Source organism: Kibdelosporangium aridum, from assembly GCF_900176515.1.
Taxonomy (GTDB): domain Bacteria; phylum Actinomycetota; class Actinomycetes; order Mycobacteriales; family Pseudonocardiaceae; genus Kibdelosporangium; species Kibdelosporangium aridum.
This window is the reverse complement of the sequence record NZ_FWXV01000006.1, coordinates 572,777-630,447: the sequence shown is the minus strand read 5'-3', so window position 1 is coordinate 630,447 and position 57,671 is coordinate 572,777. Positions and strand designations below refer to the sequence as shown.

At 66.4% G+C, this 57,671-nt stretch carries 53 protein-coding genes and 1 pseudogene (2 of these 54 running past the window's edge); 19 read left to right on the top strand and 35 right to left on the bottom strand.

What is annotated here, in order from left to right:
* Window positions 1-591 carry the 5' portion of a translation elongation factor Ts gene (gene tsf / locus B9C43_RS33375; RefSeq protein ID WP_033391527.1) on the bottom strand. The gene continues 225 nt to the left of window position 1, outside the view, so 591 of the gene's 816 nt are visible here — the first part of the coding sequence; its start codon is at window positions 589-591; its stop codon lies beyond the left edge, outside the window.
* Between the two features lie 77 nt (window positions 592-668).
* Window positions 669-1,496, bottom strand: a complete 828-nt coding sequence (gene rpsB / locus B9C43_RS33370; protein WP_033391526.1) for a 30S ribosomal protein S2 — start codon at window positions 1,494-1,496, stop codon at window positions 669-671.
* A gap of 379 nt (window positions 1,497-1,875) precedes the next feature.
* On the opposite strand from rpsB, the pseudogene B9C43_RS59695 reads away from it, so the two are divergent.
* Window positions 1,876-2,283, top strand: a pseudogene (locus B9C43_RS59695) (M23 family metallopeptidase); the annotation flags it as partial.
* Window positions 2,284-2,337: 54 nt separating this feature from the next.
* Here the strand turns inward: B9C43_RS59695 and B9C43_RS33360 are convergent.
* Both B9C43_RS33360 and B9C43_RS33355 read right to left on the bottom strand, forming a co-directional pair.
* On the bottom strand, window positions 2,338-3,300 hold the full coding sequence (locus B9C43_RS33360; RefSeq protein ID WP_084430743.1) for a FliA/WhiG family RNA polymerase sigma factor: 963 nt from the start codon (window positions 3,298-3,300) through the stop codon (window positions 2,338-2,340).
* A gap of 100 nt (window positions 3,301-3,400) precedes the next feature.
* Window positions 3,401-4,309, bottom strand: coding sequence for a tyrosine recombinase XerC (locus B9C43_RS33355; protein WP_143446764.1), 909 nt, complete (start codon window positions 4,307-4,309; stop codon window positions 3,401-3,403).
* Window positions 4,310-5,378: 1,069 nt separating this feature from the next.
* Between B9C43_RS33355 and B9C43_RS33345 the strand changes: the two genes are divergently transcribed.
* Window positions 5,379-6,563, top strand: a complete 1,185-nt coding sequence (locus tag B9C43_RS33345; protein WP_084430741.1) for a S8 family serine peptidase — start codon at window positions 5,379-5,381, stop codon at window positions 6,561-6,563.
* 35 nt (window positions 6,564-6,598) lie between these two features.
* Entirely contained in the window at window positions 6,599-6,826 is a 228-nt protein-coding gene (locus B9C43_RS33340; RefSeq protein ID WP_033391523.1) for a hypothetical protein, read from the top strand.
* Here the strand turns inward: B9C43_RS33340 and B9C43_RS33335 are convergent.
* Complete coding sequence (locus B9C43_RS33335; protein WP_235038993.1) at window positions 6,823-7,545, bottom strand: TetR/AcrR family transcriptional regulator; 723 nt, start codon at window positions 7,543-7,545, stop codon at window positions 6,823-6,825. The genes B9C43_RS33340 and B9C43_RS33335 overlap by 4 nt on opposite strands.
* 95 nt (window positions 7,546-7,640) lie before the next feature.
* Between B9C43_RS33335 and B9C43_RS33330 the strand changes: the two genes are divergently transcribed.
* Together B9C43_RS33330 and B9C43_RS55900 are read left to right on the top strand one after the other, a co-directional pair.
* A complete protein-coding gene (locus B9C43_RS33330; protein WP_084430740.1) occupies window positions 7,641-8,324 on the top strand; it encodes an NAD(P)-dependent oxidoreductase in 684 nt (227 codons plus the stop codon).
* A gap of 20 nt (window positions 8,325-8,344) precedes the next feature.
* Window positions 8,345-8,935, top strand: a complete 591-nt coding sequence (locus B9C43_RS55900; protein ID WP_235038992.1) for a DUF6886 family protein — start codon at window positions 8,345-8,347, stop codon at window positions 8,933-8,935.
* Here B9C43_RS55900 and dprA read toward each other — a convergent pair.
* Genes dprA through B9C43_RS33315 form a run of 3 tightly spaced genes read right to left on the bottom strand, consistent with a single transcriptional unit; the run spans window position 8,877 to window position 11,912 of the window.
* Window positions 8,877-10,016, bottom strand: a complete 1,140-nt coding sequence (gene dprA, locus B9C43_RS33325; RefSeq protein ID WP_143446763.1) for a DNA-processing protein DprA — start codon at window positions 10,014-10,016, stop codon at window positions 8,877-8,879. The genes B9C43_RS55900 and dprA overlap by 59 nt on opposite strands.
* A 1-nt stretch (window position 10,017) precedes the next feature.
* A complete protein-coding gene (locus B9C43_RS33320) occupies window positions 10,018-11,532 on the bottom strand; it encodes a YifB family Mg chelatase-like AAA ATPase (RefSeq protein WP_084430739.1) in 1,515 nt (504 codons plus the stop codon).
* Window positions 11,532-11,912, bottom strand: a complete 381-nt coding sequence (locus B9C43_RS33315) for a YraN family protein (protein ID WP_235038991.1) — start codon at window positions 11,910-11,912, stop codon at window positions 11,532-11,534. The genes B9C43_RS33320 and B9C43_RS33315 overlap by 1 nt, the downstream gene beginning before the upstream one ends.
* Before the next feature lie 245 nt (window positions 11,913-12,157).
* Here B9C43_RS33315 and pcaD point away from each other — a divergent pair, with 245 nt between their 5' ends.
* Complete coding sequence (pcaD, locus tag B9C43_RS33310) at window positions 12,158-12,919, top strand: 3-oxoadipate enol-lactonase (RefSeq protein WP_143446762.1); 762 nt, start codon at window positions 12,158-12,160, stop codon at window positions 12,917-12,919.
* Here pcaD and B9C43_RS33305 read toward each other — a convergent pair.
* The 13 genes from B9C43_RS33305 to ffh form a co-directional block, all read right to left on the bottom strand.
* Window positions 12,916-13,236 carry a DUF2469 domain-containing protein gene (locus B9C43_RS33305; protein ID WP_033391514.1) on the bottom strand — a complete coding sequence of 107 codons (321 nt, stop codon included), beginning with the start codon at window positions 13,234-13,236 and terminating at the stop codon, window positions 12,916-12,918. The two genes, pcaD and B9C43_RS33305, sit on opposite strands and share 4 nt — an antisense overlap.
* The gene (locus B9C43_RS33300) at window positions 13,233-14,003 is read right to left on the bottom strand and encodes a ribonuclease HII (RefSeq protein WP_051897337.1); all 771 of its coding nucleotides are present in this window, start codon (window positions 14,001-14,003) and stop codon (window positions 13,233-13,235) included. The genes B9C43_RS33305 and B9C43_RS33300 overlap by 4 nt, the downstream gene beginning before the upstream one ends.
* Before the next feature lie 16 nt (window positions 14,004-14,019).
* Entirely contained in the window at window positions 14,020-15,000 is a 981-nt protein-coding gene (gene lepB, locus B9C43_RS33295; RefSeq protein ID WP_033391513.1) for a signal peptidase I, read from the bottom strand.
* A 33-nt stretch (window positions 15,001-15,033) separates the two neighbouring features.
* Window positions 15,034-15,393, bottom strand: coding sequence for a 50S ribosomal protein L19 (rplS, locus tag B9C43_RS33290; protein ID WP_033391517.1), 360 nt, complete (start codon window positions 15,391-15,393; stop codon window positions 15,034-15,036).
* Window positions 15,394-15,538: 145 nt separating this feature from the next.
* Window positions 15,539-16,300: a tRNA (guanosine(37)-N1)-methyltransferase TrmD gene (gene trmD / locus B9C43_RS33285; protein WP_084430737.1), complete on the bottom strand. Its 762-nt coding sequence runs from the start codon at window positions 16,298-16,300 to the stop codon at window positions 15,539-15,541.
* A 3-nt stretch (window positions 16,301-16,303) separates the two neighbouring features.
* The gene (gene rimM / locus B9C43_RS33280) at window positions 16,304-16,813 is read right to left on the bottom strand and encodes a ribosome maturation factor RimM (protein WP_084430736.1); all 510 of its coding nucleotides are present in this window, start codon (window positions 16,811-16,813) and stop codon (window positions 16,304-16,306) included.
* A 5-nt stretch (window positions 16,814-16,818) separates the two neighbouring features.
* Window positions 16,819-17,058 carry an RNA-binding protein gene (locus B9C43_RS33275; protein ID WP_033391510.1) on the bottom strand — a complete coding sequence of 80 codons (240 nt, stop codon included), beginning with the start codon at window positions 17,056-17,058 and terminating at the stop codon, window positions 16,819-16,821.
* Window positions 17,055-17,504 (bottom strand): 30S ribosomal protein S16, encoded by a 450-nt coding sequence (gene rpsP / locus B9C43_RS33270; RefSeq protein ID WP_033391509.1) that lies wholly within the window; start codon window positions 17,502-17,504, stop codon window positions 17,055-17,057. Before rpsP ends, B9C43_RS33275 begins: the two co-directional genes overlap by 4 nt.
* A gap of 182 nt (window positions 17,505-17,686) precedes the next feature.
* A complete protein-coding gene (locus B9C43_RS33265; protein WP_084430815.1) occupies window positions 17,687-18,421 on the bottom strand; it encodes a hypothetical protein in 735 nt (244 codons plus the stop codon).
* Window positions 18,422-18,533: 112 nt separating this feature from the next.
* The gene (locus B9C43_RS33260) at window positions 18,534-19,280 is read right to left on the bottom strand and encodes a LamB/YcsF family protein (RefSeq protein WP_084430735.1); all 747 of its coding nucleotides are present in this window, start codon (window positions 19,278-19,280) and stop codon (window positions 18,534-18,536) included.
* The gene (locus B9C43_RS33255; RefSeq protein WP_033391507.1) at window positions 19,280-20,017 is read right to left on the bottom strand and encodes a CPBP family intramembrane glutamic endopeptidase; all 738 of its coding nucleotides are present in this window, start codon (window positions 20,015-20,017) and stop codon (window positions 19,280-19,282) included. Before B9C43_RS33255 ends, B9C43_RS33260 begins: the two co-directional genes overlap by 1 nt.
* 137 nt (window positions 20,018-20,154) lie before the next feature.
* On the bottom strand, window positions 20,155-21,228 hold the full coding sequence (locus B9C43_RS33250; RefSeq protein WP_033391506.1) for an amidohydrolase family protein: 1,074 nt from the start codon (window positions 21,226-21,228) through the stop codon (window positions 20,155-20,157).
* The gene (ffh, locus tag B9C43_RS33245) at window positions 21,225-22,769 is read right to left on the bottom strand and encodes a signal recognition particle protein (RefSeq protein ID WP_033391505.1); all 1,545 of its coding nucleotides are present in this window, start codon (window positions 22,767-22,769) and stop codon (window positions 21,225-21,227) included. The genes B9C43_RS33250 and ffh overlap by 4 nt, the downstream gene beginning before the upstream one ends.
* Before the next feature lie 64 nt (window positions 22,770-22,833).
* Between ffh and B9C43_RS33240 the strand changes: the two genes are divergently transcribed.
* Window positions 22,834-23,409, top strand: coding sequence for a 3'-5' exonuclease (locus B9C43_RS33240; RefSeq protein WP_200825800.1), 576 nt, complete (start codon window positions 22,834-22,836; stop codon window positions 23,407-23,409).
* 325 nt (window positions 23,410-23,734) lie between these two features.
* Here the strand turns inward: B9C43_RS33240 and B9C43_RS33235 are convergent, their stop codons facing one another.
* From B9C43_RS33235 to B9C43_RS33225, 3 genes are read right to left on the bottom strand one after another with little or no spacing between them, the layout of a single operon-like run.
* The gene (locus tag B9C43_RS33235; protein WP_084430732.1) at window positions 23,735-26,098 is read right to left on the bottom strand and encodes a [protein-PII] uridylyltransferase; all 2,364 of its coding nucleotides are present in this window, start codon (window positions 26,096-26,098) and stop codon (window positions 23,735-23,737) included.
* Between the two features lie 11 nt (window positions 26,099-26,109).
* Window positions 26,110-26,448 carry a P-II family nitrogen regulator gene (locus B9C43_RS33230; protein WP_033392613.1) on the bottom strand — a complete coding sequence of 113 codons (339 nt, stop codon included), beginning with the start codon at window positions 26,446-26,448 and terminating at the stop codon, window positions 26,110-26,112.
* Complete coding sequence (locus tag B9C43_RS33225) at window positions 26,445-27,758, bottom strand: ammonium transporter (RefSeq protein ID WP_407657143.1); 1,314 nt, start codon at window positions 27,756-27,758, stop codon at window positions 26,445-26,447. Before B9C43_RS33225 ends, B9C43_RS33230 begins: the two co-directional genes overlap by 4 nt.
* Before the next feature lie 258 nt (window positions 27,759-28,016).
* Between B9C43_RS33225 and B9C43_RS33220 the strand changes: the two genes are divergently transcribed.
* The 4 genes from B9C43_RS33220 (at window position 28,017) to B9C43_RS33205 (ending at window position 31,320) form a co-directional block, all read left to right on the top strand.
* On the top strand, window positions 28,017-28,877 hold the full coding sequence (locus tag B9C43_RS33220) for a putative RNA methyltransferase (protein WP_084430730.1): 861 nt from the start codon (window positions 28,017-28,019) through the stop codon (window positions 28,875-28,877).
* Window positions 28,874-29,452 carry a (2Fe-2S)-binding protein gene (locus B9C43_RS33215; RefSeq protein ID WP_033392610.1) on the top strand — a complete coding sequence of 193 codons (579 nt, stop codon included), beginning with the start codon at window positions 28,874-28,876 and terminating at the stop codon, window positions 29,450-29,452. Before B9C43_RS33220 ends, B9C43_RS33215 begins: the two co-directional genes overlap by 4 nt.
* Window positions 29,453-29,480: 28 nt before the next feature.
* A complete protein-coding gene (locus B9C43_RS33210) occupies window positions 29,481-30,767 on the top strand; it encodes an O-acetylhomoserine aminocarboxypropyltransferase/cysteine synthase family protein (RefSeq protein ID WP_084430729.1) in 1,287 nt (428 codons plus the stop codon).
* Window positions 30,768-30,840: 73 nt separating this feature from the next.
* Complete coding sequence (locus tag B9C43_RS33205; RefSeq protein WP_033392608.1) at window positions 30,841-31,320, top strand: CoA-binding protein; 480 nt, start codon at window positions 30,841-30,843, stop codon at window positions 31,318-31,320.
* A 1-nt stretch (window position 31,321) separates the two neighbouring features.
* Here the strand turns inward: B9C43_RS33205 and B9C43_RS33200 are convergent, their stop codons facing one another.
* Genes B9C43_RS33200 through allB form a run of 3 tightly spaced genes read right to left on the bottom strand, consistent with a single transcriptional unit; the run spans window position 31,322 to window position 34,460 of the window.
* Entirely contained in the window at window positions 31,322-32,107 is a 786-nt protein-coding gene (locus tag B9C43_RS33200; protein WP_033392607.1) for a DUF1206 domain-containing protein, read from the bottom strand.
* A 50-nt stretch (window positions 32,108-32,157) separates the two neighbouring features.
* Window positions 32,158-33,144, bottom strand: coding sequence for an allantoicase (gene alc, locus B9C43_RS33195; RefSeq protein WP_084430728.1), 987 nt, complete (start codon window positions 33,142-33,144; stop codon window positions 32,158-32,160).
* Entirely contained in the window at window positions 33,141-34,460 is a 1,320-nt protein-coding gene (gene allB / locus B9C43_RS33190) for an allantoinase AllB (protein ID WP_084430813.1), read from the bottom strand. Before allB ends, alc begins: the two co-directional genes overlap by 4 nt.
* A 70-nt stretch (window positions 34,461-34,530) precedes the next feature.
* Between allB and uraD the strand changes: the two genes are divergently transcribed.
* Genes uraD through pucL form a run of 3 tightly spaced genes read left to right on the top strand, consistent with a single transcriptional unit; the run spans window position 34,531 to window position 36,191 of the window.
* Window positions 34,531-35,013, top strand: coding sequence for a 2-oxo-4-hydroxy-4-carboxy-5-ureidoimidazoline decarboxylase (gene uraD, locus B9C43_RS33185; protein WP_033392601.1), 483 nt, complete (start codon window positions 34,531-34,533; stop codon window positions 35,011-35,013).
* Between the two features lie 4 nt (window positions 35,014-35,017).
* Complete coding sequence (uraH, locus tag B9C43_RS33180; protein ID WP_033392600.1) at window positions 35,018-35,317, top strand: hydroxyisourate hydrolase; 300 nt, start codon at window positions 35,018-35,020, stop codon at window positions 35,315-35,317.
* Window position 35,318: 1 nt separating this feature from the next.
* Window positions 35,319-36,191, top strand: a complete 873-nt coding sequence (pucL, locus tag B9C43_RS33175) for a factor-independent urate hydroxylase (RefSeq protein ID WP_084430727.1) — start codon at window positions 35,319-35,321, stop codon at window positions 36,189-36,191.
* On the opposite strand, the gene B9C43_RS33170 is transcribed toward pucL, so the two are convergent.
* Window positions 36,188-39,322 (bottom strand): NACHT domain-containing protein, encoded by a 3,135-nt coding sequence (locus B9C43_RS33170; RefSeq protein WP_084430726.1) that lies wholly within the window; start codon window positions 39,320-39,322, stop codon window positions 36,188-36,190. The genes pucL and B9C43_RS33170 overlap by 4 nt on opposite strands.
* A gap of 102 nt (window positions 39,323-39,424) precedes the next feature.
* Here B9C43_RS33170 and B9C43_RS33165 point away from each other — a divergent pair, with 102 nt between their 5' ends.
* Window positions 39,425-40,525 carry an alpha/beta hydrolase family protein gene (locus B9C43_RS33165; RefSeq protein WP_084430725.1) on the top strand — a complete coding sequence of 367 codons (1,101 nt, stop codon included), beginning with the start codon at window positions 39,425-39,427 and terminating at the stop codon, window positions 40,523-40,525.
* On the opposite strand, the gene B9C43_RS33160 is transcribed toward B9C43_RS33165, so the two are convergent.
* The 6 genes from B9C43_RS33160 to aceB are packed head-to-tail and all read right to left on the bottom strand — an operon-like array spanning window position 40,522 to window position 47,303.
* Window positions 40,522-40,992, bottom strand: coding sequence for a nucleoside deaminase (locus B9C43_RS33160; protein WP_033392598.1), 471 nt, complete (start codon window positions 40,990-40,992; stop codon window positions 40,522-40,524). The genes B9C43_RS33165 and B9C43_RS33160 overlap by 4 nt on opposite strands.
* Window positions 40,992-43,211, bottom strand: a complete 2,220-nt coding sequence (locus B9C43_RS33155) for a xanthine dehydrogenase family protein molybdopterin-binding subunit (RefSeq protein ID WP_084430724.1) — start codon at window positions 43,209-43,211, stop codon at window positions 40,992-40,994. The genes B9C43_RS33160 and B9C43_RS33155 overlap by 1 nt, the downstream gene beginning before the upstream one ends.
* On the bottom strand, window positions 43,208-43,666 hold the full coding sequence (locus B9C43_RS33150; protein ID WP_033392596.1) for a (2Fe-2S)-binding protein: 459 nt from the start codon (window positions 43,664-43,666) through the stop codon (window positions 43,208-43,210). Before B9C43_RS33150 ends, B9C43_RS33155 begins: the two co-directional genes overlap by 4 nt.
* Window positions 43,657-44,523, bottom strand: coding sequence for an FAD binding domain-containing protein (locus tag B9C43_RS33145; protein ID WP_084430723.1), 867 nt, complete (start codon window positions 44,521-44,523; stop codon window positions 43,657-43,659). The genes B9C43_RS33150 and B9C43_RS33145 overlap by 10 nt, the downstream gene beginning before the upstream one ends.
* A gap of 27 nt (window positions 44,524-44,550) precedes the next feature.
* On the bottom strand, window positions 44,551-45,765 hold the full coding sequence (locus B9C43_RS33140; RefSeq protein ID WP_084430722.1) for a DUF6986 family protein: 1,215 nt from the start codon (window positions 45,763-45,765) through the stop codon (window positions 44,551-44,553).
* The gene (gene aceB / locus B9C43_RS33135; protein ID WP_084430721.1) at window positions 45,765-47,303 is read right to left on the bottom strand and encodes a malate synthase A; all 1,539 of its coding nucleotides are present in this window, start codon (window positions 47,301-47,303) and stop codon (window positions 45,765-45,767) included. The genes B9C43_RS33140 and aceB overlap by 1 nt, the downstream gene beginning before the upstream one ends.
* A gap of 75 nt (window positions 47,304-47,378) precedes the next feature.
* Here aceB and B9C43_RS33130 point away from each other — a divergent pair, with 75 nt between their 5' ends.
* The 4 genes from B9C43_RS33130 to B9C43_RS33115 all read left to right on the top strand — a co-directional run bounded on the left by B9C43_RS33130 (window position 47,379) and on the right by B9C43_RS33115 (window position 55,853).
* Window positions 47,379-48,143, top strand: coding sequence for an IclR family transcriptional regulator (locus tag B9C43_RS33130; protein ID WP_033392592.1), 765 nt, complete (start codon window positions 47,379-47,381; stop codon window positions 48,141-48,143).
* 41 nt (window positions 48,144-48,184) lie between these two features.
* On the top strand, window positions 48,185-48,883 hold the full coding sequence (locus B9C43_RS33125; RefSeq protein ID WP_084430720.1) for a hypothetical protein: 699 nt from the start codon (window positions 48,185-48,187) through the stop codon (window positions 48,881-48,883).
* A gap of 307 nt (window positions 48,884-49,190) precedes the next feature.
* Window positions 49,191-55,373 (top strand): RHS repeat-associated core domain-containing protein, encoded by a 6,183-nt coding sequence (locus B9C43_RS33120; protein ID WP_160096848.1) that lies wholly within the window; start codon window positions 49,191-49,193, stop codon window positions 55,371-55,373.
* A 3-nt stretch (window positions 55,374-55,376) separates the two neighbouring features.
* Window positions 55,377-55,853 (top strand): hypothetical protein, encoded by a 477-nt coding sequence (locus B9C43_RS33115; protein ID WP_084430718.1) that lies wholly within the window; start codon window positions 55,377-55,379, stop codon window positions 55,851-55,853.
* A gap of 86 nt (window positions 55,854-55,939) precedes the next feature.
* On the opposite strand, the gene B9C43_RS33110 is transcribed toward B9C43_RS33115, so the two are convergent.
* Window positions 55,940-57,671 carry the 3' portion of an FG-GAP-like repeat-containing protein gene (locus B9C43_RS33110; RefSeq protein WP_143446761.1) on the bottom strand. It continues 1,778 nt past the right edge of the window, so the window shows 1,732 of its 3,510 coding nt (coding positions 1,779-3,510); the start codon falls outside the window, past its right edge — the gene reads right to left on this strand; it ends in the stop codon at window positions 55,940-55,942.

The following is a 57,671-nucleotide window of genomic DNA, read 5'->3' as shown; positions in this document are numbered from 1 at the left end:
CAGGTCCTCGGGCACCTCGTCGCGGGTGACCCACTTGGCCTTCAGCGCGGCGACCTGCATCGCGGCGCCACGGGCGGCCTCAGCGTCGTCGCCCTGGTACTCGACGAGCACGCCGACCGACGGCGGCAGGTCAGCCGAGCGCTTGTGCAGGTAGAGCGCGACCGGGCCGTCGAGCACGACGACCTTGGCCAGCTCCAGCTTCTCGCCGATCTTGGCCGACAGCGCCTGCACGGCGTCGGCGACCGACTGGCCGTCCAGGTCGGCGGCCTTCAGCACCTCGACGTCCGCAGGCTTGGTGGCCTTGGCGACCTCGAGGATCCGGCTGGCCAGCTCCTGGAACTCGGTGTTCTTGGCGACGAAGTCGGTCTCGCAGCGCAGCTCGACCATCACGCCGCCGTCCGCGACGACCAGGCCGTTCGCGGTGGCGCGCTCGGCGCGCTTGCCTACGTCCTTGGCACCCTTGATCCGCAGGAACTCGACGGCCTTGTCGAAGTCGCCGCCGGTCTCCTCAAGGGCCTTCTTACAGTCCATCATTCCGGCGCCGGTGAGCTTGCGCAGGCGCGCGACGTCCGCGGCGGTGTAGTTCGCCATCGTGCGTGTTTCCGTCCTTGTTCTTGGGTGATGCCCGCTCCCCTGGCGCGGAGAGCGGGCACCTCATGAGAGCTTCGTCAGGATTCGGTCTGGGCCGGGGCTTCACCGGCGTCGGCGGTCGCGCTGACCAGCAGGTCACGCTCCCACTCGGGCAGCGGCTCGGCGGCGGCACCCGGCTCGGGCTTGTCCTCGCCCTCGGCAGCGGCACCGTTGCGGCCCGAGCGGGCGATCAGGCCTGCGGCAGCGGCCTCGGCCACCACGCGGGTCAGCAGCGCGGCCGACCGGATCGCGTCGTCGTTGCCCGGGATCGGGTAGTCGACCTCGTCCGGGTCGCAGTTGGTGTCCAGGATGGCCACGACCGGGATGTTGAGCTTGCGGGCCTCGCCGACGGCGATGTGCTCCTTCTTGGTGTCCACGATCCAGACGGCGCTCGGCACCTTGGACATGTCGCGGATACCGCCGAGGGTCCGCTCCAGCTTGTCCTTCTCGCGGGTCAGCATCAGGATCTCTTTCTTGGTCAGACCCTGGAAGCCACCGGTCTGCTCCATCGACTCCAGCTCCTTGAGCCGCTGGAGGCGCTTGTGCACGGTGGAGAAGTTGGTCAGCATGCCGCCGAGCCAGCGCTGGTTGACGAAGGGCATGCCGACGCGCTGCGCCTGCTCGGCGATGGCCTCCTGCGCCTGCTTCTTGGTGCCGACGAAGAGGATCGACCCACCGTGCGCGACCGTCTCCTTGACGAACTCGTACGCGCGGTCGATGTAGGTCAGCGTCTGCTGCAGGTCAATGATGTAGATGCCGTTGCGCTCAGTGAAGATGAATCGCTTCATCTTCGGGTTCCAGCGGCGGGTCTGGTGCCCGAAGTGCACGCCGGAATCGAGCAACTGCCTCATGGTGACGACGGCCATGGCCGGATTCGCACCTCTTCTGCTCGGGCATACCGGTCTCATCGTGAAGGCCGGCACGCTAGTCGGTTCTCGCGGCATACCGGGTGGTCTGCCGCCCTGGTGGCAGTACCGGCGCCCGCACCCACGCTGAAGTGGGACCGACGGGCGTCGTCACCGATCAGATCGACCGGCTGTACTGGCACGCGAAGTCGCCCCGTGAACACACGGGCCGCGTGAGCAGTGTACGCCGCCGAACCGACAAACCATTAACCGCTCTACCCCTTCCAGGGCGACTTGTCCACAGCCATCCAGTTATCCACAACTTGATCTTGACGCACTGGCCGCAAGTCGCCGATCACGGCAACCTCGAACTGTGCGCCAATTCCCCCAGCTCACCGCCATGATCGTGGCCCTGCTGATCGCCGCACCGGCGACAGCGGCAGCGCCACTTTCTTCCCGAACGCGCACGCAGTTTTCCTGGCCGCTTCCGCTGCCGCATCCAGTCGTTCGCCCGTTCATCCCACCCGTCAGCCCTTATGGCCCGGGCCATCGCGGCGTCGACATCGGGGGCGTTGGCGGGCAGGAGGTGATGGCGGCGGGCGACGGCCTAGTGGTTCACGCGGGCGTGGTCGTCGACCGTCCCCTCGTCTCGATCGAGCACTCGGGTGGCCTCCGGACAACCTATGAGCCCGTCACTCCCTTGGTGACGCGTGGCCAACGGGTGCGCCGAGGAGACGTGATCGGGCATTTGCTGGGCGGTCACTGCCCGGTCGCGTGTCTGCATTGGGGCGCTCGCCGGGGCGAGGACTACCTGGATCCGCTCAGACTGCTATCCCGTGGCCGGGTTCGTCTGCTGCCGTCCTCAGACGTCGGACTGCTCGACCAATTTGGCACGCAGCCGCAGCACCGCCCGGGTGTGCAGCTGGCACACGCGCGACTCGGTGACGCCGAGGACTCTGCCGATCTCGGCAAGCGTCAGGTTCTCGAAGTAATACAGCGTTACGACGATCCGGTCGCGCTCGGCCAGCTGGGCGATCGCTCCGGCGAGCTGCCTGCGGTTGTCCAGGTCGACCAGCGTCGCGACCGGGTCTTCGGCGCCCTCGTCGGGCAGCGTCTCGGCGAGCGAGGCGGTGCCACGGCCCGCGGCGACCAGTTCGTCGAGCGCGACAACGCTCGTGAGCTGCAGCTGGGCGTAGAGCTCGTGCAGGTCCTTGACGCTGATGTCGAGCTCCGCGGCGAGTTCGGCGTCGCTCGGTTGCCGCTGGAGTTTGGCGCCGAGGCGCTCAAGCGCCCGCTCCACCTCACGCGCCCGGCCGCGTACCGAACGCGGGACCCAGTCCTGTTGGCGCAGGTCATCCAGGATGGCGCCGCGGATGCGCTGCATCGCGTAGGTCTCGAACTTCAGGCCGCGCTCCGGCTCGAACTTCTCGATCGCGTCGACGAGGCCGAAGATGCCGGACTGGATCAGGTCGCCGACGTCGACGTGCGCGGGCAGGCCGGTGCCGACGCGGCCGGCGACGTACTTGACCAGCGGGGCGTAGTGCAGGACGAGCCGGTCGCGCAGCGGCTGGTCACGCTCTTTGCCGTACTCGGTCCACAGGGCGACGATGCCGGCTTCGACGTCGTCGGCGGTTCGGTGGTCACCAGGCAGGACACCGTTGGGCTGGCCGATGCCGTACGGGGCGGCGCTGCCGCGTCCGTTGGTGCTCGGCTTCGCGGGCTCGGATTCGGGCTCGGGTACGGCCACGGTACGAGAACCTCTCCCTGCGTTATCCGATCTCGTTGGATCGGGGGTGACCTGATCCAGCCTGGAGCCGCGCGACATGCCGTCCAGCTTAGGAGCTTTCCGTGCTCATCTCGCCCCCTAGTGCGCTCAAATTGTCACGGCGCGTCGCACCGTACCGCTGTCCGGAACACGTTTACCGCTAGGACCTGGGATGAGCCTGATCGTGCACAGCGCGTAGTCGCTCGACTGTCACGTGTGTATACAGCTGAGTGGTCGCAAGGGTGGCGTGTCCGAGGAGTTCTTGAACGCTTCGAAGGTCCGCTCCGCCTTCGAGCAGATGGGTCGCCGCAGTGTGGCGCAGACCGTGCGGACCGAGATCGGGTGCCCCGGGGACCGCCTTGAGCGCGTCGTGCACGATCCGCCGCACGCTGCTGGGTTGCAGCCTGCCGCCGCGCACACCGATCAGAAGCGCTGGTGGCGAGTTCGCCGAAGCCAGTTGTGGCCGCCCATCCGTCAGCCAGTCCCGCACAGCGCGTTGCGCGGGCAGCCCGAAAGGAACGGTCCTTTCCTTGTCGCCCTTGCCGATGACTCGCACCACCCGAAGATCCATGTCGACGTCGTCGACGTCAAGACCACAAAGTTCGGAAACGCGGATCCCGGTGGCGTACAACAGTTCGACAATCGCGTGATCCCGCATCGCGACGGCATTCCGTTCCGCCGCGCCGGATTGCGACGCCCGCATCAGGTCATCAGCCTGATCCTGGCGCAGCACGGACGGAAGAGTGCGTTGCCGCTTGGGCGCGACAAGCCGAGCCCCAGGATCGGAGGAGAGATACCCACGCCGGTGAGCCCACGCCGTGAACGTCCGGGCAGCCGCTGAACGACGCGCCAACGTCGTTCGGCCAGTGCCGGCCGTGCGCTGCGCGGCAAGCCACGCCCGAAGCCCCGCGAGGTCAAGTTTCCCTTGCACCGGAGGCGATCCCGAACCAACGACGTCAAGCCCATGAACATGCCCCAGCAGCGAAACCACATCACCGACATAGGCACGCACAGTGTGCGGCGAAAGCCCCCGCTCAGCCCGAAGATGGCGTTCGTAGGCGTCCACCATCTCCTGATCAGAAGCCGGCAACTCCCCCCGAACCCTAAGCAGGTCAACCCGACCACGACCACTCGACGACACAACCCAACGCTGCGCGACCACAGCAACCACGTCAAGCACCCCCCAGCCTGGCGTGTTGCCCCGCCACACCCCCAACACCACCCACAAGCACCAACCAGCGCGCCCGCCCGCCAACCAGGCCCCTCAACGACCTAGTTCAGCGCGCCCCCTGCCCGTAACCAACGGCTCCCCCAACGCCCAGGACAGGGTCAACATCGTGTCCGGTGTCGACGCGACGATAAACGCCCGGGGCACAGCCGACGGCAGCGATAGCCTCGGCGGCCACAACAGCACTACACCCAACCCGACCACGACCACGACCACGACGCACTCCACAATCCCAAGGCACAATCCCAAGGCCCATCACGCCACCCCGATAAGCGCGATGACGCGGGACTCGCTGTCGAACTGGCGCCGCTGCGCTTGATCTCCGGAGTCCATTGCTCAAGCAGTTTCTGCACGACCATCCCCGCTCACCTCTCGTGGCGCAGCACGTGCTCGGCATCGACCGCACGTCGGCAGCCACCGCAAGGACGACACTGTCACAAGCCACAGATCGACCCTCGGAACTCACCCTGGGGCACCGCCCGCTGTCCCAGATCAGCCTCGTCCCCAGTAGTTGCGGGTCCAGCGGCCAAGCCGGACCAAGTGTGATCTCCCCAGTTCCGTCAACGACACGTGAAGTACCGATGGGTCCGCATAAGTCGCGATACATGCTTGGCATTGGCCGCCCCTTGGCGGCCACCGCAGAGGGCGGCCCAATTCGGCTCCCGGCAAGCCCTGCGGCGGCAGCGGCGCTGCAACGGACTGCGGCAGTACTCCCGCCCTGGCCGCTGCCTTCACGTCCCCGGGTTTTGCCTGGTCCGGTGGGGTGGTTCACCCACAGGGCGCTCAGGTGCACCGTTGTTTTCGACATGCGGAGAAATAGCCCGAAAGGAGTAACGGCCTGCCCGTTACGTCCCGCTTGATCGTCTCGATCCTGCTTAGACCTGGGGACGGAAAACAAGGAGGGGGAGGCATGACGAACCCACAAGATGCCGGTTTGACCGGCCGTTATTTGGTTTTGCTCGAGGACGACGCGGTGGCTGCCGGTGCTCGCGCCATGACAAAGGTCGCTGGTCTTCGGATGGCCAGCACTGCCGACTCGGCGGGTGCGTCGGTGGCGTCGATGTTCAATGAGGCCGACGGCCTGATCTTGCACGAGATCGGCGTCGCTGTTGTGTCCGCGGCTGAGGACCAGGCGAGTCGGCTCGCTGTCGCCGCGGCTGAGCCTGGTCCGATCGCGACGGTCGAAGCTGAGCGGATCGTGCACGCGATCACGGCTGAAGCTCCGGCCGAGCCAGTGGCGACGGCCGACGAAAGTGCGTTCACTTGGGGCCTGCAGGCCGTCCGCGCGTCGGCTTGTCCCGTTGATGCCACCGGAGTGCGCGTCGCAGTGCTCGACACTGGTTTCGACGTGCGCCACCCCGACTTCGCCGGGCGCAACGTCACCACTGCCTCGTTCATCCGGGGCGAGGATGTACAGGACGGTCATGGCCATGGCACGCACTGCATCGGAACCGCGTGCGGTCCCCGTAAGCCTGCGACCGGACCCGGCTACGGCGTCGCGTTCAACGCGGACATCTACGCGGGCAAGGTCTTGAGCAACCGGGGCTCCGGCTCTGACGGTGGCATCCTGGCCGGCATCTCGTGGGCGATCGCGAACGGCTGCCGCGTGGTATCGATGTCGCTGGGCGCGCCCACGCAACCCGGTACGCCGCACTCGACGGTGTTCGAGCAGGTCGCCAAGCGCGCGATGGACGCGGGAACTCTGATCATCGCCGCGGCGGGCAACGAAAGCTCTCGCGGTGCGGGCCACATCGCGTCGGTCAGCCACCCGGCGAACTGCCCGTCGATCATGTCGGTCGGTGCCATCAATGAAGCCCAGGCGATCGCAGACTTCTCCTGCGGCTCCATGGACCTGATCGGACAAGTGGACGTCGTCGCACCGGGCGAGAACGTGCTGTCGAGCTGGACAGGCGGCGGACAGAAGCGGCTGCGCGGCACAAGCATGGCCACTCCGCACGTGGCAGGCATCGCCGCACTGATCTCGGCCCAGTACGGCGCGAAGTCGTGGGAGCTGTGGGCGCGCCTCGTGCAGACCGCCACCCGGCTCAACCTGCCCTCGACTGACGTCGGAGCAGGCCTCGTTCAGGCTCCGTAGGCTAGCGTCAGTCTCCTGAACGCTAGGAGGCTGACGTGCCCAAGATCATGGTCTCCATCGACGACGAGAGCATGAGCGACATGCCCCGGCTGGTCGACGACCTACGGCGGGCAGGCCTGCTGGTCGACGAGGTCTTCGAAGCGCTCGGCACGGTCACCGGCTCGATCGCCCCCGAGGCGGTCGACACCCTGATGGCCGTGCCCGGCGTTGCCGCCGTCGAGTGGGAACGCGACAACTACGGTCCCGCCGACCCAGGCATCTAGCTCCGCCTTCCCGAGACCGGGATGCGCAACGCGGCGAGCAGATCGAGCAACTCGGCGCGGTAGAGCTTCGCGGGGTGTTGGGTCTGGGCTGCGAAGTGGCCGTAGATCTCCAAGGCCACCGGTCCGTGCATGCGTCCCCAGACACGCAACGAGAGTGCCACTGCGGCGGGCGGGAGACCGGGAAATGATTCCCGGAACACCGCGACCAGGGATGGATCGAAGTCCGACCAGCGATGGTTCACGTTCGACTGCGCGGGTTCGGCATCCGGCCATGCGGCAGCGACCAGTCCGGCGAGGCCAATGCATGCGCGGCGTTCAGCCTCGGGTGCCGCACCGCCCTCCGGCGGCTGGTAGCCGTTGACCGGGTCGCCGTAGATCAGCCGGAACCCCTGCGGATTCGCCACCGCCCATTCGCGGAACGCCTCGCCCCACGCCAGTAGCCGCCCACCGGCATCGTCCTCACGTTTTGAGTCTCGCGCGGCCTCCATCTGGTCGACCAGATCGGTGTAGACGTCCGAGATCAGTGTGGTGATCAGGTCGTCGCGCGTGGCGAAGTAGCCGTAGATGGCCCCGGCGGTCATGCCCATCTCCCGAGCGATCGCCCGGAGCGAGATGCCATCCGGCCCGCTCTCGGCCATGAGCTTCAGCGCGATCGCCTTGATCTCACGGGATGTCTCGGCCCGCAGCCGTTCGCGCCTTGAGGGCACCACCTCTTTCACGGTTGACACGCTACAGCGTTGGCATACTATCGGCCGTACAGTTACTACACGGCGTTCAATAAGTGAATGCTGTTGAGACAATCTGGGGTGTACCTGTGCGAATCGGTGTGTTCGGAGCAACCGGAGTGATCGGCCAACGCATCGTGGCGGAGGCCGTAAGCCGTGGCCACGAAGTCCGCGCGTTCACTCGCAACCAGTCCAAGATCCCGGCCGACGCCAGTGCAGTGACCTGGCAGGTCGCTGACGTGCTCGACGCGGACAGCGTCACAACCGCGATCACAGGACTCGATGTGGTCGTCAACGCCATCAACGCGGGCGACGACATCCCTGACGCCATCGCCAACGCGGACGTTTTGCCCAGCGCCGCAAGGGCATTGCTGGCCGCGCTGGACCGGCGTCCGTCGACAAGGCTGCTCATCGTCGGAGGCGCGGGCAGTCTTGAGGTCCAGCCTGGCCTGCAGGTCGTGGACGTCGACGGCTTCACGGAGCAGCTGCCGGCCGCCCTCGGCGTCCCACCCGAGTACAGCAAGGTAGTGCTCGCCCACCGTGAGGCACTGAACCTTTATCGTCTGTCCAACCGCGACTGGACCTACCTCAGCCCATCAGCGGCTCTGGTCAAGAGCGGCGATCGCACCGGACGTTTTCGCACAGGCACCAACCAACTCCTGGTGATGGAAGACGGCACAAGCGACATCTCCGCGGAAGACCTCGCCATGGCCCTCATCGACGAAGCCGAGCGCCCGCAGTTCATCCAGCGACGTTTCACCGTCGGATACTGAGGACAGCGGATACTGAGGGCATGCGACCTGATCCTGGGCAGGTGCTCCACTTTTCCGAAGATCCGACTATCACCCGCTTCGTTCCTCATGTCGCGCCGACCTCTCGTCAGCCGGACGCGTACGTGTGGGCAGTGGACTACGACCGTGCTCCGGACTACTGGTTCCCACGCGAATGTCCGCGGGGGATGGCGTGGGTGACACCCGAGACCTCGGCCGCCGACCGGGAGCACATCCTCGGGCCGGGCGGTGGCGATCGGGTGCATGCCATCGAGTACCGCTGGTTGGAGCGCATGCTGAGCGTCAAGTTGTTCGCGTATCGGTTGCCAGCGGAGCATTTCCAGCCTTTCGGCAGCCCAGTGCCGAACGCGAGCGTCTCGACGGTGCCGGTTGACCCGCTGGGGCCGCCGGAGCCGGTCGGTGACCTTCTGCGCCTGCACGAGGACGCGGGCATCCAACTGCGGATCATGGCCAACCTCTGGAGTTCTGGGACGGCGTCATCACGAGCACTCTCGGTTTCAGCGGTATCCGGCTTCGCAACGCGTTGGCGCGCACCTAAACCTCCACGCTGGCCCTGCGCCAGCCGGACTCGCACCGGTCAGCCAAGCCAGTGAGTTCAAGCGCCGGCAGCACCGCACGTACTCTGGGCAACGGGACTCCGGAGACCTCAGCGATCCGTTCAGCGGAATGCGTGGCCCGGAGTTCGAGGGCTTCGTGGACTCTGAGCGACTCCGAGTCCAAGCCGTCGGTGGGTCGTGCGGTACTGCCAGTCCTGGTCACCAAGTCTTCGCCGAACAGGCCAACAGACTCGATCACCTCGGCCACCGAACTCACCGATGTGGCAAGCCCATCGCGGAGCAGGTCATGGCACCCCATGGACATCGCCGACGTCACGGGCCCAGGGACAACCATGAGCACGCGTCCCAGCGCAGCAGCAGATGCCGCTGTGTTGCGAGCCCCGCTGCGTTGACCAGCCTCAACCACCACTGTGCCGATGCCAAGGGCGGCGATGATCCTGTTGCGGACGAGGAAACGGTGTCTGCCTGGCGGTGTCCCGGGCGGGTACTCGGTGATCACAAGTCCCTGGGCGGCGATCCGGTCGATCAACAGACTATGTCCGGCCGGATAGGCCTTATCAATGCCGCATGCCAGCACAGCGATCGTGCATCCGTTGGCGTTCAAGGCGCCCTTGTGCGCGGCGCCATCAATGCCATAAGCAGCACCAGAAACGACTGACATGCCACGACTGGCGAGCCCATAACCCATCTCGGCAGCGACATGCTCGCCATACGAAGTGGCCGCTCTGGCGCCGACAACGGAAACCGCACGCTGCAACGCCTCATCAAGCGGCACGCTACCCCGCACCCATAGCCCCAGCGGCGCACTCGCCCACTTGAGCCCCCTAGCCGCCGCGTTGGTCAGCGGCAGCAATGGCCAGGCTGGCCAGTCCTCATCCTCCGGCGTCACGAGTCGCGCACCAGCACGTTCCCCGGCAGCGAGATCCTCCGCCGCCGTATCGATATGTCGTCTCGCCGAGGTCTCCAACGAGACGGCATCAGGAACCTCTCCCGCCCGCACAGCCTCCGCGGCAGCGATCAGCCCGTGCTCGGCTACAAACCTTCTCAACGCGTACGCAGGTGGCTCGGCCACCTTGAGCAAGTAGGCGCACGCCAGCCGCTGTTCATCCGTCACCATGTCAGGCCGCCCTCCGATCACGAAACTCCAACGCCGCCGCCACATGGTCAGCATCCGGCCGGTCAATTTCAGCCAGGTCCGCCAAGGTCCAAGCAACACGCAGACACCGATCCGCTCCACGCCCGGTCAGCGCTCCGGAATGGAGTCCTCGATCGAGAAGTGCGGTCACCTTGCGTGGCAAGGCGAATTCGCGCCACAGGGATGGGCCGGGTACCTCAGCGTTCGTCGTCCATCCGTGTTCGGCCCAACGTTGTCGCGCACGTTCTCTCGCCCGCCACACACGGGCCCGCACGTGTTCCGTTTTCTCGGGCTCAGTCCCATCTGCTGTGGACATCGCGGTCAGTGGTCGCATGCGGACACGAAGGTCGACCCGATCCAGGAATGGGCCGGACAGCTTCGCGAAGTATCGACGGCGAGTGTTTGGCGGGCAAGAGCATTCGGTTTCCCTTGGCGGAGCACATGGGCAAGGGTTGGTCGCAAGAACCAATTGGAACCGCGCGGGATATCGCACAACCCCATCTCTGCGTGCCAGACGGATCTCTCCCTCCTCCATGGCGGTACGCAAGGATTCCAGCCTGTCCGGAGCAAACTCACACGCCTCATCAAGGAAGACGACTCCGCAGTGAGCGCTACTGATGCCGCCGGGCTTGGCGAGCCCGACACCACCACCTACAAGGGCGGGTACCGATGTCGAGTGATGAGGCGCGAAGAACGGAGGCGTTGTGATCAACGGTGCTTCTGGCTTCAGCAGCCCCGCAACCGAATGCACCGCTGTGACCTCCAACGACTGTTCGTGTGTGAGAGGCGGCAATAGGGCTGGTAGTCGCCGGGCGAGCATAGTTTTTCCTGTGCCGGGTGGCCCAACCAAAAGAAGATGATGGCCGCCCGCAGCGGCGACCTCCAATGCCCAACGCGCTTCAGGCTGACCGACGACGTCAGCCAAATCTGGGAAACGCTGAGCACGAATCGGCTCTGTAGGGCCTGGCATTTCGAGAGCGTCATCGTTCCCTCGCAACCAGTCGAGAACGTTCTTCAGGTCCCGGGCGCCCAAGACATCCATGCCCGAGACCAAAGCTCCTTCTGACAACGTGGTTGCGGGGACAACCGCGCGTTTCACGCCAGCACGGCGAGCTGCCAACAAACATGGCAGGATGCCGCGTACGTCACGGATGCGGCCATCGAGCGCCAGTTCGCCAATCATCACCGTGGTACGGAGAAGATCAGGCGGGACAGCCTTGGCTGCGGCGAGTATCACGCAGGCGAGCGCCAGGTCATAGCTCGAGCCGCCTTTTCGGACGGCCGCAGGCGAGAGGCCAACCGTGATCTGCTGTTTCGGCCAGTCCTCATTGCTGTTGCGGACCGCTGCGTGCACTCTGTCCTTGGCTTCGTTGAGGGCCGCGTCAGGCAGGCCGACGATGACCATCTTGGACGCGCCTTTTCCTATGTCGGCTTCGATTTCCACCATTCGACCGTCCATTCCGAACAGTGCTACCGACCATGCTTGTGCCAGTGCCATCAGAAGGCGTCCTTGAGGTGGTTGATGCGGGGTTTGCCGTGGGGTGGCCAGGTGATGGCGAGGATGTCGAAGCGAAGTTCGCACCACGGAATGCGGAACGTGGACAGCCAGATGTGGGTGAGGCGGCGGATGCGTCTGGCTTTGCGGTCGTCGACCGCGTCCTCGGGATCGCCGAAGCCTGTGCCTGCACGGGTTTTGACCTCGCAGACGACCACCATCGAGCCGTCGGTGAAGATGAGGTCGAGTTCGCCTTCTTTGCAGCGCCAGTTGCGGTCCAACAGGACCAGGCCTTGGTGGGTCAGGTAAGCCACCGCCAGGTCTTCGCCCTTGCGACCCAGTTCATGGTGTGGGTTGGGCATTTTCGGTGCCGTGGTCTTCATCGTTGTCCCCTGTGGTCGGCTGGTGGTGATTCCAGCTTTCCTGTGGGGTGGGTTTGGGGCCAGAGGGTGGGGATGGGGCTGTGGATAAGTGGTTGGTTGTGGATCGTTCGCGGATTTGCGATCTTGGGGGCGAGGTTTTGTCGCCTGTGTGTGGTAGGCGCTCGATTGGCGGGTGTCTCGGCAAGCGGGATGCCACTAGTGTGTTAGCGGCCCGGACAAGGCGAGCGCGCGGAGAAGGGAGCTCAGTGAAGCCCGTCGAGGTGCATCGGACGATCGAAGGCCCGCAGGACGCGCCCGTCCTCATCCTTTCCGGCTCGGTGGGCAGCAATCTCGACATGTGGCTGCCGCAGCGCGCCGCGCTCTCCGATGAGTACCGGGTGATCAGTTATGACCATCGTGGACACGGCAAGTCGCCTGTCCCGGCGGGTCCGTACACGATCGCTGACTTAGCCGGCGATGTCCTCGCTCTTCTCGATCAGTTGGAGATCGAGAAGGCCCACTTCTGTGGTCTGTCGCTCGGCGGGGCCGTTGGGCAGTGGCTTGGGCGCTACCACCCGCATCGGCTCGATCAGCTTGTGCTCGCTTGTACGTCGTCGTCTTTCGCGCCGCCTGAGGCGTGGGCTGAGCGCGCTGAGAACGTGCGTACGAAGGGCACCGAATGGTTGGCGGACTTTTCGCTCGGCCGCTGGCTCAGCAAGGACTTCGACGACCCACAGCAGCGCGCCGCCATCCGCGCCATGGTCGCCAACACGCCCGCTGACGGCTACATCAGTTGCTGTTCCGCTCTGGGGTCATGGGACTTCGCCGGCGAGCTCGCGGAGATCCCGACGCCGACGCTGGTCATCGCGGGCTCCGAGGATCCAGCAACGCCGCCAGAGCACCTGCGGGACATCGCCGCGGCCATCCCTCGCAGCAGGCTCGCCGTCCTGGAGGGCGCGGCTCACCTGGCCAACATCGAGCGCCCGGTTGAGTTCAACGACCTGCTCCGGGCCCACCTGCTCGGCTAGGAACCCAGGCCTTCGTCAGGCAGCCGCAGTTCCGGCTTGTCCAGCTCTTCGACGTTCACGTCCTTGAATGTGATCACCCGGACGTTCTTGACGAACCGAGCGGGCCGGTACATGTCCCAGACCCAGGCGTCGGACATGCGTACTTCGAAGTACACCTCGCCGTCCGCGTCCCTGATCTGCACGTCGACCGAGTTGGCCAGATAGAACCGCCGCTCCGTCTCCACCACGTAGGAGAACTGGCCGACGATGTCGCGGTACTCCCGGTAGAGCTGCAGCTCCATCTCGGTCTCGTACTTCTCGAGATCCTCCGCACTCATCCGACCCGAGCTCCTCCTCGCTCTGATTCCGCCTCTTGCCGAGGGGAGCCCCCATTGTGAACCACGTCAGCCGCCGCCACACTCAGCGCCACCCGGCGCGGCGGGCGCAGGCCGTGCTTGAGGCCCGCAGACGCCACGTTCGAGTACGACCACCGGTGCACGGCACTCGGACCGTGCTCACCGAGCGCGGCGTGGTGCCGGCCGGTGATGTAGCCCTTGTGCTCGTCGAACCCGTAGACCGGTAGCTCCTCGTGCAACTCACCCATTATCCGGTCCCTGGTCACCTTGGCGAGCACGGACGCGGCTGCGATACACGCCACAGCCAGGTCGCCCTTGATCACCGCCATGCTCGGCGCGGTGAACCCTGACACGCGGAAACCGTCGGTGAGCACGTATCCCGGCTGCACCTTCAGCCACGCCACGGCCCGGCGCATGCCTTCCAGATTCGCGTAGCCCACGCCACGAGAATCCACCTCATCGGGTGGAATCACGACAACCGCGTAGTCCAGCGCACGCTTACGCACGATGTCGTACATCCGGTCGCGTGCGGCCGGGGTCATCAGCTTCGAGTCGGTGAGGTCCTCGAACTTCGCCGCGTCACCGGGCTTCAGCATGCACGAAGCCACCACGAGCGGCCCCGCGCAAGCACCACGGCCGGCTTCGTCGACACCGACGACCGGTCCCAGACCGCGACGTTCCAATGCACCCTGCAGCGCCCAGGTCCCGGCGTCACGCCGGATCGGAACGCGCGGCGGGCGCAGGCTCATGGTGACCGGCACTGGGCTACTCCCGCTCGGAGGAACCCTTGAACGAACGCGAAACGGCCAGGCCAACCCGTCGGGAAGCCCGCCACACCGGGAACGCCAGCAGCACCCCCACACCGAGCGGGATGCCCTGCTGCCACGCCGGAGCCCAAGCCAGCGCCTGCGGGTTCGGGTCGGAGATGCCGCCCCAGCGGTTCGGCGGAAGCACGATCACCTGTGCCTTGCCGATCACGTCGGAGACGGGCACGACGCCCTCGAGCCGGGTGTTGCCCTGCTTGCGCGAGTCGGACGAGTTGTTGCGGTTGTCGCCCATGACCCACAGCGTGCCCGGCGGAACTGTCACCGGCTCGAACTGCTGGTCGCCGTTGGGCGCGCCGCCTTCCCAGTACACGTACGGCTCGTTGAGAGGCTTGTCGTCGACGTAGACCCTGCCGTCGGCGTCACCGCGGACGGTCTGTCCGCCAACCGCGATGACGCGCTTGACGAAGTCCTTCTCGTCCGGCGGAGCGAGCCCGATCACCGAACCGAGCTGCTCGAGAAAACGCACAAACGCGTTCTCTGAGCGCTCGCCGGTGAATTCGTTCTGCACCCACGGACCCGGGCCCTTGAAGACGACGACATCGCCAGGCGCCGGATCGGTGAAGTAATAGGTGACCTTCTCGACCAGGATCCGGTCACCTTGACAGCCAGGGCACCCGTGCAGCGTCTCCTCCATCGAGCCCGATGGGATGACGTACACCCGCGCGAGGAACTGCTGGATCAGGAAGACCAGGACAAGAGCCACGACGATGAGGATCGGCAGCTCTTTCCAAAAAGACATTTTCTTCTTTTTGGGCTTTTTGCCTGATTCCGACTCATCGCTGTCCGCCGGGCGTCCGCGCCGAGACTCGTAAATACCGGGCTCACGCGCTTCGGACTTTTGGGATTCCAGCGGACCGGTGACTTCTTCCGGACGTTCCGGATCATCCTCGGGTGCGTTGGGGTGCACGGGATTAACCACGTCGCCAGGTTACGGCAGAAGGCGCCGGTCGCGTCACGCGCCCGAAGGGGTTTCGCGCTTCTCCTTGATCTTGGCGGCCTTGCCACGCAGTTCGCGCAGGTAGTAGAGCTTCGCCCGGCGCACATCACCGCGCTTGGCGACCTCGATCTTGGCGACGTTCGGGGAATGCACCGGGAAGGTGCGCTCGACGCCGACGCCGTAGGAGATCTTGCGAACGGTGAAGGTCTCGCGAATGCCACCGCCCTGGCGACGGATCACGACGCCCTGGAACTCCTGGGTCCGCTCGCGCTGGCCCTCGATGACGCGGACCTGGACCTTGAGGGTGTCGCCCGGCCGGAAGTCCGGGATGTCGGAACGCAGCGACTGGGCGTCCAGTGCATCCAGGGTGTTCATCGGTGTGTCCGTCCTCGTCATCGGGTGTGTTCTTCGTGTCTCCCGGCAGGCATGAGAACAACCTTGAGCCAACCTGGGAGAGGGCTTTCTGGCGCGCGTCGGAAACAGGGCCCGACAGCAGCAACCGAGCAAGTATGACAGGTCGTCATGCCGGGGGCGAAATCGCCCCCGTGCGCAGCTGCTCGAGCAGGGCGCGGTCGTGCTTGTCCAGCGCGTCCTCGGGGAGGCGTTCGAGCAGGTCAGGGCGGCGTTGGAAGGTTCGTTCCAGCGCTCGGTCGCGGCGCCAGCGGTTGATCGCGGCGTGGTTGCCGGAGCGCAGGACGTCCGGGACCGCGAACTCGCGCCAGACCTCGGGGCGGGTGTAGCTCGGGCCCTCGAGCAGGCCGTCGGAGAACGAGTCCTGCTCCGCCGATGCCGGGTTGCCGAGGACGCCGGGCAACAGCCTGGCGACGGCCTCGACCATCACCATGACGGCGACTTCTCCGCCGACGAGCACGTAGTCGCCGATGGAGACCTCGTCGACGGGCATTCTGCGGGCTGCGTCGTCGATCACGCGTTGGTCGATGCCCTCATAGCGGCCGCATGCGAAGACCAGGCGTGACTCCGTGGCGTATGCGCGGGCCATTGCTTGGGTGAACGGTTTGCCCGCGGGCGTTGGGACGACCAACCGGGGCGTGTCTCCCGTGCATACGGAGTCCAGGGCGTCGCCCCATACCTGGGGTTTCATGACCATGCCTGGGCCGCCGCCGTATGGGCTGTCGTCGACCGCTTTGTGGACGTCGTGGGTCCAGTCGCGTAGGTCGTGGACGCGGACATCCAGCAGGCCACGGTCGATGGCTTTGCCGAGCAAGGCCGCACGCAGGGGCGTCAGGTACTCGGGGAAGATGGTGACGACGTCGATGCGCATGGTTCAGTCCAGCAGACCCTCTGGCGGGTCCAGCACCACTCGGCGCCCGGCGATGTCCACCTCGGGCACGATTTCCCGCACGAACGGAACCAGGACTTCGCGTCCGGCCACGTCCAGGGCGAGCAGCTCGCCTGCCGGGCTGTGCACCACTTCGCGGACGGTTCCCACCGGGGACCCATCAGCAAGCACGGCGGCGAGCCCTTCGAGTTCGTGGTCGTAGAACTCGTCGGGGTCGTCGGTCGGCGGCAGTGCGTCGGTGTCCGCGAGGAGCAAAGCCCCACGGAGTGACTCGGCGGCGGTCCGGTCAGGGACCTCGTCGAAAAAGACGAGGAGACGCTCACCGTGTGCTCGCACAGCGGAGAGCGTCAAAGGCCGAGATGTACCGTCGCGCAGCCGCGCGGCCACGACCGCGCCAGGAGCGAAACGCTGCTCGGGCGAGTCTGTGCGCACGTCCACGGCGAGTTCACCGCGAATTCCGTGCGCCTTGGCCACGCGGCCGACGACGACATCCATGGGCGCTAGTGGTCGGTATCCACCACGTCCACGCGGACACCCCGGCCACCGATCCCGGCCATGACCGTGCGCAGGGCAGTGGCGGTACGCCCGCCCCTGCCGATCACCTTGCCCAGATCATCGGGGTGGACGTGGACCTCGAGAGTGCGGCCCCGGCGCGTGGTGACCAGCTCCACCCGGACCTCGTCCGGGTGGTCGACGATCCCGCGCACCAGGTGCTCGAGCGAGTCCGCGAGGAAGCTCACGCGTCTTCCTTGGCGCCCTCATCCGCCTTGGCCTCGTCAGCCTTGGCGTCGGCCTTCTTGCTGCTCTTGCGCTTCGGCGTGGTCGCCTCGGTCACCGGCTCCTCGCCGGCGGCGGCCAGCGCGGCGGCGAACAGCTCCGCCTTGTCCGGCTTGGCCTCCTTGACCTTCAGCGTGCCCTCGGTGCCCGGCAGGCCCTTGAACTTCTGCCAGTCGCCGGTGATCTCGAACAGGTGCTGCACCGGCTCGGTCGGCTGCGCGCCGACACCCAGCCAGTACTGGGCGCGCTCCGAGTTCACCTCGATGAAGCTTGGCTCTTCCTTGGGCGCGTAGCGGCCGATGATCTCGATGGCCTTGCCACTACGGCGGCTGCGCGCGTCGGCGACGATGATGCGGTAGTACGGCGACCGGATCTTTCCGAGACGCTGCAGCTTGATCTTGACTGCCACGGGTTGTGGTACTCCTCGACGTTCTGGTGCTACGGGTGGAACTCGCGCGACCCGCGTGGGGCACGGGGGCGAGGCCCGAATGGCAGCCATGGCGTGGTGAGAGGGTCCAGCCACAGCGGACAGCCAAGTATTCTGCCAGACAAGTCCGCCCCGGTCACAATCACCCCTGTTGATGACTCAAGTCACTCGGCCGGGTAGGGCATCGACTTGAAGTCACGGTCCAGGCGTTCTGACGTCCGTGGCAACCATGATGCCCGCAACGCGCTGACCGTCCCCACGGGCAACGACGGGTTGGGCGTATTGGCGCTCGGGTTGGCGACGGCCTGCACGGCCCACGCGAACCCGATCACCGGGTTGATACGCGCCCAGCGGACCGTGTCGATACCCAGCAGCATCATCGCCCGCAGGTACGCGTGCCAGCCGTGGTAGTTGGTGATCGGGACCATGGTGTGGACCTGCTGCTCCAGAGCGGCCCGGCGCGGGTCGAACAACACGCCTTCGCCGAACCAGCCGAAGGCGTCGGCGAACCGGGTGCTGTTGGGCGAGTAGTACGTGTCGAACGACGTCAACTGCAGTGTCGACAGCGTCTGCAGCTCACGCCGGACCGGCCGGGCGAAGTCGGCGTAGGTGCCCGGGTAGCCAGGCTTGGCGCTCAGGTCGAGCCAGACGTCCCGGAACCCGTCGACGAAGTTCGGCACGCCGACATGCGCCGCGAGCCGCGCGTACGTGTCCTGGATCTCCTGCGAGGCGTTGTAGAACGCGACCTCGTCGAACTGGTACCACATCTCGTTGGCTCTACGGTCGCCGAGCATTCCCGGCACGGGCGGGAACTCTGATGCAGCGGCGGCGACGCCGGGCAAAAGCAGCACAGACGCCCCGATGGACGCGGTCAGCAGGGATCGTCGGTTGAGCGACATGCGGATCTCCTCTGCGAAACGAGTGATCCACATACCCTTGGACCTGCGGATCCCTACCCGCCAGTGGGCAGAACCCACGACTGGCGGGCAAAGATCCCGGCTGGACCGGGATTCAGAACGCGGCGAGCGTGACCCCGGCCGCCTCCAACGCGGCACGGACGGCTTGGGCGTGCTGCACAGCACCGGGCGTATCGCCATGCAGGCACAAGGACTCGACCGACGAAGCGTCGATGACGGTCCCGTCCACGGCGACGATCTGGCGGTCCGAGGCCAACCGGACAGCCCGCTCGACAACGGCGGTGGTGTCCGTCAGCAACGCACCTGGCTCGCGGCGCGACACAAGCGTCCCGGACGGCGTGTAGCCACGATCGGCAAACGCCTCGCCAACGGTCCTCAGCCCGGCTTCCGCCGCTGCCGCCAAGAACGCGGACCCAGGCAAGCCGAGAACAGGTATGTCGCCCCATGCCTTGACCCCGGCGACCACTGCCGCGGCTTGCTCAGCGTGATGAACAACGGCGTTATACAAGGCGCCGTGCGGTTTCACGTACGCCACGCGCACGCCCGCAGCCGAGGCGAACGCGGACAGCGCACCGATCTGGTACAGCACATCGTCCGCCAGCTCAACGGGATCGATGTCGATGAAGCGGCGGCCGAACCCGGCGAGGTCCCGATAGGACACTTGCGCGCCGATCGCGACCCCATGGGACGCGGCCAGTTCGCACACCGACCGCATGGTTCGCGGATCGCCCGCGTGGAAGCCGCACGCCACGTTCGCCGACGTCACCACGCCGAGCAAAGCCGCGTCGTCACCCAGCTTCCATACGCCGAAGCCTTCGCCGAGATCGCTGTTCAGGTCCATCAGGGGGCCATCACTCCAAGGGAGACGAGCAAGACCGTCAACGCGGGCACGAAGTTGTTGACCTGGTGGGCGATCACGCTCGCGCCGAGCCGCCCGGTGAACAGCCGGGCGAGCCCGATCGGGATGCCGATCACGATCAGCAGGGACGTCCGCAGCGGTTCGAGGTGGCTGACCGCGAACACGGCCGTGCTCAGGCCGAAAACCGTCCAGCGGCCCCACTGGAGGCGTTCCAGCGCACCCCACAGCAGGCCACGGAAGATGATCTCCTCGCAGATCGGCCCGACCAGCCAGGCGTACAGGAACATCACGATGCCCGCGGCGATCGGCAGCGAGCGGCTGTCCACCAACGCGCTGAAGGCCGACGTGGCGTTGTCCTCGCCGACGATCTTCGTCCAGATCATCGCCGCCGCCGTGGTCAGCACCAGGCCGATCAGGCCGAACTTCAGGCCGACCTTGAAGTCCTCGCGCGAATACGACCACTTCAGGTCGATCCGGGGCCCGTTGCCGCGCAGCCGCGTGATCAGCAACGCGACCCCGGTCGCGATCAGCACCGGCAGGATCGACCCGATCACGATCGTGGCCACGCTGACCGGTTCGTTCGACGAGCTCGGTTGCAGGATCGCGCTGATGAACGCGGCCGAGAGCAGCAAGACCGCCTCGACGAGCAGAAACGCGCCGATGCCCCATCTGTGGCTGTAGTCCGGCGCGGGCGGCGGCTCGATCGGTGCCGCGGCCACTGTTTCAGACTCCCGTGGCGGTGGTGGTGTCACGGGCGTCCTCCGACAGCGCGATCAACGGCGCACTCCGGCAAGTGCGCGCGGCCTGATTGGCAGACTACGGCGCGTTTCGGCGTGTCACCGAGCAATTCGGCGTGTCACCGCACGATCCGACCACGCAAGACAATCCGAGTGGGTGATCGGAGCACGCTCAGGTCGGTACGCGGATCGGCCGGATAGGCGACGATGTCGGCCGCGGAGCCGTCTTCGATACCCGAATAGCCCAACCAGCCACGCGCTGCCCACGATCCGGCCGCGAGTGCGTCCGTACGGCTCATTCCCGTGCTGTGCAAGGCTTCTATCTCGTCGACCAAACGGCCGTGGTCGATACCGCCACCCGCGTCCGTGCCCGCGTACACGGAAATGCCTGCCTCGACGGCCATCCGCACGGTGTCGCGGACCGAAGCGTGCAACTGCCTCATATGCGCCGCGTAGATCGGATATTTCGTCGCATTCGCCGCGAGGTCAGGGAAGAGCTCGATGTTGATCAGCGTCGGCACGAGCGCCGCGCCGGACGAGGCCATCGTCGCGATGGTGTCCGCGGTCAGCCCGGTGCCGTGCTCGATGCAGTCGATTCCGGCCGCGAGCAGGCCTGGAATGGCGTCTTCCCCGAACACGTGCGCGGTCACGCGCGCGCCGGCGTCGTGGGCCACCTTGATGGCCTTGGCCAGTACGTCGTCCGGCCAGAGCGGCGCCAGATCGCCGACAGACCGGTCGATCCAGTCACCGACGAGCTTCACCCAGCCGTCGCCGTACGCGGCCTGCTCGGCCACGGCGTCCGGCAGTTGCGAAGGGTCTTCGAGCTCGACGCCGAGATACCGGATGTAGCGCTTGGGCCTGCTGATATGCCTGCCCGCGCGGACGATCCGCGGCAGGTCGAGGCGTTCCTGCAACGGCCTGGTGTCGATCGGCGAGCCGCAGTCACGTACGAGCAACGCGCCGCTGTCACGGTCGATCTCGGCCTGCTCGGCTGCTTCCTCGAGGGTCGGGTTGCCCGACGGCGAGATCCCGATGTGGCAGTGCGCGTCCACCAGCCCAGGCACCAGGAACCCGCCGTCGACCACCGTTTCCGCGTGCGGCACCGGCGTGAACCGGATCCGGCCGTTGACCACCCAGAGGTCACGGGTCTCTTCGCCGGGGAGCACGACTCCCCGCAGGTGCAGCGCGGTCACTTGTCCTTGTTCTTCGGGAACTTCAGCTTGGACGGGTCGAAGCCGGGCGGCAGCTGGTCAAGACCGGAGAGGCCGGGCGGGAGCTGGTTGAGGCCGGGCGGCATCTTGGACAGGTCCGGCGCGCCCTGTGGGAAGCCGGGCAGCGCGGGCAGGTTGCCCTTGCCCTTGACCTTGCGGCCCTTCTTGCGCGCGTCCTTCTTCTGCTTGCGGCTCATCCCGCCGCCACCGCCGCCGAAGCCGAACCGGCCGGCCATCTGCTGCATCATCTTGCGGGCCTCGAAGAACCGGTTCACCAGGTCGTTGACCTCGGCGACCCGGACACCGGAGCCGGTGGCGATGCGCGCACGGCGGGAAGCGTTGATGATCTTGGGGTCGGCCCGTTCCGCCGGGGTCATACCGCGGATGATCGCCTGCAGCCGGTCCAGGTGCTTGTCGTCGATGTTGGCCGCGGCTTCCTTCATCTGCGCGCCGCCGGGCAGCATGCCGAGCAGGTTGCCGATCGGGCCCATCTTGCGCACCGCGAGCATCTGCTCGAGGAAGTCCTCCAGGGTGAGCTGGCCCGCGGTGAGCTTCTCCGCCGCCTGCTGGGCCTGCTGCTGGTCGAAGACCTTCTCGGCCGACTCGATCAGCGACAGCACGTCACCCATGCCCAGGATGCGGCTGGCCATCCGGTCGGGGTGGAACGCGTCGAAGTCCTCGAGCTTCTCGCCGTTGGACGCGAACATGATCGGCTGGCCGGTGACGTGCCGGACCGACAGCGCGGCACCACCGCGGGCGTCACCGTCGAGCTTGGTGAGCACGACACCGGAGAAGCCGACGCCGTCGCGGAACGCCTCGGCCGTGGTGACCGCGTCCTGACCGATCATCGCGTCGACGACGAACAGGACCTCGTCGGGCTGGACCGCGTCCCGGATGTCGGCGGCCTGCTTCATCAGCTCCTCGTCGACACCCAACCGGCCGGCGGTGTCGACGATGACCACGTCGTGCTGGGCACGCTTGGCCTCGTCGATGGCCCGGCGGGCGACGTCGACCGGGTCGCCGACGCCGTTGCCAGGCTCAGGAGCGAACACCGGCACACCGGCGCGCTCACCGACCACCTGCAGCTGGGTGACCGCGTTGGGCCGCTGGAGGTCACACGCGACCAGCATCGGCGCGTGGTTCTGCTCCCTCAGCCAGCGGGCCAGCTTGCCCGCGAGCGTGGTCTTACCGGAGCCCTGCAGACCGGCGAGCATGATCACGGTCGGTGGCTGCTTGGCGAACTGCAGCCTGCGGGTCTCCCCGCCGAGGATGGCGATGAGCTCCTCGTTGACGATCTTGACGACCTGCTGCGCGGGGTTGAGCGCCGCGGAGACCTCCGCACCCTTCGCGCGCTCCTTGATCTGCGCGATGAACGCACGCACGACCGGCAGCGCGACGTCGGCCTCCAGCAGCGCGATGCGGATCTCGCGCGCGGTGGAGTCGATGTCCGCGTCAGTCAGTCGCCCCTTGGAACGCAGGTTCTGCAGGACCGATGTGAGCCGGTCGGAAAGGGTGTCGAACACGGGTACGGCACTCCCAGGCATGTCGTGGGTATCACCACCAGGGTAGTCGCGGGAAAATGTGCATGTGGCAAAGGCCAGTGTCTACATCTCAGTCGACGTCGAAGCCGACGGTCCGATTCCGGGTCCTTACTCGATGATCTCGCTGGGTGCGTGCGTCGCCGGGCGGCATGACGGCGACGTGTTCACCCCGGTGGATCCCGAGGTCCAGACGTTCTACCGGGAGCTAAGACCGATCAGCGACCAGTTCGTGCCCGAGGCGTTGGCGGTCAGCGGGCTGGACCGTGCCCTCCTGGTCAAATCGGGCGCCGAGCCCGCGGGCGCGATGCGGGACTTCGCGGCGTGGGTCAAGGAGGTCTCCGGGCCCGCGGCCGCGGTGTTCACCGCGTACCCGGCGAGCTTCGACTGGATGTTCACGTACTGGTACGTGATGCGCTTCACCGGGTCGAGCCCGTTCGGTCACTCCCGGTGCCTGGACATGAAGACGTATTTCGCCGCTCGGGCCGGGCGCCCGATCAGCGGGGTGGCCAAGGGGACCATGCCCAAGCGCTTGCTCTCGAATCGGAAGCACACGCACAACGCGCTGGACGACGCGATCGAGCAAGGTGAGATGTTCGGGAAGCTGATGACCGAGGAGTACTAGCCGCGAACTCGGTGTGCTGGAAAGTGCGTCTCGGGGTGCTGCAACGGTGGACACGGCGTGCTGGAGTGGTGGACACGCGGTGGGCATGAACGCTGAGAACCGCCCGGTAGGCCCTACCCCTCGATGGGCCAGCCGGGCGGTTCACGGTCCGAGCAAGCACCCGCGGTCACGGCCACCGCCCGGCCCCCGTCCGGACGGTTCCCTCCTGCTCCGTGTCCCCTCTCGCACCTGCCTCCTCGTGACAAGGACAAGACTGCCGCTCAACAGGGGTGTGCCGGCAGCGTGAAGGCCCCCGAATAGGGGTGCGTAGGACTACTCAACTGGTTCAGGTAATAGCCGCCAGGCGAACGGCTTCGGCCAGCTCCTGCCTGCTGGCGGCGGAGAACTCGCCGCCGTCGGCCGCCCGGATGCAGAACGAGTCGACGGCCGTGGCACCCAGAGTAGCGGCGCGGGCCCACAACACGTCGGCACCACATCGCTCCAGCGCTTCCGCGATGCGGTAAAGCAGTCCGATGCGGTCCGCGGCACGCAGTTCGAGCACGACCGCGCCCGGGTAGTCATTGCCTGCCTCGTCGTCGAACCAGAGCACTCGTGGCTCGGGCGCGTCCTGCGGCTGACCGCCGTAGTCACGTTCCTTGTCCGCCAGCCGGTCCGCGAGCTTCAACTTGCCGGACAGCGCCAGACCCATTTGCTCACGCAGCAATGACTCGTTGGGCAATGAGCCGAACCGTGGCGACGCGGTGAACACGTCGACCGCGATCCCGGCGTACGAGTCGACGCTCGCCGCGTGCACTTCCAGGGAGTTCAACGCGAGCACGCCCGCAGCCCTTGACAACAGACCCGGCCGGTCGGGAGCGAAGACCGTGATGGTCGCGACCCGGCCGGACGCTTCCACGTCGACGTCGTGTTTTCCTGACGCGGCAACGGCTTCCGCACGGGCCCGGTGTGGCGAGTCGAGCGGGTCGGGCCTGGGGATCGGCTCGCCCGCCATCGCGCGGCGGCTGTTGGCGACCAGATCGCCGATCAATGCGGCCTTCCACTCCGTCCACACGCCCGGACCGGTCGCCAATGAGTCGGCTTCGGCCAAGGCGTGCAACAGATCCAGCAACACCGAGTCGCCGCCGAGGGTTTCGGAGACCCGGACGATCGTGGCCTCGTCGGCGACGTCCCGCCGCGTCGCGGTGTCCGGCAACAGCAAGTGATGGCGGACCATCGCGGACAGCGTATCCACGTCCTGTTTGGACAGCCCGAGGCGTTCACCGACCTGATTGGCCAGTGCCGCACCGACTTCGGAGTGGTCGGCACGCCTGCCCTTGCCGATGTCGTGCAGCAGCGCACCGAGGAGCAGCAGGTCCGGCCGGGCGACCCGGGTGACGAGCCTGCTGGCGTGCGCTGTGGTCTGCACGAGATGACGGTCGACGGTCCACTTATGTGCCGCGTCCCGTGGCGGCAGGTCGCGGACCGCGCCCCACTCCGGGAACAGCCGAGCCCACAACCCCGTGCGGTCCAACGCCTCGATCACGTCGATAAGGCCGTCTCCCGCCCCCAGCAACGCGATCAGCTCGTCACGTGCCTGCACTGGCCACGGAGAACGAGGTTCGGGTGCTGTCTCGGCAAGCCGCTGCAAAGTCGCCGGCGAAATCGGGTTTCCAGTACGCGCCGCCGCTGCCGCGACCCGGAGCAGCAGCGCGGGATCACGGGTCGGCTCGGCGTCGCGAGCCAATGTGACCTCGTTGCCATGCAAGACAACGCCTTCGTCGAGCGGTCGACGTTCCGGCCCGCGTCTGAGCCTGCTGAGCACTCGGCGAGGTCCTTCGGAGGCGACCCCGCGCAAGGCGACATCGAGGGCGTACGCCACGGTCCGGCCCGCCCCGGATAGCGCACGGGCCAAGTCGAAACGATCGCCCTTGTCCAACGCGGCGGCGACGTCGTCGGCGTCCTGAGCACGCAGGACGTCGTTGGCGCGCCGGACGATCCGCCGGAACTCGGTCCGGACGTCCAGCAACAGCCGGTGCGCCTGGGTGAGTTCGTCGCTCGGCCGGTCGATCAGCTGGGCCGCGGCCAAGGCCCGCAACAGGCCCACATCCCGCAGGCCGCCACGGCCGTGCTTGAGATCCGGTTCGACCCAGTGGGCCACTTCCCCGCTGCGTTGCCAGCGTGCCCGCGCGTCCTCGGCCAGCGCCGGAACTCGTTTGCGGGCACCGGTCCGCCACCGGTCACGGGCGGAGACAGCCAGCCGCTCGGCGACTTGCTCATCCCCCGCGATCAACCGGACGTCCAGCAGGCCGACCGCTGTCCGCAAGTCGCTGGCGGCGACGTCAAGCGCCTCGCCGACGGTGCGGACCGAGTGGTCGAGGCCGATCCCCGAATTCCACAGTGGATACCACAGTTGCTCGGCCAGTTCAGTGACAGCACCGCTGCGGCCTTCATGAACCAACAGCAGATCGAGGTCGGCGTACGGCACGAGTTCCCTCCTGCCGAGACCGCCGACCGCGACCAGCGCGACCCCCTGGTCCGCGCCGATTCCGGCTTGGGCCGCGTGCGCGGTCAGCCAGAACTCGTGCAGATCGGTCAGTGCTTCGCGAAGCGCGTCGGGCGTGAGCCTGCGCTGGCCCGCGACCGGTTTGAGCAACCGGTCGCGGGCCTGCACGAGATCAGCAGCCGACGGGACTTCCCCCGCGGAATTCACAGTGCTGATTCCTAGAGGGCGTCAGTCCCACGTTCCCCGGTGCGCACCCGGACAATGGTGTCCACCGGCGTGACCCAGACCTTGCCGTCACCGATCTTGCCTGTCCGCGCCGCCTCCACGACGGCGTCGACCACCTTGTCCACGGCCGCGTCGTCGGTGAGGACCTCGATGCGCACCTTCTGCACGAAGTCCACCGCGTACTCGGCACCGCGGTAGACCTCGGTGTGGCCCTTCTGCCTGCCGTAGCCACGGACCTCGCTGACCGTCATGCCGAGCACACCCAACTGCTCGAGCGCTGCTTTGACGTCGTCAAGGGTGAACGGCTTGATGATCGCGGTTACGAGTTTCATGCCTTGCTCTCCTCAAGGGAAGCCGCGGAGTGTGCGCCAGTGGGCTTGACGGAGTTGCTCGACCCGCCGCCACCGCCCAAACCACCGAAGTCGTAGGCGCTCTCGGCGTGCAGCGCCTCATCGACACCGGAGACCTCGTCCTCCTTGGACGCCCGGAACCCGATGGTGACCTTGATCAGGAACCCGAGGATAAGGGTGACCACGAAGGAGTACGCCAGAACCGCGCCGGCAGCGACCGCCTGCTTACCCAGTTGGGCGAAGCCACCGCCGTAGAACAGACCGTCGGCGCCCGCGGAGTTCACCGAAGTGGTCGAGAACAGGCCGACCAGCAGGGTGCCGACCAGACCACCGACCAGGTGCACGCCGACGACGTCGAGCGAGTCGTCGAAGCCGAACTTGAACTTGAGGCTCACCGCGAGCGCACACAGCACACCGGCGATGACACCGATGGCCAACGCGCCAAGCGGGCTGACGAAACCGGCTGCCGGTGTGATCGCGACCAGACCGGCGACCGCACCGGACGCGGCGCCGAGGGTGGTCGGCTTGCCGTACTTGATCTGCTCGACGAGCAGCCAGCCGATGACCGCGGCGGCGGTGGCCACAGTCGTCGTGGTGAACGCGACGGCGGCGGTCTGGTTGGCGCCCAGGGCCGAACCGGCGTTGAAGCCGTACCAGCCGAACCACAGCAGGCTGGCGCCCAGCAACACGAACGGCACGTTGTGCGGACGGCCGGTCTCCCGCGGCCAGCCGGTCCGCTTGCCCAGCACGATCACCAGCGCGAGAGCGGCGGCACCGGCGTTGATGTGCACGGCCGTACCACCGGCGAAGTCCAACGCCTTGAGCTGGTTGGCGATCCAGCCGCCGACCACCGAACCGTCGGACGAGGAGAACGCGAAGACCCAGTGCGCCACCGGGAAGTAGACGATGGTCGCCCACAGCCCGGCGAAGATCGTCCACGCCCAGAACTTGGTCCGGTCGGCGATCGCACCGGAGATCAGGGCGACCGTGATGATCGCGAACATCAGCTGGAACATCACGAACGCGAGCACCGGGTACTGGTGACCAGCCGGATCCTCAGGGGTGGGGGCGGTACCGGAGACGGCACCGATCGTCCCTTCGAGCCCGACGTTGTCGAGGTTGCCCACCAGGCCGCCGAACGCGTCGTTGCCGAACGCGAACGAGTAGCCGTAGAGCACCCACAGAACTCCGACTACGCCAAGCGCGATGAAGTTCATCATGAGCATGTTGAGCACGCTCTTCGAGCGGACCATGCCGCCGTAGAAGAACGCGAGCCCTGGTGTCATCAACATGACCAGGGCGGCACTAGCCAGGATCCAGGCTGTGTCTCCTGCGTTCACATCGTCCTCCCGTGCTGTGTTTTGCTCCGGCAGGATCGATAAGCGGTGTTTCCTGAGATGGCACCGCGCGTTTCGCCGCTGTGAACTGTGCGACATGCATTGTTACGAGCGCGTTTCCTGCCTGGTCCCCATCTCTGTCGCGGTCGAATCGTTACCAATCGGACATCCCGCTTTGTCTGGCCGCTCACGGCTGGATAGCGTCATAGGACGATGAGCCGAGGTAGGAGCGACGAGAAGGCTGCCCAGCCGGTGGGTTTCCCACCGGTCGCGCTGGGCGCTTTGCGCTGCCCGCACTGCCAGTCGCCCTTCAGCCAGCATGGGCGGGCGCTGCGCTGCACGTCCGGGCACAGTTTCGACCAGGCCCGGCAGGGGTACGTGAACCTGATGGGCTCAGGGGTCGGCGACACCAAAGAGATGGTGACCGCCCGCGACGAGTTCCTCTCAGCGGGACATTACGCCCCGCTCGCCCGGCTGGTCGCCCACGAGGCCGCGCGTGACCTGCGGCGAGACGCCCTGGTTGTGGACGCGGGTACCGGTACGGGTTACTACCTTGCGGCGACATTGGCCCGGGCCCACGCGGCGACCGGACTGGGTATGGACACGTCAACAGCCGCCTTGCGCCGGGCAGCCCGCGCGTACCCGGGGATCGGCGCGGTGGCGTGGGATCTGTGGAAGCCGTGGCCGGTGCAGACCGGCGCGGCGGACGTGATCATGAACATCTTCGCGCCCCGGAACCTGATCGAGTGCCACCGGGTGCTGCGGCCGGACGGCACCCTCGTTGTCGTCACGCCGGACTCGACACACCTGTCGGAGCTACGCACGTACATCGACATGCTCGAGGTGGACGCGGACAAGCTGACCAGGCTCGACTCTTCGCTGCAGTCCCAGTTCTCGCTGACCGGGCGGCACGACTGCGAGATCGAACTGACGCTCGAGCCGGAGGACGTGCACCGGGTTGTCCACATGGGACCCAACGCGTATCACGTGCCGCCGTCGGCGTTGGCCGCTATCAGACGGACGTTGACGGTGACGGCGGCGTTCGTTGTTTCCGTCTACCGTAGAGAACCGTGATCGAAGTCCCGGGCACGGCCATCACGGACTCCGAGTGGTTACGTGCACAGCTTTCCTTGTCGGCGAAGCGTTATCCGTTGGGCGACCGCGTCGCGCTCGGGGTGCTGTGGTGGTACTCGGCCAGTTCTGTGTTGTTCGGTGCGGTCGTGGAGTCGCGGGATCCGGCCTTGAGTGCGCTGACGTTGGCGCTGGATCCGGAAGGCCGGGTGCGTGAGGCGCGTTCGCCGGTGTTCGACGGGGATCTGCCCGCCCGGACGCACGAGATGCTGACGACGGCCATCTCGTCGATCGCGGCGGTCAGTGGGGCGCGGGAACGGCAGCTGTGGGCGATTGCCGCGGACTCTTTGGCGACCCGCCTGCTGTGGGCGGGCAAGACGTCGCAGGCCGCTGATTTCGCGGCAATGATCGGGCCGGAGTTGCCGGCGCCGCGGTACGTCGAGGTCAAGGGGCAGGAATTCGTCAGGCGGGTGTCGTGCTGCCTGATCTACACCGCCGTGGACGAGGACAAGTGCACGAGTTGTCCCAGGCAGAAGCCGGCTGAGCGACTGGAGCGGCTCTCCCGCTTGGTGGGATGACCGTCCCGCGACAGCTACGGTGTGCCTTGTGAGTGAACGGACATGGGGTTTCCGGACGCGGGCATTGCACGCCGGTGGGTCTCCTGACCCGGCCACCGGGGCCCGTGCCGTACCGATCTACCAGTCGACGAGCTTCGTCTTCGAGGACACGACCGACGCGGCGAACCTTTTCGCATTGCAGAAGTACGGCAACATCTACAGCCGGATCGGTAACCCGACCGTGGCCGCGTTCGAGGAGCGGATCGCCAGCCTCGAAGGCGGGATCGGGGCCGTGGCCACCGCCAGCGGGCAGGCCGCCGAATTCCTCACGTTCACCGCGTTGGCCGAGGCAGGCGACCACATCGTCTCCGCCAGCGGCCTCTACGGCGGCACAGTTACCCAGCTCGACGGGACCTTGCGGCGCTTGGGTATCTCCACGACCTTTGTCGACGGTGAGGTCGAGGACTACGCGGCCGTGATCACCGACCGGACCAAACTGATCTACACCGAGGTGATCGGCAACCCGTCCGGCACCATCGCCGACCTCGAAGGCCTCGGCGCACTGGCAAGGGAACACGGGATCCCGCTGGTCGTCGATGCGACACTGGCGACCCCGTATCTCTGCCGTCCGTTGGAACATGGCGCCGACATCGTGCTGCACTCGGCCACGAAATTCCTTGGCGGACATGGCACGACCCTCGGTGGCGTGGTCGTGGAGTCCGGGCGGTTCGACTGGGGCAACGGCAACTTCCCGCGGATGACCGAGGTCGTGCCTTCTTATGGCGGGTTGAAGTACTGGGAGAACTTCGGCGAATACGCCTTCTGCACCCGCTTGCGGGCCGAGCAACTGCGTGACATCGGTGCCGTGCTCTCACCACATTCGGCTTTCCTGCTGCTGCAAGGTGTCGAGACGTTGCCGCAGCGGATGGATGAGCACGTCTCGAACGCCAGGAAAGTGGCGGAATGGCTGTCGCAGGACGACCGTGTCGCCTGGGTCGGCTACGCGGGCCTGCCGTCGCACCCGCATCACGCCAGGTCGCAGCGCTACCTGCCGCAAGGGCCGGGCGCGGTGTTCTCGTTCGGGGTCAAGGGCGGCCGGGAAGCGGGCCAGAAGTTCGTCGAGTCCGTGGAGTTGTTGAGCCACTTGGCCAACGTCGGCGACGCCCGCAGCCTCGTGATCCACCCCGCCTCCACGACGCACCAGCAGCTGTCGGAAGAGCAGCTCGCCTCGGCCGGCGTTGGCGCGGACCTGATCCGGCTGTCGGTCGGGCTTGAGGACATCGACGACATCCTGTGGGACATCGACCAGGCACTCGCACAGGCGGTGAAGGCATGAGCGAGCTTGCGAGCGAATCATTCAACACAGCGCCCGGCTCATGCCACACGGGTGGCCACGGCGAGGAGAAGGCATGAGCTGGGAAGGGCCTTCGGCTGCGCGCCGACGCGCGATCCTCTTGGACACCAAGCGAGTCGCGCTGGTCGGCGCGTCAGCCAATACCGCACGGCCTAGCTATTTCGTTGCCACCTACCTGTTGTCCTCCACAAAGTACGAGATCTACTTCGTCAATCCCCGCCTCGACTCCCTGCTGGGCGAACCGGTCTACCCGTCACTCGCCGACCTGCCGAAACCGCCGGATCTGGTCTCGGTGTTCCGCAAGCACGACGACCTTCCTGGCGTGGCCGAGGAGGTCATCGACGCCGGTGCTCGAACGCTCTGGCTGCAGCTCGGCCTGTGGCACGAGCCCGTCGCCCAGCGGGCCGAAGAGGCCGGGCTGAACGTCGTGATGAACCGCTGCGTGAAGATCGAGCACGCCCGGTTCGCGGGCGGCCTGCACCTCGCGGGATTCGACACCGGCGTCATTTCCTCGCGCCGCAACAAGTTCCGCTGACTCAGCCCTTGTGGGCCTTTGCCGCAGCGAAACAGAACACGCCGTACGCGGCGAATCCCAGCGCGACGACGAACAGCAGGATCGAGCCGAACGTCTGAGCCTGCAGGGTCTTCAGCGCGCCGTCCAGGCCTTGCGCCTGACCGGGGTCCGCGTTGATCGCGGCGATGCCGACCAGGAGCCCGATGATTCCGTATGCCACGCCTTTGGCGCAGTGACCGACAACGCCGAGCGGCTCAGCCGGTTTCGGCAGCTGCGCGCGGTCAAGATCCTCCATGAACTTCTTCTTCACGCCACGGCGGATGGCCGCCACTGCCACACCGAGGATGATCAGCGCGAGAATCCCGACCAGGACCCTGCCGAAAGGCTGGGCCATCAGCTTGGCCGTCCACTCCTGGGTGGACTGGTTGCTCGAACCGCCGCCGCCCGATCCAGTGGCCAGCTCAATGGTGTAGATGCCGATCGCGGCGGCGACGAACGCACGGGATCCCGCACCGAACTTGCGGAGGAACCGTTGCTTGCCCTCTTCGACCCAGGTGTACCCGTTGAAGATCATCAGAATCTGCCAGAGCGCGTACGCCAGCAAGCCAACGGCCAAACCCCATAACAGCACTGGGCCGACAGGCGATTCGGCGAGTGAACTGACCGCGCCCTTCTGGTCGGCTTGCTCCGACTGGCCGAACACGACTTGGAGGGCGAGCCACGCCACGAGCAGGTGCACAACGCCGTAACAGACCATCCCGAACCGGCCAAGCATCTGCGTTGCCTTGCGGGCACGAACGTCAACCACGAGGACCAACTCCCTTCGCCAAGGGATTGACAGCCGCGGCGACGCGCAAACTACGGCAACCGGTCTTCCCAGCGGGAGACCAGCAGGCCACGGCCTTCGTCGGTCAGCGAACCCCACAGCCGCAACCGGGCCATACCGCCGTCGGGGAACACGTCCAAGCGGGCCTGCGTGGCTTCGTACTCCTCGGTCACGCGGAAAAGGTGACGCGTGTCGGGCTGCAGGCGTTCCCGGCTGAGCAGTTGCTTCCACTCGCCGGAGGCGTCCGCGCAGCTGACCGTCGCCCAGCCGGGCGCGTTTCCCTTGAAATGACTGGTGTCCAGTTCGACCAGCCGGATGATTCCCTTGGCCGCGAGGCGCAACGACACCCAGTCGTTGCCGTCGTCCCTGCGCCGCGCGGTTTCCCAGCCCTCGCCCATCACCGCTGCCGGTCCCGGCGCGATCAGGTTGTTCGGTGACGAGTAGAACTTGTTGCTGCAGTCGGCGATTTCCGCGCCGTTCTCCAGCGCCGCCAGGTCGAGGTGGTCGAAGTTCAGGAACCTCGGGTCGGCGACGGGTGATCCGTGCACGCGCAGCCGGGCGACGCCGCCGTCGGGGTAAATCGTCAACCGGACATGTGTGTAGCGGCGGGAATCCGTGACCTCGAACAGGTTCTTGGTGTCACCGTCCAGCGGGGACTTCGGCAGGACGGTGGTCCACCCGGTCAGCTCCTCGGGGCTCGGGTACCCGTCGGCGCTGCACGCTTCGACCGACGCGAACGGCGGGTAGTTGCCGGTGAAGAACGCCGTGTCGATCACCACGCCCTTGATCACGCCGGGCATACCGAGCCGGACAACCGCCTGGTCAACGCCGGATTCGCGGCGACGGCGGGTCTCCCAGCCGTCGTAGACCTGTCCTTTGTGGCCGAACGTGTACGGCTGGAAGACCGGCTCGCTCGCTTTGATCAGGTTCTCGCGTTCGGCGAACAGCTCGTCGTTCGCCCACACCACCGCGCCGCCGAACCTGCGGTTGGCCAGGTCAGGGCTGTCCTGAAAGCTCACGCATCCTCCCGGCCCAACAGGTCGCCGTGCATTTCCTCGCCGGTGACCTTGATACCGCGCAGCCACGTCGACACAACTCGACCCGCGAGCGGCATGCCGTGATACGCCGTCACCGGGTTGCGGTGGTAAAGCTGCTCGGCCTGCACGACAAACGCCTCATCCGGCGCGAACACGCAGAAGTCGGCGTCGTAGCCCGGCGCGATCTGGCCCTTGTGCTGCATGCCCGCCAAGTCGGCTGGCCGGTGGGCCATCCACTCGGCCACGTCGAACATCGTGAAGCCGCGGCGGCGGGCCTGCGTCCACACCGCGGGCAGGCCGACCTGCAGGCCCGCGATCCCGCCCCACGCGTCACCGAAGTCGCCGGTGTCGAACCGCTTGAGCTCGACCGTGCACGGTGAGTGGTCGCTGACGATGAAGTCGATCACGCCGTCGGCCAGGCCCTGCCACAGCGCCTCCCGGTTGGCCGCGTCGCGGATCGGCGGGCAGCATTTGAACTGCGTCGCGCCGTCCGGGATCTCCTCGGCCACGAACGTGAGGTAGTGCGGGCACGTCTCGACGGTCAGGTCGAGCCCTTCGTCCCTGGCCTCGGCGATCATCGGCAAGGCGCTCGCCGACGCCAGGTGCAGGATGTGCGCCCGCGCGCCGGTCTTGCGGGTCAGCTCGATCACCTTGGCGATCGCGGTGTTCTCGGCCTCGTCCGGGCGGGACGCCAGGAAGTCGGCGTACCTGCGGCCGGTCGGCTTCGTGATCGAATGCCCGTCCTCGGCGTGCACGATCATCAGCCCGTTGAAGCGGTTCATCGCGCTCAACGCGGCCTCGAACTGGGCGAAGGTCAGGTGGCCGAACTCGTCCACACCGGAGTGCAGCAGGAAGCTCTTGAAGCCGAACACCCCGGCTTCGTGCATGGGCCGCAGCTGCTCGATGTTGCCGGGCACGGCGCCGCCCCAGAAGCCCACGTCGATGTGTAACCGGCCTTCCGCCGTCTTGCGCTTGACCTCGAGGGCGTCCACGTCGATGGTCGGCGGGAGGCTGTTGAGCGGCATGTCGAGCATGGTCGTGATGCCACCGGCCGCGGCGGCGCGGGTGGCGGTCTTGAAGCCCTCCCACTCGGTCCTGCCGGGGTCGTTGACGTGCACGTGGGTGTCCACGAGGCCGGGAAGCAGCACCTGGTTCGCGCCGAGCTCGATCACCCGGTCGGCGTCAAGAGCGCTGTTCAACGGTTCGACGGCGACGATGCGCCCCTCCCGCACGCCAACGGTCCCCTCGGTCTCGCCAGCCGAGGTGATCATCCTGCGGGCCCGGAACACCAGGTCCAGCACCTGCCACCCTCTTTCCGCTTCGCGCTTTTCCGCTTCGTGAAACAGGATCGCGGGCTAATGTGGGCCCGTGCCTGCCGTCAACCTGCGCCTATTCAACTCGGCCCCGGCCGAAGAGCTTCGTCCGATGCTGAGAGATTGTCTCGCGGTGCCTCGTTGGGCCGACGAGGTGCTCGCCATGCGACCGTTCGCCGACCGTGCGACATTACTGTCCGTGGCCTTCTCCCGGGCAAGCGAGCTGAGCAATGACGAGCTCCACCAGGCGATGGCCGCGCATCCTCGAATAGGTGAGCGACGCGACGGCGACGCTTGGTCACAGGCGGAGCAATCCGGGGTTGACCAGTCCTTGGGATCGCGCCTCGCTTCGGCGAACGAGCGGTACGAGGAACGATTCGGGCATATCTACCTGGTTTTCGCTTCGGGCCGAAGTGGTGAGGAGCTGCTGGCGATCCTGGAGGAGCGCCTGGGCAACTCGCCCGCCGACGAACTGCGGATCGTGAACGGCGAGCTGGCCAAGATCGCATTGCGCCGGTTGGAGCAGTTGGTTGTCTAGCGCGGTGACGACGCACGTCCTGGACGCGGCTCTGGGCCGCCCAGCGGCCGGTGTTCCCGTGCGCCTGGAGTCCGCTGACGGTGTCGTGGCTTCCGGGGTCACCGATTCGGATGGACGGTTGCGCACCTTGGGGCCTTCCTCGCTGGCCCCGGGCGTCTACCGGCTGGTGTTCGACATCGCGGCCTACCACGGCCCGGAGGCGTTCTACCCGACGATCACCGTGGAGTTCCGGTTTGCCGAGGGGCACTACCACGTGCCGATCCTGCTGAGCCCGTTCGCGTATTCGACCTATCGAGGGAGCTGAGTTGGCGTACAGCCTGGGGCCGAACCAGTACGGCAAGGCCGAGGTCCGCATGGTCACGGTGACGCGCTCGGGCTCGACCCATTCGCTGCAGGACCTCACGGTGAGTACGTCACTGCGCGGGTCGTTGGAGGCGACGCACCTGACTGGTGACAACAGCGACGTCGTGGCGACGGATACGCAGAAGAACACCGTGTTCGCGTTCGCCAAAGAGGAGCCGGTCGGGGAGATCGAGGATTTCGCTCTGCGGCTCGGGCGGCACTTCGTTTCGTCGTTCTCTCAGATCACCGGTGCGCGGGTGCTGATCGACTCGCACGGGTGGGATCGGATCAACCAGCATTCCTTCGCCCGCGGCTCCTCCGAGGTCCGTACGACGGCTGTGACGGTGTCGGGCGATCAGCACTGGGTCGTGTCCGGTCTCCGGGATCTTGTGGTGCTGAAGACCACCGGTTCGGAGTTCCACGGATATCCGAAGGACAAGTACACGACGCTGCCAGAGACCACGGATCGGATCCTGGCGACGGCGGTGACGGCTCGGTGGCGCTACCAGGGCGCCGCGCTTGATTGGTCAGCCAGTTTCTCCGCGATCCGTTCGATCTTGCTGACGACCTTCGCGGAGAAGCACAGTTTGTCGTTGCAGCAGACGCTTTACGCGATGGGCGCGGCCGTGGTGGAGACTCGGCCGGAGGTCGCCGAGATCCGGCTGTCCATGCCGAACAAGCACCACTTCGTTGTCGATTTATCTCCTTTTGGGCTGGAGAACGACAACGAGGTCTTCTATGCGGCGGACCGGCCGTACGGGTTGATCGAGGGCAGCGTGATCCGGGACGACGCGGAGGACGAAGGCGACGCCTGGTACAGCCTGCCGATGTTCTAACGGAAGGCTTCCAGCCGAAAGACCAGGTCCGGACGTTTGCGCTCGATGGCGGTCATGTCGATGCCCGCGACGACCTCTTCGAGGACCGGTCCAAGGTGGTCGGAGCGTCGCTCTGCCATGCGTAACCAGGCATCGAGGACGTACTCGGGGATTTCGCGCAAGGCCCGTTTTTGATCCCAGCTACCGCAGAGCCGTTCGGTCAGCGCGGAGTCGTCCTCGCCCTTGCCGATCCGCTCACAGATCAGGATCCAGGTGCCAACGTTGGAGGTGATCTGCGGAAGGTCCGTGAATTCAAGAACGTCGAACATGCCCACTCGTGTCCGAAGGATGTCGATCAGTGCGCGGGTCAGCAGCCGGCCCTGGCCCTCGGTCGATCTGAACGGCAAGTACGCCGCTATCGAGTTGAGAGTGTGGATCTCCGTGCTCGCGGGATCCAGCAGCAAGGTCAGCAGTGCGTGCGCACTCGACAGCCCTTCACGATTTCCCGGCAGTATGAGTGTGCCGATAGCGGCCGGAACCATGTCGGCCAGCGGCGCGATGGTGTGGCTGATCACATCGCCCCATGGCCCGCACAAGAAGTTGGCTTCCTGCCGGAATCGCTCGGCGAAGTCGGACTCGATGACCCTGAAACCTTCCCGGCCGAACACCCACGACAGGTCGACCGGCGGGATGGTCGGAGTCGGCCCGATGGAGATGCTCAGATCGCGCTTGTCGCCCTGCCAGAACCGAGTGAGCTGGAGCGTGTCCAACAGTGACATCCACTCCGCCTCGGCCAACTGCGACTGCCACAGCACGGCAAAGCCGTGCCAGAACAAATAGGTGTCGGCCCCCTTCAGCATCAGCTCGCGAGCGGTGACTACACCCTTTACCACAGTGATGAGCAGAACCAGGTTCAGGCTGTAGTGGGCATATCGTGCGGCCGGTGACTGCTCGAACGGCACGTATTCGGTGAGCGCCTGGTTCGCTCGCGGCTGATGGACTGTCTGGAACAAGCCGATCAGCAGTTCGGCCAGAGCAGCGCGCTCCTCTATCGCCAACTCTCCCGACATGTCCTTCAGGAACTCGATGACCGGGGTGCGTGCACACAACGGCGCGAACGACAGCAGCGCGTAAAGCTCTGTGTCGTCAACGGCCCCTGCGAATGTCCGATGCCGATGGCTTTCCACCGCGAGCATGTTCTTCAGGATCTGCCAAGTCGCCCTGGCCACCAGATACTCACCGAAGGTCGCGTGCAGGAACTCGTAAGTCCTCAGTGTCCTTTCATCGCGGACCGCCTGTGCCCGTTGTACGAAGAAGAACCGGCCCAGGACAGCCTCGCCCGCGCCGAGTGGCTCTCGATTGCCTGCCCTGACTGGGTTGCGCGGTAGCAATGCCGCCATGTCCTTGTCCAGGTCCTGCTCGGAAACCCATTGCGTGCCGCGGTTGAACATCGCGAAGGCCACAATGGACAGTCTTTGCAGTTCGGCCTCTACGTCTCCGCCACCACCCTTGGCGACTTCCCTGAGAGCAAAGGTGGTCAGGAGCCGTTCGTACAATTCGGCTTCGCGGATCTGGCGGCTGGTGTGTTGCAGGGCATTGTCATCCGCGTCGTACAACGCCAGCATCAACAACAGCAGCGGTTGCTCACCGAGGTCCGGGTACCGTGCGACGGTCCCGCCGGTCAGCGGCTTGAGGCTTGATGTCCGGAAATACTGGGCGTTGACCCGGTTCCAGACGCGCAGCCACCGGTCGATCTGCTCGGGCTTGAACGGCGCGAGCCGCAACACCGCAGTGTCCTTCGGGGTGACCGCGCGATCGGCAACGCTGATCCTGCTGGTCACCACGAACGCCACCGGGCGCCCTAACTCCGCGCTGTCCTGCTGGAAACGGGCGATCTTGGTCAGGTAGTCGGTTTGGCTGACGCCGGTGGCTTGCAGCAGTTCGTCGAAGCCGTCGAGGAGCACCACGGGCAGCGCCGCGCCTGCCGATCGCGTCAACGTCGGCCAGCTGACCTGTTCTTGGAGTAGCTCGCGCAGGCCGTACTCGATCTGCTCGCGGATGTCCGCCTCGGTCGGCGTGGTCCGCAACTCCACGCGCAGGACCAGGAAGTCGCTGGCCGGCAGGCGTGCCGCGAGGACCTTCGTGAGCACTGACTTCCCTGAGCCGGGGTCGCCCAAGACCAGCAGCGGCCGCTCGGTGGCTTTGGGCGACGTCAGGTAGCCCGCGAGAAATCGATGGATGTCCTGGCGGACCGGTTTGTCGTCCCACCAGGATTTGCTGGCGAACGCGGTGTTGGCGCCCGCGTCACAGACCTGGTAGTACGGGTCGACGTAGCACTCGGCGAGCGTAGGCACCGAGACCGTCTGACTTGGCTCGATGATCGGGTGGTTGAGCACGGCCTGGTATTTGCGGGCCAACTCGGCACGCCGTTCGGTGGGTGAGTCGCCAATCGGCACAAGGGCTTCCTCGAGCCGCGCCAACGCCGTTCCCATGGAACGCAGTTCGTGCGACTGCCGCCAGTACGCGACTTCCGGAAAGTCCGCGGTCAACTGGAGGAACAGCTCTTCGTACCGGCGCACGGCCTTCGCGGGCAGGTCGTTTCCGATGAGGTCGTGCAGTCTGTCCTGCTGCGTCGCGTTGAGCGTGTCCCAGATCGCCAACTGGTTCACCGTCTTGCGAAGATCCTTCGCGAATTCGGCGTACCAGGAGGTCAGCTCGTCGGTGTAGCGATCATGCGGAAGTGCCGGGCCGGGCACCGGGACGGCTGCATACAGCATTTCGTCGCCGTAGACCGTGGGGCTGGGCAGTCCCGTCCCCTTCTGCTTGGTGGGCCCAAGATCCTTGGTGGTCAGCGGGAACTCAAGCTCGTCGAACGCCTCGAAGAACGCGACCAGCACGATCACGGTGTGCGCAGCGTGCAGGCGTTGCGTGCGGTCGTAACGGGACAGCTTGCGCCCGGAGACCTTGGTTGCCAGGTCGTGTGAGAGGCGGATGAACTCGGCTTTCGCGTCGAACCAGCCGAGCAGTCCCCAGAGGTCCACCCCGGATCCGGCGAGCAACGCGCCGCCCAGCAGCTTGTCAAGCGCCCCAACGATCTTGTTTTCCTTGGCGCCCAGCAACTTCACCGCGTCCGCGTAGCTCAACATCGCCATCCGGCAATCCTGCACCATGCTGGCCGAAGTCGTCCGCAGGGAGGACGGGCGTCGATCTCGGGACCGAGGCGCGACAAGCCCAGAGCTGGCACTGTGGGGAGCATGTCGCTACTTACGAAAACGCTAGCCGCGGGGGTGGTGAGCGCCGCTGTCCTGGTCGCGGCGCCGGTCAGCGCTTCGGCCGAAGCGAAGGTGACGTTCTCGATCCCGTCGCCGACGGGTCGCTACCAGGTGGGGACCACGGATCTGCACCTCGTCGACCACACCAGACCGGATCCCTGGAAACCGGATCGCAAGCGGGAACTCATGGTCAGCGTCTGGTATCCCGCCAAGGACACCAGGCACTATCCCCGGCAGCAATGGCTGCCGAACGGCATTGTCCCCGCCGTCGAGACTTTCGCCGAGCAGGCGGGGATCCCCAAGGGGTCCGTTGATTGGACGGCCGCCAGGACTTCCGGGCACGTCAACGCGCCCGTCAAGCACGGCAAGTGGCCGGTCATCCTCTACTCTCCGGGCTTTGGCGGGCCACGGTCTGTCGGGTCCGTTCTCGTTCAGGAGTTGGCGTCACGCGGCAATGTCGTCGTCACGATCGACCACACCTTCGAGACTCCTGTCGAATTCCCCGGTGGCCGCGTCGAACCTCCGGTGACGATCTCCGAAGCGGAGATGGGCAAGGCACTGCAAGCACGCGTCGGCGACACTCGCTTTGTCCTGGACCAGCTCGCCCGCAAGGGAGTGAACCTCGACAAGGTCGGCATGTTCGGCCATTCGTACGGCGGCTTCACCGCCGGCGAGACCATGCTGCACGACCGCCGGATCGACGCGGGCATCAACATGGACGGCTCGATGTTCCCTGATTTCGGTGACGTCGCCGAGCGTGGCCTCGACCGGCCGTTCATGCTGCTGGGCGGGCAATTCCCCGACCCGGAGACCGGCGTGCTGAAGGACCATTCACCGTTCACGGACCTCGACCCGTCCTGGGGCCTGTTCTGGGCCAACCAGAAAGGGCCGAAGGAGTCCTTCGTACTGGAAGGCGGACGCCACCACAACTTCTCCGACCTGCAGGTGGTGCTTCCGCAGCTGGTCAAGCCGTTGGGCCTGCCGGCCGACCAGTTCGAACAGTTCATCGGCACGGTCGATCCGGACCGGGGGCTGAAAATCCAGTACCGGGTCATCCCCCAGTTCTTCGGCCGGTTCCTCTAGTAGTCCACGCGATCCGGCTTGGCCAGCCACGCGGAGAACGGCTCGAAATTCTCCTCGGAACCGGAACGCAACGAATACACGGGCAACGGCCACGTCTCCCGTGGCCGGCCGAACAAATCGTGGAAGGCGCGGTCGTCAAAGCCTGCCTTGGCTGCGTCATCACGGTCCGCGCCGTAAATCACCCGGTCGAGCCGTGCCCACAGCGATGCCGCAAGGCACAGTGGGCACGGTTCGCACGACGAGACCAGGACGCATCCGGACAGCTTGAAATCCCCGATTGCCTTGCACGCGTTGCGAATCGCGACGACTTCGGCGTGCGCGGTCGGATCGAGGGTCGGCGTCACCTGGTTCGTACCGGTCGCGATCACCTCACCGTCGCGCAGCACGATCGCGCCGAACGGGCCGCCGCCGGACGCGACGTTCTCGGTGGCCAGGCGGACCGCCTTGGCCAGCCATTCTTCTTCCATCAGAGGGTCTCCGTGATGTGTTCTGGCCGGACGGGCACACGGGTCAACGCCTTGCCTGTCGCGGCTCGGACAGCGGCCACGATGGCCGGGGTTGAGGAGATCGTCGGTGGCTCGCCGACTCCGCGAAGTCCGTAGGGCGCATGGGGATCCGGGCGTTCGAGGACGTCGATGACCATCGGCGGCATGTCGAGCACGGTCGGGATCAGGTAGTCGGTGAACGATGGATTGCGGATCTTCCCGTCCGCCAGCTGGATCTCCTCCATCACTGCCAGCCCGAGGCCCTGCGCCGTCCCGCCGTGGATCTGGCCGAGCACCGCGTCCGGGTTGATCGCCTTGCCGACGTCCTGGGCACACGCCAGCTCGACCACTTTCACCAAGCCGAGTTCCACGTCGACGTCGACAACGGCCCGGTGTGCGGCGAAGGCGTACTGCACGTGGGCATCGCCTTGGCCAGTCTCCGCGTCGATCCGATAAGTCGGGCGGTGCCGCCATTCCACGGTCTCGTCGATCACGTCCGTGCCCAGCACTTCGACGATCTTACTGCTGTCCAGCGGCAAGTCGGCGTGTCCGATGCGTTTGAACAAAGCGGTTCGGACGGCATCGCAGGCCGCTCGCAGCGCACCGCCGGTGACATACGTCTGGCGGGAGGCGGATGTCGAGCCCGCGTCGCCGATCGACGTGTCCATCGGCTCGATGGTCACGACATCAACACCCAGCTCAGAGCGGGTGATCTGCTGCAGGACCGTCACCAGGCCCTGGCCCACCTCCACCGCCGCCGTGTGCACGGACGCCACGGCTTCCCCACCGATCACGGACAACCGCACCCGGACGGTCGAGTAATCGTCGAAGCTGTCGGAAAAACCGACGTTCTTGATGCCGACCCCATAGCCGATACCGCGAACAACGCCCTCGCCATGGGTGGTGTTCGATACGCCGCCTGGCATGTCGGTCAAGTCGGTTCCCGTCGCAGGCAACGGTTTGTCGCGGACCAAAGCCAGCAACTCGGCCACGGGCGCAGGCGAGTCTACGAGCTGTCCCGTCGGCATGATGCTGCCTTCGCTCATCGCGTTGCGGATCCGCAGCTCGACCGGATCCAGTCCAAGGGCAGCAGCGAGCTTGTCCATTTGCGACTCGTAAGCGAAAGCCGCTTGCACGGCACCGAAGCCGCGCATCGCGCCACAAGGCGGGTTGTTGGTGTAGACGCCCCAGCAGTCCATGGTCACGCTGGGAACGTCGTACGGCCCCATTCCCAACGTGGCCGCGTTCGCCACGACCGCGCCGGTGCTTGAGGCGTACGCGCCGCCGTCCAGGTAGATCCGGGACTTGACGTAGACGATCTTTCCGTCCCGAGTGGCGCCGTGTTCGTAGTACATCCGCGCGGGGTGCCGGTGCACGTGCCCGTAGAAGGACTCCTCGCGGTTGTAGACCATCTTCACCGGTTTTCCGGTGTGCAGCGCCAGCATGCAGGCGTGGACCTGCATCGACAGGTCTTCCCGGCCGCCGAACGCCCCGCCGACACCGGACAACGTCAGCCGGACCTTGTCCAGCGGCAACCCCAGCGCGACGGCGACCTGTCGCTGGTCCACGTGCAGCCATTGAGTCGCGATGTACAGGTCGATCGAGCCGTCCTCGGCGGGCACCGCGAGCCCCGACTCCGGTCCGAGGAAGGCCTGGTCCTGCATGCCGACTTCGTACTCGCCGGTGACGACCACGTCCGCGACGGCGTCCTGCGGGCCGCGCCGGATCTTCACGTGCCGCACGACATTTCCATGCGGGTGCAAGGGTTCCGCACGGCCATGCGCCGCGTCCTCGGTGTCCACGACCGGCGGGAGCACCTCGTACGTGACCTCGATCCGTTTGATCGCGCGCCGAGCCGTCTCGGGATGGTCCGCAGCCACCACCGCCACAGGTTCGCCCTGGTAGCGGACCACGTCGACGGCCAACACAGGCTGGTCTGCGTGTTCGAGGCCGTAGATATTGGTTCCCGGCACGTCCTCATGCGTCAAAACCGCGTAGACACCCGGCACCTTCAGCGCCTCAGCAATGTCGATGGAAACGATCCGCGCGTGCGGGTGCGGGCTGCGCAAAGTGGCGCCCCACAACATGTCCTCATGCCACAGGTCCGAGGAGTACGCGAACTCACCGCGAGCCTTCAACGCGCCGTCGGGGCGCTGAGCGTTCGTTCCGATACCACCCTGCGTGGCGACAGTCGTGGTCATGACTGCGCCGCCATTCTGACGGCGTCCAGGATCTTCTCGTAACCCGTGCAGCGACAAAGGTTCCCGGCCAGTGCCTCGCGGATCTCGGGGTCCGTGGGATGTGGTGTCCTGGCCAGCAGGTCATGCGCGGCAACCACAAGACCAGGTGTGCAGAATCCACACTGGACGGCACCAGCATCCACAAAGGCCTGCTGGACCCGGTCGAGCTGATCACCGGATGCCAGCCCTTCGACCGTCTGAACCGAACGACCCTCGGCCTGACCGGCCGCGACGAGACACGAACACACTGGCGTACCGTCCATGTACACCGTGCACGAGCCGCATTCGCCCTGTTCGCAGGCGTTCTTGGAGCCGGGCAAACCCATTCGCTCTCGCAGCACGTAAAGCAGCGATTCACCGGGCCAGACGTCGTCGACCTGACGCGCTTCGCCGTTCACGGTGAAGTTCACGCGCATGACCGTTCTCCTTCGCGATACGCGTCCCACGCCCAGCCGAGCGTCCGCCGCGCCAGCACCGCCAGCGCGTGCTTCCGGTACGCCGCACTGCCCCGGACGTCGTCGATCGGTGACGCCTCCGCCGAAACGAGCTCTCCGAAGCGTTGCTTGACCGAGTCCAGCAACGGCCGTGGCTGAGCGAAGTCCAGTTCCGCGGCCAGGAATTCCTCTGCTTGCCGGGCGCGGCGCGGGGTCGGCGCGGCCGAGCCGATCGCGGCGCCGACCCGGGCGTCCGCGTGCAGGCTGATCGCGAACGAACACACCGCGATCACCATCGCGTTGCGCGTCCCGACTTTGGCGAACTGCTGCGGGCCCGAGGCGCGAGGCAGCCGGATCGCGGTGATCAGTTCGTCCGGCTGCAAAGCATTGCGTTTCACGCCAAGGTAGAACTCGTCCGCTGGGATCGTCCGGGTGCCACGGACAGACGCGACCTCAACGACAGCGTCACATGCCAGCAACACTGGATGCGTGTCCCCGGCGGGTGAAGCGGCGCCAAGGTTGCCGCCGACCGTGCCCCGGTTGCGGATCTGTGGCGATCCGACAGTCCGGGACGCGATCGCCAGACCAGGCAGATCGGTGCCCAGCTCGTTGATCAGCCGGGTGTACGGCAACGCGGCGCCGATCGTGACCAGAGCGCCGTCCCGTGACCAGTCGGCCAGTTCAGGCACGCGCGTCAAGTCCAGCAGCGCGGGTGGACGGCGGTGGTCGAAGTTCAGCTCGACCATCACGTCCGTGCCACCCGCGATCGGCACCGCGTCCGGCACAGCCGCTTTCATCCGCAAGGCCTCGCCGAGGCTCTCAGGACGCAGGAAATCCACGCCACACCTCCAAGCCTCCAGCTTGCCCTAACTGGCGGCCCTCCTGTGATACGCGCGCAGCACGTCCAAGTGAAGTCCAGTCGCCTGGGTGATCTCCTCGGCCGTGGCCGCGCCACAGTCCACGCTACGCAACAATGACGCCGAAAGCGCTTGCGCGGTCGCCGGTTCGTCCAGAACCCCACCGCTGTCAGCACTGTTGGCGCGCGCGGCGTAAGCGGCCAGTCGCCGAGCGTCACTTTCCAGGCTTTCCCGGTAGTACCCGAACACGGCGGCGTACCGGGAGACCAGTTGGGCAGGGTGCATATCCCACCCCTGGAAGAAACCGTGCTCCAAGGATCGCCTGACCAGTCCGTAGTGGACGCGCCACGCGGCGAGCACCTGGGCGGTGTCGCCGACTGGCAACACATTGCTCGACCCGTCGGACAACCGCACACCAGTCCCGGCCGCGGACACCTGCATCACGTGCCGCGCGAAGTCGGCCGCGTGGTGCGCGAGGTTCTGCTGAGCCGCGCCAAGCCCGACGGCGGCGGTGTAGTCGTACGTCCCGTAGTGCAGGCCGACCACGCGTTGCCCGCCGGCGGTGATGAAGGCCGGGATGGCCAGTTTTCCTTCGCTATCCACAATGGACTGCGTGGTCTCCACCTGGATCTCGAACGTCAGCGAGCCGGTCGGCCAGCCGAGCCGTTGCTCGAGCACCTCCAGCAGTTCGGCGAAGACCTCGACCTGCTCGGCCGCGGTGACCTTGGGGAACGTGATCACGAAGCCGGGCGGCAGGTCGCGGAGGGTCTCCAGGAAGATGTCCAGCGTCCGGATGGCACGGTCGCGCAGCGCGGGCGTGTCGAACGACTTGATCCGCAGGCCGGACGAGTACGGCGCGATCCCTTCGGCATGCCAGCGGACCAGGCAGCCCGCCGCGTAGCGGGCGTCGTCGTCCTCGGTCGACGGCGCGCCGTAGCCGTCTTCGAAGTCGATCCGCAGGTCCTCGACCGGTTCCCGGGCCAGTTTGGCCTTGACCCGCTCGGTCAGGTCCTTGGACAGGTCGAAGCCGTGCTCCGTCATTGCCGCAAGCGCTTGCTCGCCCCACTCACGCGGGGTGGACGGGCCGATCTGGGACGCGGGCACGTAGCACGTGTGCACCGGCTGGCGCCCGCCACGGCCGCCGGGATAACGCGCCGCCCGCCGCCGGTCCACTTCAGACAGACGAGCGGTGAGCGACGCGATCGTGGGTCCGTCGAGCAGCATCAGTCGATCTTCGCGTACGCGGGCAGGGTCAGGAAGTCCACGAAATCGTCGGCCAGCGCGACCTGGTCGAACAGTTCCACGGCGGCGTCGAGGTGCGGCAGGCCGTCCAGCTCCTTGCGCGTCTCGGCGAGCACGTCGCGAACCAGGTCAGCGGTCACGGTCGCGCCGTTGTCGAGCACGACCTCGTTGCGGACCCACTGCCAGACCTGGGCACGGGAGATCTCCGCGGTCGCGGCGTCCTCCATGAGGTTGTGGATCGCCGCAGCACCGTTGCCGCCCAGCCAGGAGGCGATGTAGCGGACACCCACGTCGACGGCGGCGCGCAGCCCGGCCTCGGTCGCGGCCCCTGGCGTCGCGGCGACGTTGAGCAGGTCGTCCGCGGTCACCGAGACCTCGTCGCGGGACTTGTCGAGCTGGTTGGGCTTGTCACCCAGCACGCCGTCGAAGATCTCCTGGCAGACCGAGACGAGGTCGGGGTGCGCGACCCACGAGCCGTCGAACCCGTCGCCTGCCTCGCGGCTCTTGTCGTCCCGGACCTTGTCCAGCGCCTTGGCGGTGACCTCGGGGTCACGGCGGTTCGGGATGAACGCGGCCATGCCGCCCATCGCGAACGCGCCTCGCTTGTGGCACGTACGCACCAGAAGCTCGGTGTACGCCCGCATGAACGGTGCGGTCATGGTGACCGAGTTGCGGTCCGGCAGCACGAAGCTCGCGCCCGCGTCCCGGAAGTACTTGATCACGCTGAACAGGTAGTCCCAGCGGCCCGCGTTCAGGCCGGAGGCGTGGTCGCGCAGTTCGTAGAGGATCTCCTCCATCTCGAACGCGGCCGGGATGGTCTCGATCAGCACAGTCGCGCGGATGGTGCCGTGCGGGATGCCCAGTTCGCGCTGCGCGTGCGTGAACACGTCGTTCCACAGCCGCGCCTCAAGATGGCTCTCCATCTTGGGCAGGTAGAAGTACGGCCCACTGCCGCGGTCCAGCAGCTCTTTCGCGTTGTGGAAGAAGTACAGGCCGAAGTCGACGAGGGCACCGACGGCCGGCTTGCCCTCGAACTCGAGGTGCCGCTCGTCCAGGTGCCAGCCACGCGGGCGCATCACGATCGTCGCGTGCTTGCCCGGCTTGAGCTTGTACTCCTTGCCTTCGGGCGTGGTCAGCTCGATGGTCTCGCGGACGGCGTCGTACAGGTTGACCTGGCCGCTGATCACGTTGTCCCAGTGCGGGGTGTTGGCGTCCTCGAGGTCGGCCAGCCAGACCTTGGCGCCCGAGTTGAGGGCGTTGATCGCCATCTTGCGCTCGGTCGGGCCGGTGATCTCGACCCGGCGGTCGGTCAGGTCGGCCGGAGCCGGGGCAACGCGCCACTGCGCTGAACGGATTTCCGCGGTCTCGGCAAGGAAGTCCAGGCGCCCGGTCCGGGCGGCTTCCGCACGCCGTTCGGCCCGCTTGACCAGCAGTTCGTCTCGTCGGGCACCGAACGCGCTGTGCAGTCCGGCGAGGAACTCGCGGGCCGCAGGCGTCAGGATCCGATCAGAATCGGACAAGGGATGACTCCTTTCTTTCTGCGTTACGGACTATAATTTTTGGATAGCGGAACTTCAACGTGACGGGAGGCGGCATTGGCCCCAGGGACCAACGGCGGCGTGCAGTCGCTGCAACGCGCCTTCGACCTGCTGGAAGGCTTGGCTGACGCGGGCGGCGAAGCCAGCCTGTCCGAGCTGGCGGCGACGTCCGGGCTGCCCATGCCCACCATCCACCGGCTGATCAGAACCCTGGTCACGCTCGGCTACGTCCGTCAGCACCCCAACCGACGCTACGCGCTGGGCTCACGCCTGATCCGCCTGGGCGAGAACGCCGGGCGCCAGTTCGGCACGTGGGCACGGCCCCTGCTGGCCGAACTGGTCGACGAGGTCGGCGAGACGGCGAACCTGGCCGTACTCGAACACGACGAGGTGGTGTACGTCGCACAGGCGCCGTCGCGGCACTCGATGCGGATGTTCACCGAAGTCGGCCGCCGCCTGCTGCCGCACGGCACCGGCGTCGGCAAGGCGATGCTGTCCCAGATGCCCCAGCAGGACGTCCGGGAACTGCTCAAGCGCACCGGGATGCCCGCGTACACGCCGAACACGTTCCGGGACCCGGATCTGCTGCTGATGCACCTCGCCGAGATCGCCAACCGCGGCTACGCCATCGACGAGAGCGAGCAGGAGCTTGGCGTCCGGTGCATCGCCGTGCCCGTCAAGGGAACGCCGAGCCCCGCCGCGATCTCCATCTCCGGTCCGGAGGGACGGCTGACCGACGAGATCGTCCAGAAGGTCGCGCCGGTCGTGCAACGGGTCGCCGAGGCGATTTCCGACACCTTGCACGCCCGCAGCACCGGCTGATTCCCCGCGGAAGTCCGTACCATCGGACGCGGGGGGATCACATGGATGTCGTCGAAGCTGGGTTGCTGGGCGTGCGGGCCGCGGTGTCACAACTGGCCCGGCGGGAGACACCGCTGAGATTCACGATCTACCCGATGGTCCACCTGGCCGAGCCGGCGTTCTACGCGGAGGTGTCCCGGCGGCTGCGTGACCACGACCTGATCGTCGCCGAGGGCATCAACGGCCCGGCCGGCTCGCACTCCACAGCGTCCCGGCTGACCCAGGCATACCGGCTGGCCTCCGCCTCAGAGCGGCTCGGGCTCGTCGGGCAGACCCGTGCGGTGTACGAAGTCGGCGTGCCGATCCTCTGGGCGGACATGTCCGGCGCCGAATTCGCTGACAAGTGGCGCAAGCTGCCGCTGGTGGAGCGAGCGGTCGCCAACGTCGCCGCTCCCCTGACCGGCCTGTACCTCCGCACGTTCGGCACGCGCGAAGCGCTGGCACGCCAGCTGGCCACCGACGACGACACCGACATCGACGAGTGGCGCCCCGAACTGGGCCTGGACCGGCTGATCAAAGACGACCGCGACGCCCTGTTGATCCAGGCGGTGACCAAGATCTGCGAGGAACGACAGGACGAGCACATCGACGTCGCGATCGTCTACGGCGCCGCGCACGTCCCTCCGCTCGTGGCCTATCTGATGACCGCGCTTGGCTACGTCGTGATCGACGCGGAATGGGTCACCATCTTCGACTATTGACGGCCTCCGCGGCGACGGCCCGATGTCACACGCGCACCCCGGAACTGGTGAAGGAACTTTTTATATTCGGCCACGGATTAATCTCACACCGGATTACGCCGAACAGCGCATTGAGCACGGGTTCACACTTTTCACAGACGTTCCCACCTGCGGTTTTGCCCTAAATCTAACAGCGAATTAACACAAGAAGCGGCATTTCGGAAGCTTTTTGGCACATCGCGCAAACGGTGTCATGGGGTTGCCGGGAAGACCCGAGAATCAGCGGTCTGGGGGGTATGCCTTTTTTACGCTGGAGGGGCACAACCGCATGACACGAAGAAGACACCGGCTGGCCGGTGTGGGGATCGCGTTCGCGATCGTCACCACGCTGGTCACGGTGCTGCCTGAGGTTGCCGTGGCGGCACCGGAGGCCGAGTTCACGCCACGCACCGAGAAATCCGTTCCCGTCAAAACCATTCCGTCGGCGCCCGTCGGGCCCGACGCGGCCGAGGAGAAGGCCCTCAAGGGCTCACCGAAGGTCGAGTTCCCCGCACCGGCGACGACCGAGCTGTCCCTTGGCGGTACACAACAACGTGCCGCCGCGTCGGGACCGATCCGGGTGTCCCGCAAGGACAACGCGCGTGCGGCGAACAACTCGACGATCCGCGTCGAGGTCCTGCCCAAGCGGCTGGACGGGCCCGCGTTCCGGCTTTCCGGCGCAGAGGACCAGGAACTCGCCGTCGAGGTCGACTACTCCGGTTTCCGCGACGCGTACGGCGGTGACTGGGCCAGCCGCCTGAAGCTGGCCGTCCTGCCGGACTGCGCGTTGACCACGCCGGATTCCCTTGACTGCCAGCCCAAGAACCTGAGCACCCGCAACGACGGCTCGGGCACGCTGACGGCCGACGTCACGCCCGGCCCGAACCAGTTGTTCGCCGTCACGGCGACCGCGTCGTCGGGCGCAGGCGACTACCAGGCTTCCTCGATGTCGCCGGGTTCGACGTGGTCGGCAGGTGCTTCGTCGGGCGACTTCTCGTGGGAATACGACATGGACGCGCCGCCGTCCCTGGAAGGTCCCGAACCGGACCTGCAACTGTCGTACTCCTCGGGCAACGTCGACGCGCGCACCTCGGCGACGAACAACCAGCCTGGCTGGGCCGGTGAGGGCTTCGACTTCAACCCCGGCGGCTACATCGAGCGCCGGTACGCCAGCTGTTCCACCGACACCAAGGACAGCAACAACACCAAGAAGACCGGCGACCTGTGTTGGCGCACCGACAACGCCACCCTGCAGCTCAACGGCAGCGGTGGCGAAATGGTGCGCGACGACGTCAGCGGCACGTGGACGCTGCGCGGCGACGACGGATCGAAGATCGAGAAGCTGTCCAACAAGGACAACGGGGACAACAACGGCGAGGCGTGGAAGATCACGACCCGCGACGGCACGCAGTACTTCTTCGGTCTGAACAAGCTGCCGGGCTGGGCGACGGGCAAGCAGACCACGAACTCCGCGTGGACGGTCCCGGTCTTCGGCAACCACTCAGGCGAGGACTGTTACAAGGCAGGCTCGTTCGACACCTCGTGGTGCCAGCAGGCGTGGCGGTGGAACCTCGACTACGTCGTGGATCCGCACGGCAACACCATGAGCTACTTCTACAAGACCGAGACCAACAACTACTCCCGCAACCTGACCGCCACCAAGGTCTCGAACTACGTGCGGGACGGCTACATCGAGCGCATCGACTACGGCCAGCGCGACGGCGAGGTCTACACCAAGCCCGCCGTCGGCCAGGTCGCGTTCACCGTGGCCGACCGGTGCATCCCGGGCACCCAGTGCGTCACCACCCAGCCGCAGAACTGGCCCGACACCCCGTTGGACCAGCTGTGCACCAGCACCACGAACTGCGGCAACAAGTACACGCCGTCGTTCTGGACGCAGAAGCGGCTGGCGAAGGTGACCACGAAGGTGTGGAACGGCACCGCCTTCAAGAACGTCGACGAGTGGACGCTGACCCACAGCTACCCGGCTCCCGGCGACGGCACCAGGGCGGGCATGTGGCTGGACTCGATCCAGCGCACCGGCCTGGTCGGCGGCACCGCGACGCTGCCCGCGACCACCTTCGAGGGCATCCAGCTGAGCAACCGGGTGGACGGCATCGAAGGCATCCCGCCGATGAACTGGTGGCGCCTCAAGGCGATCCGCACCGAGACCGGTGCCGAGCTCGCGGTGAACTACCTGCCCAAGGAGTGCGCCGCACCCGGTGCGCTGCCCGCCGAGGACAACAACACCAAGCGCTGCCACCCGTTGAAGTGGACGCCGGACTCCTTGGACGACTTGGCCAAGGAGCGGACGGACTGGTTCCACAAGTACGTCGTGTCGGACGTGACCGAGAAGGATCTGACCACCGGGCTGGCTCCCGAGGTCACCAAGATCAACTACGTCGGCACGCCCGCATGGCACCACGACGAAGAGGACGGCCTGGTCCCGGCCGAGCGCAAGTCCTGGTCGCAGTGGCGCGGTTACGACCGCGTGCAGACCTTGAAGGGCCAGCAGGGCGGTGAGCAGGAGCAGACCGAGGTCCTCTACTTCCGCGGCATGGACGAGGACAAGACGGCCGCGGGCGCGCTGAAGGACGTCAAGGTCGTCGACTCCAACGGTGTCGCGGTGGACGACAGCAACCAGCTCGCCGGATCCGAGCGGGAGGTGATCACCTACGACAAGGCCGGCGGCAAGGTCATCAGCCGGGAGATCACCGACCAGTGGGTGTCCGCGCCGACGGCGACCCGGGTCCGCAGCTGGGGCACGACGAAGGCGTACAAGGTCGGCGAGTCCGCGGTCCGGCGGTCCGAGATCAAGCCGGACGGATCGGCACTGAAGTCGGGCTCCAACAACGTCTTCGACGCGGGCGGTCTGGTGCAGCGCAAGGAGGAACTGCACAACCTCGCCGACCCGAACGACGACACGTGCACCCGCTACACCTACGCGCACAACGCGGCCACGCACATGATGGACGCGGAGATCCAAGAGGAAACGGTCCGTGTCGCGTGCGACAAGACACCGAACCTCCCCGCGGACCTCGTCAGCATCGAACGCACGTACTACGACAACAGCGACACGTTCGGTGCCGCACCGGTCAAGGGTGACCCGACTCGCCGTGACGTGTTCAACGGCTGGGTGAACGGCGCACCGGTGTTCAAGACGCTCGGCCGCGCGAAGTTCGACATCTACGGTCGTGCCGTCGAAGCGACCGACGTGGCGGGCAAGACGAGTACGACGACGTATGAGTCCACTGTGGGCGGTCCGGTGACCAAGGTCACCACCACCAACCCACTCGGTCAGAAGTCGAGCACCGAGTACGAGACCGCGTGGGGCGAGCCCATCGCGATCACCGACACCAACAACAAGCGCACCGAGAAGCTGCACGACCCACTCGGCCGCGTCATCAAGTCGTGGCTGCCGGGACGTGACCGCTCGCAAAGCCCGAGCACCGAACACAGCTACCTGATCCGCACCAACGGCCCGAACGTCGTCACCAACAAGACGTTGCAGCCCAACGGTGAGTACACAACGGAAATCGAGCTGTACGACGGGCAGATGCGGGAGCGCCAGTCGCAGGAACCCGCACCGGGTGGCGGTCGTGTCATCACCGACACGATCTACGACTCGCGTGGCCTGGAAGTAAAGACCAACGGCCCGTTCTACAACGACGCCCCGCCCGGCACCGACGTGGTCACGCCGGACGAGGCCATGCTGCCGACGCAGCGTGTGTTCGAGTACGACGGCGAGGGCAGGCTGACCGCCGAGATCCTCAAGGTCGAAGGCACCGAGAAGTGGCGCACCACGCACTCGTACGACGGTCGCCAGTACAGCGTCGATCCGCCGGACGGGGAGACCCCGACCACCAAGATCACTGACGCCGAGGGCCGGCTCGTCGAGCTGCGCCAGTACAAGGGCAACGCGCCGACCGGGGAGTACGACAAGACGACGTACACCTACACCCCGCACGGCCAGCTGGAGACTGTCACCGACCCGGCGGGCAACGTCTGGCGGCACGAGTACGACATGCTCGGCCGTGAGATCAAGGTCTCCGACCCGGACCGTGGCGTCACCGAGATCACGTACGACAACTACGACCAGGTGGCGACGAAGAAGGACGCCACCGGCAAGGTACTGGCGTTCGCCTACGACGACATCGGCCGCACCACCGCGGTGCACGAAGGCTCGTTGGCGGGGCCGAAACTCGTCGAGTGGGGCTTCGACAAGCTGCCGGACGGCACCTCAGTGCCCGGTGTGGCCACCTCCTCGACGCGCTACGTCAACGGCAACGCCTACACCCAGGCGATCACCAGTGTCGACTCGGGCAACCGGCCGACCGGGATGAGCATCACGATCCCGGCATCGGAAGGAAAACTGGCCGGCACCTACAAGTTCGCGACCAACTACAAGGCCGACGGCGATGTCGCCGACACGACGCTGCCCGCGGTCGCCGGACTGGCCGAGGAGAAGCTGACCTTCGGGTACAACAGCCTCGGCCTGCCGACCACGTTGACCGGTCAGACCTCGTACGTCACCAACACGAGCTACACGCCGTACTCGGAACCGCAGACAGTCACGCTGTCCGCTGGTGGCAAGTGGGTCAAGCGCTCCGCCGAATACGAGATCGGTACCCGGCGGGTGCAGCGCACGATCACCGAACGGGAGACCCCCGGTCGCGTGGTGTCGAACGTGTCGTACACCTACGACGCGGCCGGCAACATCACCAGGATCCACAACCAGCCAGGTGCGGACACCGGTGAAGTTCCCGACACGCAGTGTTTCCAGCACGACTACCTGCGCCGGATGACCGGTGCGTGGACGCCGCGCGACGGAAACTGTGCTGCCGCACCGAGTTCGGCGAACCTGGGCGGCGCGGCACCGTACTGGCACGGCTGGACCTACGACAAGGCCGGCAACCGGACCAGCGAGACCAAGGTGACGCCGGACGGCAAGACGACGTCCAGTGTCTACACCTACCCCGCACCCGGCCAGGCACAGCCGCACGCCGTGCAGAAGGTGACCACGACCGGGCCGTCGGGCACGAAGGTCGACGAGTTCGGTTACGACCCGACCGGCAACACCACCAGCCGCAAGCTCGGCACCGCGCCGGGACAGACGCTGGAGTGGGACGCCGAAGGCCTGCTGACCAAGGTCACCGAGGGCAGCAAGGTCACGTCCTATGTGTACGACGCGGACGGCAACCGCCTGATCCGGCGGGACAGCACGGGTGTGACGCTGTACCTCGGCGCCACCGAGGTGCTGCTGAACCCGGCGGGAGCGCTGCAGGCGACCCGCAGCTACGTGCACGACGACGAGACGGTGGCCATCCGTACGTCCAACGGCAAGCTGCACTGGCTCGACTCGAACCACGTCGGCACGGCCGAGGTGTCGATCGACGCGGACACGCAGGAAGTGTCGCGGCGCCGCACCGACCCGTTCGGTGGTGCCCGTGGGACTCAGCCGACGTCGTGGCCGGGACAGAAGGGCTTCGTCGGCGGCACGATCGACGGCGACACCGGCCTGACCCAACTCGGCGAACGGGCCTACGACACGGCGACGGGCAGATTCATCTCGGCTGACCCGGAGATCGACTACGTCGAGCCGCAGCAGCTGAACGCGTTCGCCTACGCCAACAACAACCCGGTCACGTTCTCCGACCCGGATGGCCGCTACTGGGTGGTCGTACTGATCCCGATCGCGGTCCGGGTCTTGGTGCCGGTGCTGACGCGAGTCCTCGTTCCCGTGCTGCGGCGCGTGTTCGTGTGGGTCGCCAAGCAGGTCGTGCGCTTCATCGGCTGGTTGCTCAAGAAGCTGGTCAGCACCAAGTGGGTGCAGGTGGCCAAGACCGTCACGGTGATCGTCGCCAAATGGGTGGTCAAATGGGTAGCCAAGACGATCCAGCGAATAAAGAAGAGCAAGGTCTGGAAAGAAGCCAAGAAGAAGATAGCCAAGGCGATAGGCAAGAAGAACGTCGAACGGCTGAAGAAGGCTCGTGAGAAGGTCCGAAAGTGGGTGAACAAGTGGAAGGCCAAGAAGAAGAAAGGCCCGAACAAGCCCAAGGAACAGAAGCAGCCGCGTAAGAGGCAGCCGAAGAAGAAGACCGAACCACGGCCGGATCTCTATGCGATCGCCAACGCCTCAGGACCGCAGATCAAGAAGGAAGCGGACTACGAAAAGGTAGGCGACATGGTTCTTTCCCAGGAGGGGAAGGACATCGAGGACATCAAGGGCTTCTCGACCTACAACAGCCCCGAGAACCTCGAGAAGCGCCTGTCGACCAGTGGTATGCACCTGTACCGTCTGCCGAAGGACGCCAAGCTGCCCGAGGGCCTCGACTGGGTCTTCGACAACAACCCGGAAGGTCACCACACGATCTACGCTTCGAGGAACATGTCCTTCGAGGAGTACAAGGCGAAGATCGCCGGGCTGGAGTGGCAGAAGGTGAAGAAGTACCCGAAGAAGAAATCAAGGTGAGAAGTGGAAGAGGCGTGGCAGGAGCTGCGGAAAGCTGAGATCGCCTACATCCGGGCGGGCAACGCGATACTGGACGACGAGAACGCGGTCGAGTTCCTGCGTTCGGTGTTCGCCAGGCAGAACGGTCACCATGCCGCGCTGCGGCTGATCGGTGACCGCGCACCCGAACGGGCGGAACTGGTGCTGGAATTGTTCCCTGAGGTGTTCGAGGCGGCCTTGAGCAACAGCCAGTACGCCGCCCGCGCCAGGTACATCCTGGCCGGGCTACCACCCGACATGCGCGACCCGCGGCTGGAAGCGCTGTCGTCAAGGGAGATCGCCAACCCGGATCCCGAACGGTGGGAGGAACTGCGCGGGCTGGCGGTCCTGCTCGAGCAGGTCAACCGCCTCGACATCCTTGATCTGCTGAAGGATGCCGTCCGCGACTCACCGAGCGAGGATCTCCGGGACATCGCGGAGTACTTCCCGGAACACATCTAGCCGGAACACACATCGGCGGGGTGGCAGCTTTGGCCACCCCGCCGATGTGTTTTGTGCTGTGAAGGCAGCCTTCACAGCGTCTGACGTCAGGGCTCGATTCTCAGGATGTACCGCTGGTATGCGGCTCCCGAACAAGCCACCTGTGTGATCGCCGTGTTGGTCGCGGTACCGCCGCCAGCCACCGTCACGCACTTGTCACTGTGGACGATCCGAGGCTGCACCACGACATCCATCCCGCTACCCCGCACGTAATCCAGCCGGAACTGCTGGTTCGCCTGCGGTGCACCGGTCGGCTCACACGTCCACTGGCCGATCGCGACGTTGTCCTCGTGCTTCCAGCTCGGGATGTCCAGGCATTTGCCCGCCGCCGTCTTGATCTGGAAGTACGGCGTGCTGCCGATCCGGTCCAGCTCGAACTGCTGGTGAGCCGCCGACGCGACGCAGTCCTGCTGCTGGAACGGCCCGCCGTCGGCCACGTTGCCCGACGGGATTCCGCTGCACTTCTCGGTGTGGCTCGGCTGCAGGCGGTACTTGCGGCCCGGTTCGATGTAGACGGCGTCCGCGACGTCCGCGACCGCGCCTTGCCAGTCGGTTCGCTTGTCGGCGAACGCGGTTCCGGTTGAGACGAACGTGTACATCTGCCGTTGGCCGTTGCCGGTGTCGTACAGCGATGCGATGTCGCCCTTGCCGTCGCCGTTGAAGTCACCCGCCGCCAGCGAGGACTTCAGCGAGTCGAACGCCGTGCTCTCCCACCCGACGGCCACAGACCAGGCGCTGCCGTTGGCAGCGAAGATCTGTACCTGGGTCGAGGTCCCACCGCGGTTGTAGGCCGCCACGATCTCGTCCTTGCCCGTGGTGTCGCCGTTGACGTTCGTCGTCACGAAAGTCGCCTTGGACCGGTCGAACGTGGTGCTCTCCCACTGCGAAGCCGGAGCCGCGAACGTAGAACCGTTCGACACGTGCAGGAACAGCTTGGTCTGCAACGCGCCAGGAGCCCCGCGGAAGCCTGCGATGTCGTCGTCGCCGTCACCGTCGAAGTCACCCGCGACCGGTGAAAGGTGGTTGACGTCAAGGCCGTTGGCGCCGCTGTCCCACTGCTGCACGGGGGCTGCGAACACACCACCGCTGGAGCGGTGCACCCACAGCTTGGTCTGTGCTCCCGAAAGGCCTTGGAACACGGCCAGATCGTCATCACCGTCGGCATCGAAGTCGCCTGCGGTGATTCGCAGGTGTGACAGCCGATAGTCGCCGGTCCACGCGGGTTCGCTTTCCGCGTCGAAGCGGTTGCTGTCCGAGCGCAGCAGGTACAGCCGGACTTTGCGATCCGGGTCTTCCCGCAGCACCGCGATGTCGCTGCGGCCGTCGCCGTCGAAGTCACCGTTGGCACTCTTGATCCGGTACATCGGGAACCCACCGCTGACGTCGGTGTCCCAGCCGACGTAACCGGAGGAGAAACCGTCGCCCGTCGACAGGAAGTTCCACGCCGCCGTCCGGCCGTTGCTCTGGTCGAACAGCATCGCGAAGTCCGCGCGCCGGTCGCCGTTGGTGTCCGCGCGCACCGCCGTGCCCGGGACGGTCCGGACCTGGGCGGTCAATGTCCACGATGGACTCAACGGACTGATGTTGCCCGCTCGGTCCACGGCTCGGACGTACAGCGGACGGCTGGACATGTCGTCCCACACGGTGATCGGAACCGTGGCCGAGCCTTGCGCGTCCGCGGCGACCCACATGGTCGTTTTGTCCTGCTGGAAGCCATATCGGAAACCGGCGATGTCCGTGTCCGTTCCGCCTCGGCTGAACGTCACGGTGCCGAGCTCG

Coding starts and splice junctions, on each gene's coding strand:
- B9C43_RS33140 (WP_084430722.1), bottom strand. CDS start 45,765: ATGCTGCTCGACGGACCCACGATCGCGTCGCTCACCGCTCGTCTGTCT.
- B9C43_RS33220 (WP_084430730.1), top strand. CDS start 28,017: ATGAGCCGAGGTAGGAGCGACGAGAAGGCTGCCCAGCCGGTGGGTTTC.
- rimM (WP_084430736.1), bottom strand. CDS start 16,813: ATGGATGTCGTCGTCGGCCGCGTGGCCAAGGCGCACGGAATTCGCGGT.
- B9C43_RS33265 (WP_084430815.1), bottom strand. CDS start 18,421: ATGTCGCTCAACCGACGATCCCTGCTGACCGCGTCCATCGGGGCGTCT.
- B9C43_RS33160 (WP_033392598.1), bottom strand. CDS start 40,992: ATGGAAGAAGAATGGCTGGCCAAGGCGGTCCGCCTGGCCACCGAGAAC.
- B9C43_RS33260 (WP_084430735.1), bottom strand. CDS start 19,280: ATGGACCTGAACAGCGATCTCGGCGAAGGCTTCGGCGTATGGAAGCTG.
- trmD (WP_084430737.1), bottom strand. CDS start 16,300: ATGCGCATCGACGTCGTCACCATCTTCCCCGAGTACCTGACGCCCCTG.
- B9C43_RS33300 (WP_051897337.1), bottom strand. CDS start 14,003: ATGAGCCTGCGCCCGCCGCGCGTTCCGATCCGGCGTGACGCCGGGACC.
- rplS (WP_033391517.1), bottom strand. CDS start 15,393: ATGAACACCCTGGATGCACTGGACGCCCAGTCGCTGCGTTCCGACATC.
- B9C43_RS33170 (WP_084430726.1), bottom strand. CDS start 39,322: ATGGCGATGTTGAGCTACGCGGACGCGGTGAAGTTGCTGGGCGCCAAG.
- B9C43_RS33345 (WP_084430741.1), top strand. CDS start 5,379: ATGACGAACCCACAAGATGCCGGTTTGACCGGCCGTTATTTGGTTTTG.
- B9C43_RS33165 (WP_084430725.1), top strand. CDS start 39,425: ATGTCGCTACTTACGAAAACGCTAGCCGCGGGGGTGGTGAGCGCCGCT.
- B9C43_RS33225 (WP_407657143.1), bottom strand. CDS start 27,758: ATGTTGATGACACCAGGGCTCGCGTTCTTCTACGGCGGCATGGTCCGC.
- dprA (WP_143446763.1), bottom strand. CDS start 10,016: ATGGTGACGGATGAACAGCGGCTGGCGTGCGCCTACTTGCTCAAGGTG.
- rpsB (WP_033391526.1), bottom strand. CDS start 1,496: ATGGCCGTCGTCACCATGAGGCAGTTGCTCGATTCCGGCGTGCACTTC.
- B9C43_RS33230 (WP_033392613.1), bottom strand. CDS start 26,448: ATGAAACTCGTAACCGCGATCATCAAGCCGTTCACCCTTGACGACGTC.
- B9C43_RS33305 (WP_033391514.1), bottom strand. CDS start 13,236: ATGAGTGCGGAGGATCTCGAGAAGTACGAGACCGAGATGGAGCTGCAG.
- B9C43_RS33355 (WP_143446764.1), bottom strand. CDS start 4,309: ATGGTGGACGCCTACGAACGCCATCTTCGGGCTGAGCGGGGGCTTTCG.
- B9C43_RS33360 (WP_084430743.1), bottom strand. CDS start 3,300: ATGTCGCGCGGCTCCAGGCTGGATCAGGTCACCCCCGATCCAACGAGA.
- B9C43_RS33320 (WP_084430739.1), bottom strand. CDS start 11,532: ATGGCACTGGCACAAGCATGGTCGGTAGCACTGTTCGGAATGGACGGT.
- B9C43_RS33205 (WP_033392608.1), top strand. CDS start 30,841: ATGAGCTGGGAAGGGCCTTCGGCTGCGCGCCGACGCGCGATCCTCTTG.
- B9C43_RS33125 (WP_084430720.1), top strand. CDS start 48,185: ATGGATGTCGTCGAAGCTGGGTTGCTGGGCGTGCGGGCCGCGGTGTCA.
- B9C43_RS33120 (WP_160096848.1), top strand. CDS start 49,191: ATGACACGAAGAAGACACCGGCTGGCCGGTGTGGGGATCGCGTTCGCG.
- B9C43_RS55900 (WP_235038992.1), top strand. CDS start 8,345: ATGCGACCTGATCCTGGGCAGGTGCTCCACTTTTCCGAAGATCCGACT.
- B9C43_RS33315 (WP_235038991.1), bottom strand. CDS start 11,912: ATGAAGACCACGGCACCGAAAATGCCCAACCCACACCATGAACTGGGT.
- B9C43_RS33150 (WP_033392596.1), bottom strand. CDS start 43,666: ATGCGCGTGAACTTCACCGTGAACGGCGAAGCGCGTCAGGTCGACGAC.
- B9C43_RS33155 (WP_084430724.1), bottom strand. CDS start 43,211: ATGACCACGACTGTCGCCACGCAGGGTGGTATCGGAACGAACGCTCAG.